Source organism: Clostridium sp. YIM B02569 (assembly GCF_022320765.1).
Lineage (GTDB): Bacteria > Bacillota > Clostridia > Clostridiales > Clostridiaceae > Clostridium > Clostridium beijerinckii.
The window spans coordinates 57,672-115,342 of record NZ_JAKJJX010000013.1; the positions used below are offsets into that span (position 1 = coordinate 57,672).

A 57,671-nucleotide genomic window follows, 5' to 3' on the forward strand; every position below is an offset into this window, starting at 1 on the left:
AAATATGGATGCGAGAATGAAATATAATAAGACTAAAAAAAATATAGATATAAATGAAGATATTAAGTTAGAAGATTCAAATTATGATTTGAAGATACTAGCAGAAGATGAGTATAGGAAGTTTGAATACAGGGTACAGTTTCACGTTAACGATGCTGAAAATATAGCAATAATGATAACTAAGGTAAATTTATCGAATAATCACAATGTAATAAGCCTTAATGCAAAAAAGAGGAAAAGTGTAAATAAAAGTGAATATGCTTTGAAGCATAAGTATTCTAAATCAATGATAATATTGAATTCCAATATTGAAGTTCCTGATGTGTATCCAATTAAATCAGAAGCTAAGGGAAAAAATCTAGATTATACAATTAATATAATCAAAGGATGGAAATATGATTTTAAGCAATTAAGCGAAAAAAATATGTATTTACTATTTCCATTAAAAGCATTAGACATTAGAAAAAGATTATTAAATATGAAAGAAGACTTAATGTCAAAGGATTTAATTAAAGATGAAGTGTATAGATTCTTTAAGGATATGAATAAGTATTTACAAAGAGGCAAGGATGATAATTTAATTACAGATAAAGATATTATTGAATTTAATTCAATAACAATTGATTTGCTAAATTCTTTTATTAAAGATAAGAGTGATATATTTACTGATATAAAAAGAGATATAGAAACAACATTTAAAGAGATAGTTGTATAGAATAAATTGAATTTAGTAGTTCAATAGTAAAATCGATAAATTTATATTGAGTAGAGATTTCTATTTTAATATTTAATAGAGGATAAATATTGAAAAATGTCCTTATATTAATGAGAATAATAAATAATCGTAAGGTTAAAATACTATTATCGGTAGATAAAATTTTTAGAGTTTTGTTTACTGATTCTATCAATTAGCCGAGGAGGGGATCGTTATGTCAAACAACAATAATAGGACATTAGTTCCAGAAGCAAGACGTGGCTTGGAAAAATTCAAGGACGAAGTAGCTCAAGAACTAGGAATACCATTTAAAGAATACAATGGTAACTTGAGTTCTAGACAATGTGGTTCAGTAGGCGGAGAAATGGTAAAAAGAATGGTAGAAGAATATGAACATAGAATCTAATGAAATTTTATAATTTAATATTGATTCTATGTATGTTAGGATAATCTAATCATATTCTAAAAAATGGGAGATGTATTATACAAAGGTATAATACGTCTCCTGTTTTTTGAGCAAATATTATATAGAGGTTTGAATTATAAACGTGCATAATAATCATTTTGGACTGTTCGCAAATTTCGTGGTAAAATTAGAACAAAAGTTCGTTATATAAAAAAGTTTAGGTGTGATAGTATGAGAAAAATTAAAATTTTACATATAGCAGATATACATTTTGATACTCCTTTTAGTGGAATGACACCAAAGCTAGCACTAAAGAGTAAAGAAGAATTAAAACAAGTTTTTGAGAACATAATGCTAATAACTTTAAATGAAGAAATAGATATTTTACTAATAGCAGGAGATGTATTTGATAATTTATCTGTAAAGAAAACTACACTTCATTTTATAAAAAGCTGTTTTGAAAATATTAGCAAGGTAAAAGTTTTTATAAGTCCTGGAAATCATGATCCTTTTAATGAAAAATCTTTCTATAGCATTGTAGATTGGCCAAGTAATGTTCATATTTTTAAAGGAAGTGTTGAAAAAGTAATATTAGAGGATTTAAAGACTGTTGTTTGGGGAGCTGGGTTTAATACCACACATGTCAGTAAATCTTTATTAAAAGATGTTGAGAGAATCAACGAATATAACAACATAATGGTTATACATGGAGAAGTTTCTAGTGTAAAGGAAGGAAATAATTACAATCCAATTATGGAAGAAGATATAATTAAAAGCGATTTGGATTATATAGCACTAGGACATAGACATAAGTTTTCGGAAGTTAAGAAGATAGGTAACACATATTACAGTTATAGCGGATGCCCTCAAGGAAGGGGGTTTGATGAGCTTGAAGATAAAGGAATAGTATTATTAGAGATTAAGAATAGATTTGTAGAAAGCCGGTTTATTAGAACATCAGTAAGAAATTACTATGAGAAGGGAATAAATATTGACAGGTGCTTTGGATATAACGAAGTAAAAAATAGAATTATATCAGAAATACCTAAGGATGATAGAAAGAATAATTTTTATAAGATTATTTTAAAAGGGCAAATATCTGATGAATTTTCATTAAGTGAAGAATTACTTGAAGAACTACTTAAAGATGAATTCTATTTTGTGAAGATTATTGACAAAAGTGAAATTAAGTTAGATATAACCGAATTGATAAAAGGCTACTCATTAAAAAGCATATTTGCAAAAAAAATATATGAAGAGCTACAGAATGTTACAACGGAGGAAGATAGAGAAATTATTTATTTGGCTTTAAAGATAGGAATTCAAAGCATCTCAGGTGAAGAGGTAAGAATTAATGAGATGTAAATTGATTAAAGAGATATTTATAAATTATAGAATTAATATATTCGAAAATAGTATCGAAAGAAATTGTATTCAAGTAAATTTTATGAAAGAGGTGAAAGCTTTTGATAGTTAAAAAAATAAATATAAAAGCTTTTGCAGGGATTAAAGATAAAAGCCTAGATTTAAGCAGAGGATTCAATTTAATTTATGGAAAAAACGAAAAGGGAAAAAGTTCAATTGAGAATTTTATCAAGATATGGCTGTATGGGATTGAAAATTCTAGAAGTAAACTAAACGATAGAAAAAGATACATGCCTCTATCTGGAGAGAATATTTCTGGAGAATTAATAATAGAACATGAAGGAAAAAGCTACATTATAAAAAGAAGATTTGGTATAACAAAAAAAGAAGATGAATGCGAAATCTTAGATGAAATAACGGGAGAGAGCTTACAAATAGAATATAAAAATGAGCCGGGAAGGTATTTCTTCGATATAAATTTATCTACTTTTATAAAGACGTTATTTATAGGACAATTAGGAGTAGTTATATCCAAAGATAAAGAAGAAGAAATAATGGAGAAGCTAACCAATGTTTACAATGTTGGAGATGAAAATACTTCTGTAAAAAAAGTAATTGAGAAATTAGAAAAGAAGAAGAAGCAATTGCTAGGAATAAGAAAAGGTGGAGAGATTGATTTATTAAAAGAGAAAAATAATTCACTAAAAACAGAGTTATGGGAAGCATATAAATTAGCTGAAGAAAACGTGCAAAATGAGGAAAACTTATTAAGGAAGAAAGATGTTAAAAGCAACATAAAAGAACAAATTCAAAAGCTAGATTTATATAAAAAGTACATTAAGAAGATAAAACTTCAAAAAGACTACAAAGAAATAAGTAGCTATTTAGTTAAAGGGGAGCAGCTTAAAAGAAAACAGGATGCAATAATCGAAGAACTTAAAAAGGGTGAGGAATATATAACAGCTGAATATTTGGATGAAATTAATGAAAGGTGTGCTAGATATCTAAGTTTATTAGACGTAAAACAAGAAAAGTTAAATAAACTTTATAAATCAGAAGAAGAATTAAGAGTAAAAAACGAAAAAATGATAAATTATAAAGTTTTTTCTTCGATGGGAAGTAATATAAAAGAAAAAATATATACATTAAAAGTTGACCAGAGGAATTTAGAAGAAAAACTTAATGATATCATAAATATAAGAAATTCAATAGCTGGATTCAAGATGAATATAAGCAAGCAGGCTTCTAGCATTAGTAACTTAGATTTTATAAAAAATAATAGAGAAGAAATAGAGAGATTACTTAATTCTTATAAAGAAGGATTAAAGGAATTAAAATATAAAATGGAGAATCAGGATTATAGTAAGTCGGAAGGAGACTTAAATAGCTTAAATAAAAAAATAAATTGTATTTATTTTATTGGAGCAATTTGCATTTCTGCTTTTATATACAGTATGTTGAAGCAAATAATTCCCATTATGATTATATTTATACCTATATTTATTATAATAGGAATAGTATATTTCAAATATTCCTTATTAATTAAAAGTTCAGAGATTTTTAGGAAAAATAATATATCAATTGATGAGCTAAAAGAAAGAATAGAAGAATATGAAAAAAGATTAGATGTTTATATAAACAAAACTAATTCAGTATCTTATGAAGATTTTATTAGTAAGATAAATCAATATGATAAGTATATAGATTATAAAGATAATATGATTTTATTAATAAAAAATAAGGAAGAGGAGATTAACAGATACGATATTACTAAATTAAAATCAAATTATAATAGAAATAAAGGTGTGATAGCATCTTTGTATAATGTTTTAGGATGCAAGTCTTTAGATGAGGTGCTAGAACAATTGGAATTCTATGAAAAACAAAAAGAAGAAATACTTATAAAGGAATACGAGATTAATACAATTAATAAGGATATAGAAAATATAAATGAACAATTAGCTGATAAAGATGATGAGATAAGAAAAAAAACTCATGTACTTGGATTAGAAAATATAGAAATAGTAGATATGCATGTTAAGTTGAGAGAGTATAAAGAAAAAATAAATAAAATGAATGAAATTAAAAGTGCATTGAAAAGTGTAGAGGAAACATATAAGGTTTTAATAAAAGATAGAAATATAGATGAAATAAAGGAAGAAATGAAACAAATTATTAGTCAGGACATAAACTATTCTTATGAATCTGAAGAAGAAATAGACTCAGAGATTAGAGCGAAGTCTAATGAATTGTTGAAAATCGAGAAGGAGATAAAGGATTTAGAACATCTTATAGAAAAAAGGTATTTAGGTAAAAGGGAAATTTCAGAGATAGAAGAAGAAATATTAATGAATGAAGAAAAAACTAAAAAGTTGGAGAAAGAATTTAAAGCATTAGAGTTAGCTAGTAATTTGATTCAAGAAGCATTTGATGAGATAAAAAAGAATATTGGACCAGATATGAATAAGGAAATTATAAAGAAATTTAATTTCTTAACAAATGATGATTACGAAGAAGCTAAGATATCAGAAGACTATAAGCTAAAGATTAGAAATAAAGGAATACTATTCGAAGGGGAAATACTAAGCAATGGTGCTAAGGATCAACTGTATTTAGCATTAAGGTTATCATTTATAAATATGTTGTTTAAAAATAAAAGAATCCCAATATTTTTAGATGATGCTCTTGTACAATATGATGATGAGAGAAGAGAGCGGGCACTAAATCTTCTTATGAATGAAAATTTTGAGCAAGTAATTTTCTTTACATGTCAAAAAATAGAAAAGATTATTCTTGATAGAAATAAGTATGATTATAATTTAATTAATTTGAATTGATAATACTATCCTAAATTAATATTTAACTAATCTTGACATATTTAAACTTTAACAGTAATATTATAAACAGAGTTGCAAATGCAAATCAGATGCAAACTGGAGGTGTAATATGAAGAAGAAAATAATTTCGGGAGCGCTAGCGGTATTAGTAAGTTTTATGCTAATCGGATGTGGAGCTAATGCAAATACTGGAATACAAAACAAAACTGAAGATAAATTAAAAATTGCAGTTTCAATATATCCATTAAAAGAATTCGCAGAGAAGATAGCTGGTGATAAAGCCGATGTTATATGTCTAGTTCCTGATAATATGGAGCCACATGATTATGAGCCTAAAACCAAAGATTTTCAGGAATTAACAAAGAGTAATGCGTTTATTTATAATGGCTTAGGCATGGAAGAATGGGTAGGTCAAGTAAATGAAGCTATTAAGAATACTAATGTAATTGTTGTAGATTCAAGTACTGGTATAGAAACCAGGCAAGAGGGGGATGCGGTTGATCCACATGCTTGGCTAAGTTTAAAAAATGCTGAAATCCAGTCAAGTAATATAAAAGATACACTAGTAAAGTTAGATGAGAAAAATAAGGATTATTATGAAGAAAACTACAATAAATTTAAAGAGGAATTAGAGAGTTTATATAGTGAATATAAACCCAAATTTGATACATTAAGTAAGAAAAATTTCATAACAGGTCACGCTGCATTTGGATATTTATGCAGAGACTTCGGATTAACTCAAAAATCAGTAGAAAATTTATTTGCAGAGGGTGAGCCAACTCCTAAGCAATTAAAAGACTTAGTAAGTTTTTGTAAAGATAATAATATAAAGACTGTTTTTTCAGAGTCGTTAGCGAGCCCTAAAGTTTCGGAAACTTTAGCAAAAGAAGTTCAAGCTGATGTAGTTCCAATACTTACATTAGAATCAAAAGAAGATGACAAAAATTATATAGAAGCTATGAGATACAATTTGGATGAGATATACAAGTGCTTATCTAAAGAATAGACTAGATTAACTTTAATAAAGATTGAGGATTATTTTCAAGGTTATATTGGAAATAATCCTTTTAATTTTAATCCTTGGAGTTAATAAAATCACATATTAGGTAGATGTCTCTGACTTAAATAAAAAAATTATCTTAGTGTTTTAATAATATCTATAAGTTTAATGAAAAAATAATTTAAACAAAGGAATATAAATCGAATTTATTATGGTAATATTATACTTATGGAATATGTATTTTATATATGAATTACTCACTACATACAGCTAAAATGGATATGAGGTAATAATAAAATAGATTGCACAAGATAACAAGGTAGATTAAAATATCCTGAATTAAAAATAAGATATCTTAATGTGCTTTATTTTATTTGTGATATAGAATTGGAACAATAGTTTAATTTATATTAATTATTTGAGTTTTGTTTAAATTTAAATTACGAAGTTTAGTTTATAGTCAACAAAAAGATTGCTTATAAAAATAAAATTATTATGTTAGGAGGAATTATGAGTTTAGCAGAAGAATTTTATAAAGAGAACATACAACGATGTTTAAGACAAACAAAAGACCTGAACTATAAGGTGAAAATTATTGGATGGATCAGGTTGTTTGTAGTGATTTTAGGGGTATTAACTGATTATATTTTATATAGTCAGAATAAATTAAATCTAATATTGATCTCAACTATATTTTTTATTGGTATCTTTATTGTTTTGATATTTTATCACAATAATATAATTCAATACAGAGAAAAGATAAATACGATAATGAAAATTAATGAGAAGGGAATAAAAAGATTAAGTGGCGATTTTACGAGTTTCGAGGATTCTGGTTCAGAGTATTTGGACTATAAGCATCCATTTATAGATGATTTGGACGTATTTGGCAATAACTCGATTTTTCAATATATTAATGATACAGTAACTAAAGGAGGAAGAGAAGAACTAGTAAAATTATTAAAAAATGAAGGGAATTTGAATAAGCTTGATATTGCTGAAAGACAAGAAGCTGTAAAGGAATTGAGTAGTAAAGCTGTCTGGAGGCAAAATTTAGTTCTTGAGGGCAGTTTGAAAAAATCAAAAGATATAGACTTAGATAACTTAATTAATTGGAGTGAAGGGACAGAATCATCAAGTCCGCTGAGAATTGTTATTGCATGTACTTTTATTTTAGTAACAATTTTCTCGATATATTTAGCAATAGTAAAGGTAATACCACAATCATTTCTACTTTTAAATCTTATGGTGAACTTTATCGTTGTTAAAGTGTTATCTAAAAGCATGGGTACAGAGATTAAATTATTTGAATCCATAAAAAATAGCATATATGGGTATAGTAAAATTTTATTTCTAATAGAAGAAGAAAATTTTGATTCACAATATTTAAAGAATTTACAAGGAAAGTTGAAAAGTGATAAATTAAGTTGTAAGGAAGAGATGAAAGCTTTTTCTAATATCTTGGATTGGATAGGAAATAGTTCATATAATGCATATTATCTGTTATTTAATATACTATTATTTTCTGATGTATTCCTATTAAGAAGTTTAGAAAAATGGAGAGAAAAGAATGGGAATAAACTTAAAGGTTGGTTAGAAGTAATGCATAAAATAGATGCATTAGTTAGTGTATGTAATTTGCCATTTGAAAATGAAAATTGGACGTATCCTGTTATTTTAGATAAAAATGAAATAACTGCAGTGAATATAGGTCATCCTTTATTAGGAGAAAAAGCAGTTGAAAATACATTTTTGATGACTGGTAATCAAAAGGTTTCTTTAATCACGGGTTCCAATATGTCTGGAAAAAGTACATTTTTAAGAACACTTGGTACTAATCTGGTTTTAAGTTACATCGGAGCACCAGTGCATGCGGATAAATTTTCTTGTGGAATTATGAAGATATACACTTGCATGAGAACAAAAGATAATTTAGAAGAGAATATTTCGTCATTTTATGCAGAAATTTTAAGAATAAAAATATTAATAGAGGCATGTAAAAGAGGAGAAAGTGTATTTTTTCTACTAGACGAAATATTTAAGGGAACTAATTCAAGAGATAGGCATACTGGTGCATCTGTATTGATTAAACAATTAATTAAATACGGAGGGGTTGGGCTTGTTTCTACTCATGACTTTGAATTATGTGATTTAGAAAATGAAAGTGAAGAGATAATAAATTATAATTTTAGAGAATTTTATGAAAATAATAAAATCAAATTTGACTATATTCTTAGAGAAGGAAGAAGTACAACACAAAATGCAATTCATTTAATGAAGCTTGCAGGGATAGAAGTATAAATAATTGAGTTTAAAGAATTAAAAATTAGCATTAGAAAGGATTAAGCATGGGGTACATTATTATTGACTTAGAATTTAATAATTTAAAAAATATAACTAATTATCAAAAAGATTTTTTTGAAAAATATGGCGAGTTTGATTCAATAAGTTTAGAAAATGAAATTATAGAAATAGGTGCAGTAAAAGTAGATAAATATATGAAACCTATAAAAGAAATTAGGGAATATATTAAGCCTAAAATATTTCCGGTAATTAATCCAATAGTAACAGAAATCACTAAAATAGATATGGATATACTTAATGAAAAAGGAGTATCTTTTGAAGAAGCTATAAGTAAATTAAAGGATATGTTTGAAGATGGAGATGTTTTATGTTCATGGGCAAAGGATGACGTTGCAGAATTAATTATTAACGCCCATCATTATAATTATAATGATTTAAGATGGTTAAATGAATATCTCGATATTCAAGAATATGTTACTAAAATTTTAGCTCATAAAAAAGCATTGGGGCTTAAGTCAGCTTTAGATGAATTGAAAATTAAAGTAGATGATACAAAATTACATGATGCTTTAAATGATGCAAAATATACCGTAGAGGTATTTAGAAGAGTATATAATTCTAGAGTGATAAAAAATTATATAGTTAAAGATATATATAATATGCCTGCCATACAGGTATCAGATCTTGAGAGTATAAAAATAAAAGAAGAAAAATTAATGCTAAAGTGTCCTAAGTGTGGGAAAAAAATTGATTTACAAACTCCTATAAAGCTTTTAAATTGGAGATTTGCAGCTGTAGGCACTTGTCCGAAATGTAAGTGCAATGTTTTATGCGAAGTTCTGGTTAAAAAGACTCTTCAAGGAGAGAATGGATATAACGAAGTTAATAGTGTATTGAAAGATGAAGCGTACTTAAATTATATCTATAAGTTAGAGAATAGTGAGAAAAAAAGGTGATTTCAGTATATATTCAGAAATAAGTAAGAATTTAGTTAAAGAAATTTAATCCGAGATATGATAAAATAGTTTTGTGAAGAAGAACAAAACGAATACATTGAATGAAAGGATTTTATTTATGAATATAGCCTTTTTTCTTACACCAAAAAATGAAGTTATATGTGAAAATCAAGATGCAACTATGAAACAAGTTATGGAGAAAATGGAATGCTACGGATATACAGCTATTCCTATTATAGATAGAGAAGGAAAATATGTTGGAACGCTAACAGAAGGAGATTTATTGTGGAAGCTAAAAAATACACATAATTTGAATTTTAAAAACATAGAATCTGTTAAAGTTAAAGACATTTATAGAAAAACAACTCATAGGTCTGTTTCTATAACTTCAAATATAGAAAGCTTAATATCGTTAGCTGTAAGTCAAAATTTTGTGCCTGTAACAGATGATGATGGTACTTTTATAGGGATAATAAAAAGAAGTGATATAATAAATTATTGTTTCAATGAGATGGAAAAGAGAAAAGAATTAGAAATACAACAATTTTCAATGTATGATGAAGGTTAAAGTATTATAGATATAAGAATCATATTCATTTTGAAAATTTAAACTTATGAGTAACTAGTAAAAATGGAGATACGTATCTTTATCATAAAGATACGTATCTCCATTTTATTCTGAGAAAGATTTGCTTTTATAAATCAATTTTGAACTATAACTTCTATATTATTAGATAATAGATTTTTAATAGTACTACTCTGCATTTTGATAAGTTTCTACTACAAAATCAAATTCGTTGGGATCAGTTATCTCTCCGTAACTATCTTCTTTTATTCCAGGGTAATAGTATAGTACTAGCTTATCATTAGAGTTGTTGAAATTTTCTAGAAGAATATACAAATTATCTAAAGTACAGTCTTCAACGACAGCTAAAACATTATATTTTGAAGAGATACCGGTATCGTTGTTAGTAAGTTCTAGCATAAAATTATCAAATTTTCTTACATTGACTCTTTCTTTATCACAGGAGCAAATTAGAGAACCGCTTCTACAGCTTGAACATTTTTTGAAATTACAATCAAATGCACAACTCAAGCATTCACAATGAGAGCATTTTTCTAACTGTTTAAAGTTTTCTCTATTTTTAGCTTTAAAATCTTGAAGTAAGTTTATGCTAGGACTAGATTTAAACATTGAAAATAAGGATTTTTTCTTGCAGTCAGCTTCAGCAGAATCTAAAAGCTTCATATAGTCCTTAAGAATAGGTGATTTAGAGAAATATTTTCTTATCTTTGAATCTCTTTCTGAAATAAATGGGGATATTTCACTTATAGCATAAGTTATATCTGTATAAATTTTGCCCCAATACCTTCGTTCTTCGTTAATAAAATTTAGGTCCTTATCATTATCCATGTCTTATCACCTAATTAGATTTATATTTTGCTAATTCAAGATCCAAATCAACTTCATCTAATTTCTTAAATTCGCTATCAAAATCATCTAGGTCTCTTAATTCACCTAAACCTTGAGCAAGAGATTCTTTACGTTGAATTTTTCTTTCTATACTATCAATTTGTATTGAGTTATTTTTAGTTTGAACATTAGCAAGAACTTCATTAACTTTTTGAGAAGCCTCAGCATTTGCAAATCTTGCAGCTGCCTCATCTCTGTAACTCCTAGTTTTTGTTATTTCTTCTTCTAAAGCACGTAAGTTTGCCTTTAAAGTATCTGCTTGTATTTTAGCATTATCATAGCTTGCTTGTAGAGAAGCAGCCTTTTTATCTGTTTCAACTTTTTTAGCTAATGCTCTTTTAGCTAATTCTTCATTTCCTTTGCTTAGTGCTAATCTAACCTTTTGATCATAATCTTCAGATTCCTTTTTAGCAGAATCTAGTTTTTTCTCAATTTCATGAACATTACCTAAAATTTGAGCTGAACTTAATTTTGCTTTATTGAATTGTTCATCCATATCTCTTAGTTTTTGGTCTAATAATTCAACTGGATTTTCCATTTCATCTAATGAGTTGTTTACTTTTGCCTTAATCATATTTGACATCCTTGAAAAAATTCCCATGCCTATACCTCCAAATAATTTTTATTTTCTTTTATTATTTAAATATTTTTTTATTAATATAATAGCTAGTACGAATACTCCAGCTAAAACTAAGGTGTTAATTAATGAACTTGCTGGTGAACCAAAATAAAATGGTCTATAAAAGTATCCTCCACCAAAGAATGGCCAGAATGAATGTCTGTTGGAACCACTATTATATGTTTGAGTATTAGTATTTTTATTATCATTTGTATTAGAAGAAGTTGAAGGGTCAGTGGTTCTACTTTTATCAGTTGTAGAATAAGAACCGCTGCTAAATCCTTGTGATCCACCACTACTTGAAGATGAAGAAGAATTCTTTGAATTTGAGTTTGAAGAATCACTATTCGAAAAATTACCAGATTTAAATCCTTCACCACTCTTTGAACTACTTGAATCACCACTTGTGTTTGTTGAGGATTTACTAGAAGAACTTGATCCACTAAAAGATCCCGAACTAAATCCATTACTTGATTTTGAACTGCCAGAACTAAATTTGCTGCCGCTGGAGCTTGATCGACTGCTACTACCAGTTGATTTAGCAAAGGCGACTGTAGTATTGTTAGATGTATTTATACCTATAAATGACATAGCATCTAAAGATAAATTAGAAAATATAAATATGAATGTTAAAAATATGGTTAAAACATATTTTTTTTTAATCTTACGAATAGTGATCACCCCTTAAAAGATTATGTACTTATTATATAAAAAAGATTCCTTATACACAATATGGAAAAGCGATGAAAAAAGACTAAAAAGGATGATTATAATTGTATATCGTAATAAAGGTTATTATCTCTCCTTTATAATAGTTATTTCATATCTTTTTAAATGGTATTTGATACTGTATAATGAAATTGCAAATAATTTTGGGAATAATTAGATTAAAACAATATGGATTTTTATATTAAGATAATATGAGGATTAAATTTAAAATGATTATATTATAATTATATTTGTAGCACAGTAAACCGTACTTGTGTAAAAGATTCTATTAGACTATTATTGTAAGTAAGAAAAATTATAATGAGGAGTGAATTATACTATGTCTAATGAAGAATTAGAAAGCAATATGAGCGAACTTTTAAATCAATATGATGTAAAAAGACTAAATAGAGGAGATGTATTAAAAGGTAAGGTTATAGATGTAAACGATAAGGAGGTTTCGGTTAATATAGATTATGCTTTCGATGGATTAATAGTTAAAGAAGAGGTATCTATAGATGACAGGGATCCAATGGAAGTAGTCAGTAAAGATGATGAAATTTATGTTTATGTCATATCTCCCAATGATGGTGAGGGGTATGTTGAACTTTCTTTAATAAAAGCTTTAGAAATAAAGGATAGAGAAGAGTTAAGTGAATGTTTCAAAGAAAAAAAGAATATTAAAGTACATGTGAAAGAAGAAACTAAGGGTGGAGTAATTGCATACTATGGTAACGTAAGAGTGTTTATTCCAGGCTCTCTTGCAAGCAGAGAAAGAATTGAGCTTAGTAGTTTAGTAGGAAGAGATTTAGATGTTAGAATTACTGAATTAGACTTTAAGAATAAAAAAGTTATAGCATCAAGAAGAATTATTGAAGAAGAAGAATATAATAAAAATAAGAAAAATATATGGGATAATTTAAAAGAGGGAGAGAAAAGAAACGGAGTTGTTAAGAAAATAGTTAAGTTTGGAGCTTTTGTTGATATTGGAGGAGTAGAAGGATTAATTCACCTTTCAGATTTATCATGGGAAAGAGTAAATAAGCCGGAAGATATAGTTAAAGAGGGAGATAATGTAGAAGTTTTTATAGGCAATGTAGATAGAAAAAATGAAAGACTTTCATTAATATTAAAAGATGTAACTAAAGAGCCATGGACAGTTCATGGTAAAGACATTAATGAAGGCGATATATTTGAAGGAAAGGTTATACGTCTTACTACATTTGGTGCGTTTGTTGAGTTATTTGATGGTATAGAAGGCTTAGTTCATATAACAGAGATTACAGACGAACATATTGCAAAGTCTTCAGATGTATTGGAATCTAATCAAAAAGTAAAAGTTAAGGTGCTAAGTATCAATAGGGAAGAAAAAAGAATAGCATTGAGCATAAAGGAAGCTGTAGAAACTAATAAAGAATATCTTGATTACATTGACAACAGTGATGAAAGTGGAACTTCCTTAGGAGAATTACTTAAAGGGTTTAAATTTGAGTAAATTAACAGAAGTTTAAATATGAAAAACAAGTATGGATAATCATCCATACTTGTTTCATTTTGAATTTTTTGATTAAATCTTTTCTATTTTTAACATATTAGTTCCACCAGTTTGAGTTGTTGGCATTCCGGCAGCAACTATTATATCGTCTCCTGGTTGTGTGAAATTTAGACTAAATACTGTGTTTTTAGCTTCTGTTAATATTTCATCTGTTGAGTTAAACATTTTACAAGGCATTGGGAAGATTCCAAAGTTTAAGCTTAATCCTTTTCTTACTTGTTCGTAAGGTGTTATAGCTATAATTGGAGCCTTTGATCTGTATCTTGAAAGTAGTCTTGCAGTAGCACCGCTCTTAGTTGCTGCCACTATAGCTTTTGCATGTAAGATGTTAGCTGTTCTACATGCTGAATAACTTATTGCAGCTGCGTAGTCAGTAAGTGATGGTTCTCTAAGTCTTGCAGTTAAGTGATTATAATCTAAGTATTCTTCAGCTTCTTGAGCAATTTTTGACATTGTCTTTGCTGCTTCTATAGGGAAACAACCAGAAGCACTTTCTCCACTTAACATGATTGCATCAGTTCCATCAAAAATAGCGTTACAAATATCACTAGCTTCAGCTCTAGTTGGAAGTGAATTTCTAATCATTGAATCAAGCATTTGAGTTGCAGTTATAACAACTTTACCAGCTTCATTACATTTTCTAATTATCATTTTTTGTATTATAGGCACTTTTTGAATTGGAATTTCAACACCCATATCTCCTCTGGCAACCATTACAGCGTCAGTTACTTCGATGATAGAATCTATATTATCTACACCTTCTTGGTTTTCGATTTTAGCTATTACCTTTATATGTTCCCCATGGTTTTCTTTTAGAACTTTCTTTACATCTAAGATATCACTGGCTTTTCTTATGAAAGATGCAGCAATAAAATCAACGCCCATTTTGCATCCGAATTTTATATCTTCTATATCTTTTTCTGTAATTGATGGTAATTTAATAACTACATTAGGTACATTTACGCCCTTATGATTTTTAATTTCACCACCTACAACAACTTTTGTATGAATTGTTTTGCCTTCAACACCAGTAACTTTAAATTTTAGAAGGCCATCATCAACAAGAATTTTTCCACCAACTTTTATATCTTGATAAAGTACATCATATGAGATTGAGCATCTTTTCTCATCACCAAGAATTTCTTCACCACATATGAAATCGAAATCGTCACCGTCATTAAGAGTTACACCATCGTTTACAAAGTTATGAGTTCTGATTTTTGGACCTTTAATATCAAGAACTATAGCTGTTGCAGAATTCATTTCTTTACTTAGGCGTTGGATTAGTTCGATTTTTTCTTTGTGTGTTTCATGTGTACCATGAGAAAAGTTTAATCTTGCAGCGCTCATCCCAATTTCAATGAACTTTCTTAAAGTCTCCTCATTATCGCTTGCTGGACCAATAGTAAAAATCATTTTTGTTTTTTGCATATAAACACCTCACATTAAAATTTTGTATATATATTATAGTGTGTGAAATAATTAATCATAAAATAATAAAAATATACATAATATAGCAATATTTTATGATAAACTAAGAAAAGATATGTATAATCATATTCTATCATATAATTGATGAAAGGAAGAGAGTAGAATGAAAAATTTAGAGAATATTACGGGGAAAAGAATTTTTTATCATTTTAATGAAATAAGTAAGATACCAAGAGGTTCTGGAAATGAGAAGCAAATAAGTGATTATTTATTGAGCTTTGGAAAGAGTTTAGGATTAGAATGTATTCAAGATGATGCCCTAAATGTTATTATTAAAAAACCTGCATCAAAAGGGTATGAGAAAGCTCCAACAGTTATAATACAAGGTCATATGGATATGGTGTGTGAGAAAAATAACGATAAAATTCATGATTTTGAAAAAGATCCAATAAGTTTAGTGGTCAAAGATGATTATATATATGCAGATAATACAACTCTTGGAGGAGATGATGGAATTGCTGTTGCTTATGCGATGGCAATATTGGAGGACACATCGATAGAACATCCTGCTATAGAGGTATTAATAACAACAGATGAAGAAACAGGAATGACTGGAGCTAAAGCTGTACGATCAAAAGATTTAGATGGAAAAATTGTTTTGAATTTAGATTCAGAAGAAGAGGGAAAACTTTGGGTCAGCTGTGCTGGTGGAATTAGAACTGAATCTACTTTGCCTATTGAATGGACAAATAAAAAAGAAAATACAAAAGAATATGTGATTGAAGTTAAAGGATTAGCTGGAGGACATTCAGGAGCTGAAATTCATTTAGAAAGAGGAAATGCAAATAAATTAATGGCAAGAGTATTAAGGGAAATCTTAAATAAGGTATCTTTTAATTTAGTTTCATTAAAAGGTGGAGCAAAAGATAATGCAATACCAAGAGAAGCTATGGCGGTTATTTCAATTGATCAATCAAAGGAAAAAGAACTGATTGAAGCTAAAACAAAGATAGATAGTGATATTTCTAAAGAATTGAGCACAAAAGATCCAGGACTTAAGATAACATTATCTGAAAGTAAAGATAAAATAGAAAAAGTATTTTCAGATGATACTACAACTAAAGCAATTAGTTTATCATATTTGTATCCAAATGGTGTAAACACAATGAGTTCTGAAATAGAAGGATTAGTGGAAAGTTCATCAAATCTTGGAGTGGTAACAACCAATGAAAGTGATATAAAATATCATAGTGCTGTTAGAAGTTCTGTGTTTTCATTGAAAGAAGAAATAGTTGAAAGAAATAAATGTTTAACTGAAATTATGGGAGGTACATTTGAGTCTGCCGCAGGATATCCAGAATGGCCATATAAAAGTGATTCAAAAATAAGGGATATATGCAAAGATGTATACCTTAGAATGTATGGAAAAGAAGCAGAAGTTGTAGCTATCCACGCCGGATTAGAATGTGGGATACTTAAGGAAAGACTTGGAGATTTAGATATGATTAGTTTTGGGCCTAATATCATTGATATACACACTCCAAATGAACATTTAAGTATATCTTCTACTTGTAGATGCTTTGAATATTTAGTAGAAGTTCTTAAGGAAATTAGAAATTAGTATAAAAAATTAATTAGAACAGTAAGTTAACCAGAAAATTTATTGGATAACTTACTGTTTTTTTTATTATTCTCAGGATTTTGAGTTTTAAGTTTATTTATAAAAAAGATAATGAGTAAGAAATAACAAAATGTAAAACAAAAGTCAGAAAATTATAAATTTACAGTAAATGACCATTATTGATAGCAATATTGAGGAAATTAGAGATATTTCGGTATAAATAAGAATATAAAAGTATAAAAAGTTTGACCTTTACCTAGCTTATCACTATACTAGAAACATGTTTTAAAATTTGCAGTAAGGTGTAAACGATAACTAAAGTGCCTTTTATGGTAATATAGATTAGGTATGGAGAGGAATTTAAGATGAAAATTAAAAATAATAGGCTTATGAAATGTGTAATTACAACTTTTATTTTTTCGGGAGTTTTTCTTATTAATATGCAACATGCCAAAGCTGATACTACATTAACACATAATAGAGGAATTACAATTAAGACTAGTGAACTTAAAACAGCTAAGGTGATAAAAGCACCATCAGATTCAGAAACAGTATCAAATGGTGAAGATTCAGTATCAAGAGGAGCAATTAGTAAGGGAAATGAAGTCGTAAATTATGCATATAAGTTTTTAGGAAAGCCATATGTTTATGGAGCGGTTGGTCCAAATGCTTTTGATTGTTCAGGATTAACACAATATGTTTATAATAAATTTGGTGTAGATATATCAAGAACTACATATACACAAGTAAATGTAGGGAGCAAAGTGGATAAAAGTAATTTAAGAGCTGGAGATTTAGTTTTTTTTAATACAGAAGGCTCAATTAGTCATGTGGGTATTTATATTGGGAACGGAGAATTTATACATGCGCCAAGGTCTGGAAAACCAGTAATGGTAAGTTCATTGTGTGATGGATACTATTCAGAAAGATATGCTACTGCAAGAAGAATTTTTTGCTAAGGGATATAGTTAACTTAAGATACTAAATGTAAACATAATCATAGTTAGAAATGATATATAATTATGCTTAGGAGTGTATGAATGTGTCTTTCTATAGTTTTAATATTGTTAATATATAAGTTTAGATTTTTAAAATATGCCCTATATAATATTTTTTATTTAACATAATTCATATATGTGTAACTCACAGAATAAATATTAATATATAAGAAATCTGAAAAAATAGCAGGTTAAATATATATAATATTATTCTGTTTTATAATGTTTTCTATAAGTTTTGATAACATATAAAACTTAACTTTTTGACACGCTATTTTTGGAATGCTCAAAAGGGGGGAGACTATGAGATACACAAGATATGAATATAAAAAATCAGGTAGGATGAAATTTTTATTTAGTGTTGTCGTTATCGTTGGGATATCTATAGTTGGAGGAGTGCTTATTAGTAATGTTGTCTTTGATGGGAAGAGTGTACAAAACGTAGGCATAAATAGTTCAAGGGCTTCAACTCAAGGTGACTATAACGGTGCAATAAAAAATATCATCGCACTGCAATGTGGTTATTATTCAAAAGAGGAGAATGCAAAAGAATCACTATCTGCAATATCAAAATACTGTCAGCCATTTATAGTAGAAGATGATGGTAAATATAGAGTTTTAGCAGGAATATACAATGAGGAAGATGGCTTAAAAAAGATAGAAGAATTCAAGTCCAATAGTATTGATGTCGCTAAAATTAGTTTAGGTGCTTCTAGTGATGACTTGGAAAATAAAAAGCTCATAGAAATTATGAATGGATTTTTGACAATTGTGAATAAGTTACAAGATAATCAGGTGAAGAGTATAAAAACAGCAGAATTTAAAGCCTGGACGGATGGAATTGTAAATGAAGGAAGCACAGCCAAATCAAATAAGATAAGCCAATTATATGATTATATAAAAAATTTGCCTGATGAAATGGATAAAACGAACAGTAGTAATGATATGCAGGAGTTATATAAACTTATTAAAAACTGAAAGATTTAGTTAATAATTATTACAACAAAATTACATTTATATAAAAAAACTTATAACTTAATATAACACACTTGTTTAAGAACATCTTAAATGATAAACTATAAGGTGTAGAAATGGTAGAATATCATTTCTACACCTTTAAAATTTAATAGTTTTTGGTTAAAAAATTAACATGTCTACAATATATATTATTTGTCAATGATATATAATAAGGTACATTCAAAGAATGGGAGATCATCATGCTCGCCTATTATTTTTCATGTGCCAAAATTCTTTATTTTAGGATGTGAATATATGAAAGTAATATTAGCTTCTGCTTCAGAAAGACGACAAGAACTCTTAAGTAGATTAATTAAGACTTTTGATGTTATTGTCAGCAATTTTGATGAGAGTAAAGTTATTTTTGAAGGCTCTATAGATAGATATGTTAAAGACATAGCTTTAGGAAAGGCAATGAATATTAAGAATAAGCTAGATGAGGATGCGATTATAATTTCAGCTGATACTGTAGTCACCATAGACAATATGATACTAGGAAAACCAAGAGATGAAGAAGATGCTTTTAATATTATAAAATCACTTCAAGGTAGAAAGCATTTGGTTTATTCTGGTGTTGTTGTGATTAATACAGCTAAAAATTTAACGATTCAAGAGAGTTTATCTACTGAAGTTACTTTTTCTGAAATAAGCGACGATGAAATATTAGAATACATAAAAACTGGTGAGCCTTTAGATAAAGCTGGCGCTTATGGAATCCAGGGGATAGGTGGAATATTTGTTGAAGAGATAAGAGGATGTTATTACAACGTTGTTGGACTGCCACTGAATAAGCTAAAGTTTATGCTTAAAGAGATACAATAATTATATTTTAGGGATAGAGGGGAAATCATATATTTGGAGGTAATATATTATATGGAAAGTAGCCTTAAAATCAAAGACATACCACAAAATGAACGACCTAAAGAGAAATTATTAACTTATGGAGCAGAATCTTTAAGTAATTCAGAATTATTAGCAATAATAATTAGGACTGGAACACAAGGAGAGAATGTTCTTCAATTGTGCAGTAGGCTTTTATCTGAGCTAGAAGGGTTAAATGGTATTTTAGATGCAAGTTTTGATGATATAATATCTATAAAAGGTATTAAACAAGGAAAAGCTTCACAAGTTTTAGCTTTAGCTGAGCTTTTTAAGAGATTTAGAACATTGAAAGCAATAAATAATGACATCAAAATAACTTCACCAAAAGACCTAGCAAGTCTTCTCATGGGAGAAATGAACGAATTAAATCAAGAAGTATTAAAAGTTGTCTTATTAAATACCAAGAATATAGTTGTTGGTATTAAAGATGTTTTTAAAGGTAGTTTAAATACGTCGGTTGTGCATCCGAGAGAAATTTTTAAGCAAGCTATAAGTAAGAATAGCGCATCGATAATTATATGTCATAATCATCCATCAGGCGATCCAACGCCTAGTAGAGAAGACATAAATATAACACTAAGAATTAAAGAATGTGGAAATATTATAGGAATTCAATTAGTAGACCATATTATAATAGGAAATAATAAATTTGTTAGCCTCAAAGAAAGAGGACTAATATAGAATTGGAAGGGGAAAAATAAATGGGATTTTTTGGATCAGGAAAAGATATGGGGATAGATTTGGGAACTGCAAACACCCTAGTATTTGTAAAAGGTAAAGGAATAGTTTTAAGAGAACCATCTGTTGTTGCAATGAACACTATGACTAAAAAGACATTAGCGGTTGGATCAGAAGCTAAGCTTATGATAGGTAGAACCCCTGGAAATATAGTAGCTATAAGGCCATTAAAAGATGGAGTAATTGCAGATTTTGATACAGCTCAAACAATGATGAAAAGTCTAATAGAAAAAGTATCAACTAAGAATGCATTTAAAAATCCAAGAATAATAGTTTGTTATCCATCAGGAGTTACAGAAGTTGAGAAAAGAGCTATCGAAGAAGCTACAAAACTTTCAGGAGCTAGAGATGTTATTTTAATGGAAGAACCAATGGCAGCAGCAATCGGAGCAGGGCTTCCAGTAAGTGAACCAACAGGAAGTATGATAGTTGATATTGGTGGTGGAACAACAGAAGTTGCTATTATTTCATTAGGCGGTATAGTAACTAGTAAGTCACTTAGAATAGCTGGTGATGAGTTAGATCAATCAATAATATCTTATATTAAAAAAGAATTTAACTTAATGGTCGGAGAAAGAACAGCTGAACAAGTTAAAATGGAAATAGGTTCAGCTTATAGGACTTCAGATGAAGAAACAGTCATGGAGATTAAAGGAAGAGATATGATTACTGGCCTTCCAAAGATTGTTGAAATTTCAGAAACTCAAGTTAGAGAAGCTTTAAAAGAACCAGTATATGCTATTATAGAATCAATTAAGACAACATTGGAAAAGACTCCACCAGAACTTTCAGCAGATATTATGGAAAAAGGTATAATGTTAGCAGGTGGGGGGGCATATCTAAAAGGATTAGATATACTTATAAATAAAGAAACAAATATGCCCGTACATATTGCGGAGGCACCTCTTGATTGCGTAGTACTTGGAGCAGGGAAGGCACTAGAAGATTTTGATAAAATTAGTAGAGATCAAAGAGGTTAAATATGAAGCTTCTTAAGAATAAACTGGCAGTAACTATTATAGTACTGTCAGTTAGCTTTTTAGGGTTAATAGTTTATACAGTTAGAAAGGATAATAGAAGTATTATTGAAAGTGGTGCCGGTAGTACTTTAAATCCAGTGCAAAGTCTCTTATATTCGGGAACTAGTAGGATTAAAGAAACCTTAGATTTTTTCTTGAATTTTTCAGAAGTAAAAGCGCAAAATAAAGAATTAATTAAAGAAAATCAAGAACTTGAAAATGAGTTAGCCAGTTATTCAGATTTAAAAGAAGAAAATGATAGATTAAGACAAGTGTTGAATTTTCAGGAAGAAAGAAACAATTATAACTATGTAGCATGTGATATTATAGGATATAGTGGTGGAAACTTTTTAGATGGTTATGTGGTAAATAAAGGAAAAAATGACAATATACAAAAGGGTATGATTGTTATAGCAGCTCAAGGTTTAGTGGGACAAGTAACCAGTGTTGGAAGTAATTGGTGTATAGTTCAATCTCTGATTAATGAAAATATAGCAGTAAGTGTTATGGATCAAAGTACCAGAGATGCTACAGGTTATATAAAAGGTTTCAAAGATAGTAAGGGAGAAAACTTAGCTAAGGTATATGATCTTCCGATGAATTCAGATGTTAAGGAAGGCGATGTAATAATGACATCTGGAGTAGGGATGCTTTATCCAAAGGAAATTAGAATTGGTGAAGTGATTTCAGTTGAAGAAGATAAAGTAAAAGTAATGAAGAATGCAGTTGTAAAACCATATGTAGATTTTAATAAGTTAGAAGAATTATTTATTGTCTCTCCGAAGGATACGAGAGAAATTAAATATAATTAGAGGTTTATAATGGAAAAATTAATTATTATTTTGATTTCTATAGGATTGGTTATATTAGATAACTCACTAATTCCGTTTTTTTCAATAAAGGGAGCTTATCCGAGTTTACTATTTACTTTCGCTATAGCTTATTCATTAGTCAATAAGAAAGAACGAGCTGTATTTATGGGTGTTGTGAGTGGGATACTTCAAGATATTTTCTTTTTTAATGGTTTTGGTGTAAATTCATTATTGAATTTATTTCTATGTCTTCTAGCAAGTTTTATTGGAGCGGGAATAATAAAGACTAAGAGACTGATACCTGTGATCTCGGCTTTTTTTATAACAATAATTAAATATGCAGGAGTTATGTTGATATTTAATTTTTTTAATATTGAAATACAATTTTCTAAAAGTATCATTATGGGGGTATACAACGGAGTAATAATGTTTTTTGTGTATAAATTAGTAATGAATGTTTATGATGATGAGTATTCAAAGCAAAGATGGAGGTTTAGATGATAGTAAATAAACCAACTAATAAAAAGAAAAAGAAGATTTCTAGATATACAGTTTTATCTATAATCATGATAGCTATATTTTCAGTGATTATTCTAAAATTATTATATATTCAAGTATTTAATTATGATGAATATAAGGATAAAGCAGATGTAACATCAACAAGATTTATATCAGAAAAAGCCCCAAGGGGTAAAATATATGATGATAAAGGAAATGTTTTAGCAACTAATATTGAAACATACACTATTACATATACGGAAACAAAAGATGCTGATAAACAGTTTTATATAACTATGAAAGAACTTTTCAAAATATTGAATGAGAACGGAGAAAGCATTCAGGATTCGTTACCTTTAAAAATTGATGGTAATAATAATTTATATTTTGAGTATAAAACTAATGATAAACAATCTCAAAATATAGAGGAATTGAGATTTAAAAAGGATAGGGGATTGAATGATACTCTAAAAAACAAAATGTTCAAAGATGTTGAAGAATTATCGGATGAACAAAATGCAAAACTGGATGAAGAACTTCTAAAAATAACTCCTGATGATGCGTTTTATGCATTAGTTAAATCATATAATTTAATTGGCCTTGTAGACCCAGATTATGACTCAAAAGAAAAGAAGAATATTTATTCCAAAATGGAAGGCAAGGATTTAACAGATATGATTTTAAAAGAAGGATATTCTTTAAATGATATTAGAAAATTCATGCTTGTAAAAGATGCTATAAAAATGCAGAGTTTTAAAGGATATAAATCAGTAACTATTGCAGACAATATTAAGAAAGATACTTCATTAGTAGTAATGCAAAAGAAATATGATTTGCCAGGAATAAATGTGAGTTCAGCACCTATAAGGTCATATCCATATAATAATTTAGCATCTTCAGTTTTAGGGTATGTATCTTCAATTAATGATACACAAAAATCAACATATGAACTTAAAGGATATGATGTTTCATCAGACTCTGTAGGAAAGTCTGGAATAGAATCAGCTTTCGAAGAACAATTAAAAGGAGTTAAGGGTGGAACAACTGTTAAAGTTAATTCTAAAGGAAGCGTTTCACAAGAATTATTTAAACTTGAACCGTATCCGGGCAATGATGTGCATCTTACAATAGATAGGGACATTCAATATGCAGCAGATCAAGCATTAGCAGATAAAATTGAATATATAAGGAATAATGAAAGTGATGATAAAGGAAATAGACTGTTGAATGCAACCAGAGGTGCATTGGTAGCCGTTGAAGTTAAAACTGGAAGAGTATTAGCTTTAACAAGTTACCCTAACTTTAATCCAAATTTATTCACAGTTCAAGGACAATTAACGCCTGAACAGTATAAGGATTATTTTAATCCTGATTTAGAGAAGTTTGGACAGGAATTTATTAAAAGAATGGGGCTTAATAAAACTGTTGATGATTTGTTTCCGCCAAAAAATGGAACTAGAACAGATCCATATGATCTATATCCGAAAGCAATGTTTAATTATGCAACCCAGTCAAAAATTCCACCTGGATCTACATTTAAGCCGCTTACAGCAGTTGCCGGTTTGGAGTCTGGCGTAATAAGTCCTGGAGAAATGATAAATGATACAGGAGCATTTAATATTCATCCGGAGATTTTTGGTAAAGCTTTTGCACCAAAAGGACTAGAAGCTGCACAAGGTAATATAAGTTTAACAGCAGCTATAGCAAAATCGATTAACTTTTATTTTTATGAGACTGCTACTAGAATGTATATTCAGGCAGGAGGCAAGGCTAATAATGTTGAAGCTCTAAATTCCCTTGCTAAATATGCTTGGCAGTTTGGATTAGGAATTGATCCTAATAGTAGTGCTAAAGAATCGACAGGAATAGAAATAAATGAAAGTTTTGGTCAAACTTATAATTTTACATCATGGAGAAATACTGTGTTACAGATGTCTACAGATAATGTAATTAATTTTCTAGAGAGTGGAAACTATAATAATACAATATACTTTTCTCCAATTGATATAAGAGATAAAGATGATGATAATGATGAAGTTAAGAAGTCTAAGAAAGCTATAAAAGATAAAGTTAAAGATACAATAAATAAAGATGTTGATGATCCAACAGCGGTTAGCCATGATACATTTGCTAAAGATATTAAGAAAGATGTATTAAATTTGATGAATAATTCAGACGAATACAAAGCAAGTATTGCAGCAAGAAATATAAATTTAGATTCTCAAGCTACATTAATATCACAAGCATTAGCTCAATTTGCAGCTAATGATCAGCCAGGGCAAGTAAGATCACCAGGTTCCCTTGTTTCAGCATCAATAGGTCAGGGAATGAATACTTTCACTCCGTTGCAATTAGTATCATACATCTCAACTCTTGCAAATGGAGGAACAAGATATAAGATTCATTTAGTAGATAAGATCACAGATGGGGATGGAAATGTAGTCCAAGAGTTTAAACCAGAAGTTTTAAATACGGTTAAAATGTCAAAGGAAACTCAGGATGCGGTTAAACAAGGAATGACAGCAGTTAACCAAGAAGCAGATGGTACCGGTAGTTCTACATTTTTAGGATATCCAATACCAACAGCTGGTAAGACGGGTACAGCCGATTTTGCTGAGGATCAATTACAAAAAGGAAGAGAACCTTTTGCAACATATGTCAGTTTTGCTCCAGCAAATGATCCACAGATAGCTGTAGCAGCAGTAGTATTTGATGGCGGTCATGGAAGTAATATTGCATCAGTAGTGAAGTCAGTTTATGATGCTTATTTCAAGGATCAATTAAAGAATGATACACAGTATACTTCATCGTCAGATACATGGAAAAAATATGTTTTAGGTAATCCGTATAACCAAGAAGCAAATACTTCACAAGCGAATACAAATAAAACTCATTAATAAAAATGTATAATAGAGACTTTGTATTTAAATATAAATTGATAAAAATTAATTAATTTGTAAGGTATCTATATTAGGTATGCAATTATAAAAATTGCATAAAGTAAACCTAATTATAGATACCTTTTTGTAAAAAAATAGATTTAGTGAGGATAATATGAAATACAATAATATTCTAAAAGGAAAATTTATCTTAAGACCAAATAGATTTATAGCTTATGTTGAAATTGATGGCAATGAAGAAGTCTGTCATGTAAAAAATACTGGAAGGTGCAAGGAACTTTTGACACCCAATGCGACAGTATTTATTCAAAAAAATGATAATCCAAAAAGGAAGACTAAGTTTTCTCTTATAGGTGTTGTAAAAGGAGACAGAATGATCAATATGGATTCTCAAGTAACTAATAAGGTTGTTCATGAATGGATATTAAAAGGAAGCCTCTTAAAGGATGTAACTTTAATAAAACCGGAAGCTAAATATAAGAATTCAAGGTTTGACTTTTATGTTGAGACAAAGCATAAGAAAATTTTTATAGAGGTAAAAGGGGTGACTTTAGAGAATAATGGAATTGTAAAGTTTCCTGATGCACCTACAGAAAGAGGTGTTAAACATCTTAGAGAACTCATTGATTGCGTTAGAGAAGGGTATGATGCTTACGTAATATTTGTAATACAAATGAAAGATGTTGTTCATTTTGAACCTAATGTAGAGACTCATAAGGAATTTGGAGATACACTAAAATATGCAAAAGAGAATGGTGTAAATATAGTTGCAGTAGACTGTTTAGTAGATGAAGACAGTATTAATATAAGGGATTATGTTGATGTAATATTATAGTGTGATAGCTGTTCAATGCTTTGGTATATACACTGCATATTATCAAATTTTGATGTTTTATATGCTTTTGTAAAATTTAATCAAAAATTAGTGAAACATATATACAAAAATAGTCAGTATAATGATATAATTTTAGAGAGGTTGCCATTTTCAAAACAATTTAACTATTTTAACCTGCAAAATTCATTGGAGGGAATGAATGTATAATAATGATGGTATTTTAATAAAGGGAAATAAAGATGGAATAAATACAACTATCAATATGAATAAATTTGCTTGTTTTGATGATATGCTTGTATTACTAATAAAGAAACTTTCTAAAGGAAAGCATTTTTATAAAGGGACAACTCTAATATTAAGAATAGATTTAAAATTGGTTAATAAAAAGGAAGTAGGCATTCTTAAAGAAAAATTATTAACTCAAATTGAATTAAAAGATATTGTTCTAGAGGATATAGAAAAGGAAATTGAGCAGGTGAACGAAAAAGAGGTTAAGGTATTTTCTGGTGTATACGAAGGGAAAACTAAATTTATAAGAAAGACAGTTAGAAGCGGAGAATGTATTAATTACCAAGGAAACATAGTTATAGTAGGAGACATAAATAGTGGTGCAGAAGTATATGCAGCAGGGAATGTAATTGTTTTAGGACGTATAAGGGGTAAAGTGAGCGCTGGGACTAATGGAAATATAAAAGCGGTAATAGCAGCATTCCTACTACAACCTGAACTATTAAAAATTGCAAATGTTATAGCTATGTCTCCAGATGATATCGAAAAGCCAAGCTATCCAGAATTAGCAAGAATTAGGGATGGGTTGATAATAGTGGAGCCATATTTACCAAATAAATATATATACTAAAACGTCGGAGGGATTTTTTAATGGGAGTATCTATTGTAATAACTTCAGGTAAAGGTGGAGTTGGAAAAACAACAACTACAGCCAATATAGGAACTGCTTTAGCATCACTTGGTAAGAAAGTAGTTGTTATAGATGGAGATACAGGGCTTAGAAATTTAGATGTATTGCTAGGATTAGAAAACAGAATAGTATATACAATAATTGATGTTATAGAAGGAAGATGCAGATTAAAACAAGGGCTTATAAAAGACAAGAGATTTGCAAATTTATTTCTTTTACCAACAGCGCAAACTAAGGATAAAGATGATATAAGTCCACAGGAAATGTTAAAAATAGTAAATGAATTAAAAGAAGAGTTTGATTATGTCTTAATAGATTCTCCAGCAGGAATAGAACAAGGTTTTGAAAATGCTGTAATAGGTGCAGAAAAAGCAATTATTGTTGTAAATCCAGAAATAACATCTGTTAGAGATGCTGATAGGGTTATTGGTAAGCTTGATTCAAAGGGATTGGAAGACCATTCTGTTATTGTAAATAGATTGAACTATGAAATGACTAAGAATGGAGACATGCTTGATGTAGCTGATATTATTGAAACATTATCAGTAGAGTTACTTGGAGTAGTTCCGGATGATAAGAATATAACTATTTCAACTAATAAAGGTGAACCTATTGTGTTAGAAGAAGGTGCGATTGCTGGACAAGCATTCAGAAACATAGCTAGAAGAATTACAGGTGAAGAAGTTCCTATTATTGATTTACATACAGAAGAGCATCAGGGATTTTTTAGCTCCTTAAAGAAGCTATTTAAGCGAAATTAAGGGAGGTTGAGAGAATGGGTTTTTTTAAGAGTTTAAATAGTAAGCCAACACCTAAAGAAGTTGCAAAAGACAGACTAAAGCTAATTCTTATACATGATAGAGGAGAAATTGCCCCAGATATTATTGAGAAAATAAGAGAAGAGATTTTAGAAGTAATTTCTAAGTATATTGATATACAAGTTGAGGATGTTGAAATATCCGTAAATAAGAATGGAGATGAAGAAGGTGAAAATACTTCTGCATTAATAGCTAACATTCCAATTAAAAGTATAAAGGGAAGATAAGTAACTTGTTTTGTTTAAATTATAAGAGATGTTTGTTTTAAAGAATTGTATGGCTAATTCTTTAAAACAAGTCATCTCATTTTTTTATAATAATTAAGTTTGTTAAATATGGATGACTTTGGGTATTTAACAAGATATTATCTTTAAATTATTACAAAATTATTATGTTTTTTATACCCAATATAATTATTATGGAGAATGCGGTAATAATAATGTATAATTAAGATTGATTGAGTTATATAAGATTAATATAACTAGGAGGTGAGATATTGTTTAGACTATTAAAATTAGATATGAAATTAATTAAAGAAATTGATAAGACTATATTAATTTCTTTAATTCTTTTAATTTTATACGGAACATTTAATATATATCTATGCACAAAAGGACAATTTGGATTGAGTTTTGTAAAGCAACAGCTGGGTTGGTTTGCAATATCACTTGTAGCGTTATATATTTTTGTGGCAGTAGATTATAAGATAATATTTAACTATGTACCTATATTATATTGGGGAGTTGTAGTTCTTCTTATATTAACCATGGTTCCAGGGATTGGAATAGTAGTTAATGGTGCTAGAGGATGGATCCGTTTAGGAGTAGGTAACCTTCAGCCGTCAGAATTTGCAAAGTTTGTAATTATACTTATGCTGGGTAAGAAGTTAGATGAGATGGACGGAAAAATAAATGATGTTAAGAATTTTTTAACACTAGCATTTTATTGCATAGTACCAGTAATATTTATTGTAATCCAACCTGATATGGGAATGAGTATGGTATGTTTCTTTATAGTTTTAGGAATATTTTATACAATGGGGTTTGATACGAGAATTATTGCTGGAGGATTAGCCTGCTTAGTACTTGGAATAGTGATTGTGTGGAATTCAGGACTCATAGAAACATATCAAAAAGCAAGATTTACAGCATTTTTGAATCCAAGCATCGATGATGCAAGTACGTATCATTTAAATCAGTCGTTGATTGCAATTGGTTCAGGTGGATTACTTGGAAGTAGTCCGTCGCTGGCTCAAGATGGGGTTACAACATATGCTGCACAAAATGTACCAGAAGTTCAGACGGACTTTATTTTTGCTGCAATAGCAGATCAATGGGGCTTTTTAGGTGCAATTGTTTTGTTAATGCTTTACGGATTTCTTATATATAAGATGATTTCAGTAGCACGAACATCTAAAGATATATTTGGCTCAGTTATATGTGTTGGAATAGTGTCATATTTTTTATTTGCTATATTGCAGAATATAGGGATGACAATAGGATTACTACCGATTACAGGAATAACCCTGCCGCTTGTTAGCTATGGAGGAAGTTCATTGCTTACAACAGTAATTTCAATAGCACTAGTAATAAATGTAGGAATGAGAAGAAAAAAGATACACTTTTAGAATATGCATGTTGCTATAATAAATTTATGCTACAATTTCAATAAGTTGAGTGCTCAATTTGGAGGGAAATGTAAAAAATAATTATAGTGGATATACCAAAATTATTTATAAAATAATAGGATTAATAATTTTATTCAGTACAGTAGAAATTGCAAATAAGAATTTTGAGTACAGTATAAAATTATTAATCTTATTTTAATTTTTAAGGATTATTTATTATAAAATAGATGATTTTCGAAGAGTAGGTATTAGTGGCATAAAAATTCTAGGCGGTGTATTTTTTTAATTAAGCAACCTAAATGATATCTAAATATTGCGGAATGTAGCAAATACAAAGATTCTGCAACAATTTTGTTCTCATAATTTTATGAAGTAGTAAATATACTTTAATGTGAATGAATTTGAAAGGAGTGTATCATGGGCAGCTATAGATCAGCTTATGAGGATTACTATAAGAACATTAATAATACAACGAAAGGAAGAAAGGATAAAAGGAACCATTTGACTTCAGGCAAGAAAGCTAATAATGCTATCATTGGTTCAAGATATGGGAGTAATATGAAAAGTAACGATAAGATGATAAATGTTTTGATTAAGAGAATAACTAAGGAACTAACTGGAGCTACACTTTTATTGCTATTTTTTGTTGGATTGAAGTATACCCCTTACGCACAAGTACAAGAAATGCACATTAAATGTAAACAAGCATTAAACCGAAATTTTAATTATAACGAGTATATAGATACTTTTAGTACAATGCAGATAGGAAATATAAAAGGTAAGGATTTAAAGATTGGAAATTTTACTGTAGATGATTTGAAAATTGAAAATTTAAAGTCAAGGACTTTTAATTTTATGGAATATATAAGAAGCAACAGTAATATGAACAATTAAATTTATAGGAAATAACATATTATTATGAATATAAAATATATTTTAATATTTGATTAAGTTCCATTTTTTACTTGTGCATTGCAAATTATTTTGATATAGCAATATTATAGGGGTTAGAAATGAAGAAATGGTATATGGTATTGATTTTAGAACTGTCGATATTAATGTGGCTTGGAGATTATGAAGGTTACATTGTTATTAGTTTTCTATGGGTAATATTGCATGAATTTGCACATATGATAGTTGCAAGTAAATTTGGGTGCAAATTTAATAATGTTAATATTAGCATATTTGGTGCTAAAGTCGAATTAAGTGACATCGATGAGTTAACTGAAAGAAAAAAAATGATTTTATATTTAGCTGGACCATTTTTCAATATTTTTATGGCCGTGGTTATGTGCTATTTATATGGATATTTTAAGTATCAAATTATTGAAGATAGTATAAAAGTTAATTTCTTTTTAGGAGCATTCAATTTATTGCCTGCTTATCCTCTTGATGGTTCAAGGGTATGTGAAATACTATTATCAAAGAAGCTATTATATAAAAGATCAAAGAAAATTACAGAAATCTTTAGCTTTATTATTTCAGGAACATTATTTTTAATATTTATTATAATAATGATATTACATAAAGTTAATATAAGTTTATTTCTTGCAGTCATATTAATCACATATGCAACATTTATAGAAAAAGAAAAAACTATGTATATAATAATGGGAGATATGATCAAGAAAATAAGAAAGTTAAAAAAGCATAACTATATAGAGAATAAATCAATTTCTGTGTATTATAAAAAAGGTTTAGTTAATGTTTTATCTTTAGTTGATAAAAACAAATTTAACAGTTTTTATATTCTTAATGATGACATGGAACTCATTAGTATAATACATGAAGATGAGCTTATAAAAGCATTAAAGGATTATGGAAATATAACACTAGAAGAGTATGTACGATTAAAAAAGAAAAATAATTAAGATCGTTAAAAAATAACAGAAACGTAATGGTGATTTAACTTACTTTTTTTATAATTTAAGCATGTGATGAAGAGTAATAACTAGTACCATAATAAAAATGTATCTTTTATGTGTGAAAATGCACTTTTGTATTATGATTCAGATAATTACTTATTTATTACTCTCTAAATGTGATTAAAAATGGTAGGAGCGTTAATATGGATACTTTACTTCATGGGAAAATAGGTTATTTTCTTAGCAAGGAATTAATTGAGAGCGGCTACTCAAATATTATTGATAGTAACTTTTTTATTTATGGAAATGTGTTACCTGACTTAAAGCTCAAATATAGAATGACTATGCATAGTAAAAATAAGGATTGGGAGAAGGTTATAGGGATTATTGATGAAATAATTTATGGTGAAATTAAAAGAAATAAGGATATTTCAATTAAGCTAGGAATATTGAGTCATTACCTATGTGATTTTTTTACTTTTCCACATAATAAAGCTTTTGAAGGAAATATTATTAGGCATGAATTATATGAACAAACTCAAAGAATTTTATGGTGGAAAAAGCTATCTGAAGTGTGGAATGAATGCACAGAGGAATCCAGAATAGAATTAAAGTCTATGAATGATATAGTAGATTATATTGAAGATATGCACAGTATTTATATTAGAAATTTAGGAGATAAAAGGCGAGATATTTTTTTTAGTAATATTTTAGTGAGAGTAGTTTTGTCATCTATATTAAAAATAAAACAAAATATAGATGAACATAAAGTAGAAGAAAATATTAATAGATGCATAGTATGATAATAGTTAGTAGTGTGGAGTTAATAATTAAAATTAATTATTAACTCCATTTCTTATATAGAAAATTTTAGATTTTTTATGAATTACCAAAATTTAAAATATTAATTTATTGCTTTAACACAGGTATTTAAAAGTAACTGTATAAAAATTTGTGAAAAAATTATAATTTAATGCAAAATTTTCATATGAAGAATCGTATTATATTTAGATAGTATAAAAAATAGCTCATTATTAAAGATTGGAGGATATTTATGAAAAAGAAAGGTATTATAAGCGGGATATTAACATTATGTTTAATATTGTCTACTATTTCTATTCCGACATTTGCTGCGGATGAAGATAGCAAAAACTTAGAGCAAGCTATTATATCAGCAAAGAAAATTATAACAGTTCCAGATGATTATACAGAGTTTACACATAATTCAAGCGAACGTGAAGTTAGGGGGACAAAAGTTAGAATTTGGGATTTAAATTGGGCAGAAAAAGAAGATAAGAAAGGATCAATATCTGCATCAATAGGTGAAGATGGATTCTTATATCAATATAGTAATTATGATGGGGATAGCAAGGATAGCAAAGACGGTTTAGCAAATATTACGAAAGATCAGGCCCAAGTTTCAGCAGAAGATTTTTTGAAAAATGTAATTCCAGAATATATTGGAGAAATAAAGTTAGTAAAAAATGATTCAGCTTCTTTTCAAGGAGATGAGTATAACTTTACTTATCAAAAGTTTGTAAATGAAATTCCGGTTAACTATATTTATATAAATGTTGGTGTAAATAAATACAGTGGGAAAGTGACATCATTTAGCAATGACAATTTAGAAGTAAAGGGAGCTGAATATCCTAATTTAAGTGGGATAATTGATTCTGTTACTGCAGAAAAAGCATATATAGATAAAATAGGCATAGATTTAAAATATTATTCTTATTATGATTATGAGAAGAAGAAAATGAATATATTTGCAGGATATGCTCCAAGTAATATAAGTGAATTTATTGATGCTAAAACTGGACAAGTAGTATCATATTCAAGTGATAATAAATTAGATGATAGAAATAAGGATCATTCATTAGTAAATGCTTCTGCAAATAATTTGGATAAAGCAAATCAAGAGTTGACACAAGAAGAGATGGATGCGATTCAGAATGTTGCAAATCTTATAAGTAAAGAAAAGGCAGAAAGTATACTTAGAGAAACATCTGATTTAATAACGGCTGATATGAAAGTTAGTGATGCATCATTAAATAAAAACTATCTTGATGATGAATATTCATGGAATATTTCTTTTGACGGTGTATATGGAAGAGTGAATGCAAAATCTGGAGAAGTAATATCGTTACATTCTTATAATTATAATAAACTTGGAACAAGTGGTAATACTTCTAAGGCAGATGCGCAAAACACAGTAGAAAACTTTTTGAAAAAAGTAGCACCTAATAAGTTTACACAAACAAAGTTTAAGGATATAAATAATCCAATTTTAAAGATTACTGATAGACCAATAGAAGAAAATACGTTTATGTTTAACTATGTACGTCAAGTGAATGGAATAGAGTTTTCTGGAAATTACTTGAATGTTGAAGTAGATAAGAATACAAGTAAAATTATTGGTTATGATAATAACTGGTATGATAATGCCTCTTTTCCTGATGTTAGTAACGTTATAAGTAAAGAAGCTGCATTCAATAAAATTAAGGATTTAGCAGGATTCTCATTACAATATACAATGTTAGATGCAAATAAAGTTGGAATAGTATATGACTTTATAAACAAGAATGATAGTTATATTATTGATCCTATAAATGGCATAAGGATAGATTATACCGGAAAAGCATATAGAGAAAATAAATTACCAGAATATACGGATATAAATGGGCATTGGTGTGAAAAGACAGTAAAAGAACTTTTAGATAATGGGTATTATATAGATGGGGAAAAATTTAATCCAAATATGAATATTACTCAAATAAATTTCTTTAAATATATATACTCACCAGTAAAAAATAACTATAGCGATGATGATTTTTATGATATGTTAATTCAAAATGGAGTAATTAAAGATGAAGAAAAAGCTCCAAATTCAGTAGTATCATATAATGATGCAGCAAAGTTTATTATAAGATACTTAGGCTATGAGAAATTAGCTGGACATTCTGAAATATTTAATAGTCCTTTTAAAGATAATATAGAAGACTCATATAAAGGATATGCATCAATGTGTTATGCTCTTAATATTATTAAAGGGGATACAAATGGAAATTTTAATGGGTCGCATAATATAAGCAATGCAGAAGCGGCTGTAATTGTATATAACTTGATAAAGAATAACAGAAAATAGATTTAATGAAAGTGCTAATCTTTTTATGAGGATTAGCACTTTTTGTTGTTGTAGTATGAAATGTGGAAATAAAGTTAATAAATTAGTATAATATGATGTAAACAACATATTTTATATGTGAAAAAGTTATTGTTTAGAATTGATATTACATAAGGAGAGAATAGCTGATGTTAACATTTATTTTTTTACTAGCATTTCAGGGATTTTCAGGTGGAGTAGCTGGATATATTACAAATAAATATGCAGTTGATATGCTTTTTAAAGAATATACACCTTTAAAGCTAGGAGGGGTAATTAAAAAGAAGAAGGAGAAATTTATTGAAGAGATTAGCGAATTAGTAGAAAGAGATATAATAAATGCAGATACATTAGGGGCTGAAATGCCTAATATAAATATACATACATATATTAAACAAATGGCTCAAACTTTTTTTGAGAAACAATTAAGCAATAGTTTAGGAAATACTAAAATAGCTGAAATAGATGGTTTTTCAGAGAGTATACTTAAAAGTGAAGAATTTATAAGAAATAATCTAAATATGCTTTTACCAGAATTAATAGATGGTCTTATGCGTAATGTTGATCTACAAGATATATTAAGTGAAAAACAGCTATCAAAAGTTATAAATTCAGGCTATGAGCTACTGATTTGCGAACTTGAAAAGACTGATGCAGTGAATGGATTTATTTCTAGTTTATACAAGGAAAATTCTGATATTACTTTAGCTGATATTTTTTCTAAAGAAGTCCAGAAAAAATTAACTGATAATATTATAGAGTGTGTTGAAAACATATTTAATAATGATATTTTATCAGATGAAAAGTCGTGCAAGATGTTTTTGGACAATATACTTTCAAATATAAATGTAGATGCAACGATTGTTAAATTACAAGACTCTATCGGAAGTCGGGATATTAATCATTTTATTACGGAAACTCAGCAAGAAGAAGTTATTTCAAGATTATTCATTAAAATTACTGAATTTATTAACTCTTCTGAAGGAAAGGATTTAATATTAAAAATTACAAATGGGATTGTTTCAATTGTGAAAAATATTGATTTTACTCTTTATGAAATACTTCCTAAAGAGATAGAAAAATCACTCACGAATTTTATAAAAATAGTTATTCCTAAGGTCATGCCTTATATTTTGGAGTGGATTTCAAGTAATAAATCATCTTTGGATGAAATGATTGAATCCGCAATTGATGAAGCTATACAAGATATAGATGAAAGCATAAAGAAGCTTATAATCTCAAAGGTTAGAAATGCACTTATGGGAGATGTTTCATCTAAAAATAATATTGTTAATAAAATTATAAGCTATATTAATAATAATTTTGATGATGAATCAAGTGATAAAATAGTAACTTCTATTATAGATTACTTGAAGGACACAAAGGTTAAAAACATAGTAGAATCATTGGAAAAATACAATTTAGCTACATCTGATGATGTTACTGAAATTATTACTAAAGTATTTGCAGCTCATGGAAAGAATACGTTGAGGATACTAATAAAATCTCAATTTTCAAAGAAAGTAAATGAGATTGCTAAGTTAGATTTGTTAAAATTATTCAATACAAAGCTTAAGTCAATGTTATATGAAAGTATTTTTAAAAACAAAACGAGATTATGTAAAAACATAAATACTTTGATTGCACAATTCATAAATTCAAAGAGTGATGAAATATTCCACAAAAAATTATCAGAATTATTTAAAGATAAAAGTGTACTTAGTTTATCTAATAAATTTTCAACATGGGCCAATAATTTGCTCAGAAAGAACAAAGATACATATAGCGAGAGATTAGAAGATATTATATTATCAAATGTTAAAAAATTTAAAATAGGAGATATATTATCAAACTATAATGTGAACATATTGGAATATATTGTGGATAATTCAGTATCAATTTATAGAGAAACTGTGGATAAATATAAGAATTATCAGATTAAGGAATTAGTTAATAAAGGATTTAATAAGGATCAATTATCAAATATTCTTATAAATAAAGGTTACCCAGAGTTAATATCTAAGCTTCCAAGTCTATTAAATGGAAATATTAAAAAAATCGCAAAAAACAGTTTAAGTAAATATGACGAGGATGAAATATGCGATATAGTTCAAGATTTTATGGGAAGTCAACTTAAACCACTTTCTGTTTTTGGTGCTGTTTTAGGTACGGTAGTTGGGATAATATATCAATTAATATTTCCAAATTCTATTGGACTTTACGGATTTCCAAGTAATATGTTTAATGGATTGTTGTCACTTGGAGTTATGGCATTTATAGGATACATAACAAATGTTGTAGCCTTGTGGATGATTTTCCATCCATACAAAGAAAATAAAATTATATCTAAAATACCATTTTTTAAGAAGTTTGCATTAGGATATATACCGGCACATAAAAATGAGTTTGCAATTGGAATGGCGAAACTAATTGATGAAGAATTATTAAACAAAGAGGAAATTAATAAAAGTTTCAATTCTCATAAAGATAATATGTCTTCAGTACTAACTACCTTAGTTAAAAATAATAATTATCAAATTTTAGTTAACTTTTCTAGAAGTAAAAAGAATGATTTTGTAAAATATATTTATAAAATAATTTTAAAGTATTGTAATAGTAGTTCGGATTTATCCGAAGGAATTACTAACAGATTAAAAGAAAGCAAATTTAATAATTTTATTAAGGAAAGTTACATTCAGAATGGAATACTTAAAATAATAAGTAGTATTAGTAATAGTAAAAGTTCTTTAACGAAGTTTATAGAAAATAAAATATCTTCAAATTACAAAATTGGTGATGTTATTTCAGAAGATATACTTATTAAAATCCAAAATTATATTCAAGAGGAAGGTACTAAGTTTATACAAGATAATCTTAGTACTATTGAAAAGGTAGATTTTTTAGAGTTAATTACAAAAGAATACAAAAATGATTATTCTGCAGCTATAAAACAATCGTGTAAAGAGGGTATAGGTAAAGATTCCATAGAAAAAGCAAAAATTAATATAGGGAAATATGTATATGAATATTTTTCTAATGACTTTAAAATATACTTAGAAAATATGACAAGTAAATATTTATGTAATGGCTTAAATGAAAATAATGATATAGGATCAATGTTTAATGGTAAGGTCAAGAACATGATTGATAATAACCTGAATCATATAACATATTATTTTTCAAATAAGTTAATATCCTATTTAAAAAACAATCAGAATATTATAACTGAAAATGTACAAGAAACTATTAAGAGTGAACTTAATTTCTTTGAGAAGATAGCCTATGCAACTTTTGGTGGAGATGACATAGCATATAGAGTTGTTGATATTATACTAAATAAAAAACTTCCTTTAATGCTAAGAGAAGAGAACGATAAACTTATTAATACTACGAAAGCTGTATTAAATGAAAATATATACCCTATTAGAGTGAGTGAATTAAATATAAAGGGTGAAGAATTTAACACTCAAATAATAATAGATGATTTATTTGAGCAATTTGGTGGGAATGCTAATTTAAAGAGTTATATCTATAGCGCAAGTGATCTGATTTTAGATTCATTAGCTGTGGCTTCAATTTCAGAATATCTTGAATTATTTGAATTAAGCACTTTGGATTCGATTTATAAGAAGTTTTTTGATGAAGTCAATATCATAAAAGAAGATATATATAGAAGCATAAATATTAATAAAGATAAATTATCTATAACAATAGAAAAGTTATTTAATGAAAATATGGTGAAAAATTTATTTAACATTGAATTTAATTCTGTATTATTAAAAGGAATTGATAGCTATGAAATTGAAAATTGTATAAATAATATTTTAAGCATAATTGTTGAGAGTGAAGAATCAAAAAAATCGATATCTATGTTTATGGAAAATTTCTATGAAAATACATTATCGGAATTAAAGATAGAACAAATTATTGATGCAAGTACTCTAAGCAATGATCTTGATAGGGTTATTAAATATATTTTCGCTAATGCAGAATTTAACCAAAAAATTATGATTGTAATTGATGCTATAGTTCAAAATGCAATTAATAGCAACTTTTACTTTATATCAGATAGATCTAAGGATTATCTTATAAGTAAAACTATTGAAACAGGTTTAAATTCAGTTGGTGATTATATTGTGCCAATATTAAGGGAAATAAATCTAAAGAATATCAGCAATAAGCAAATTGAGCTGCTCAATCCAAAGGAAATTGATGTAATGTTCAATTCCTTTGCAGGAGACTTTTTCAATAAGCTTCGCCTTTATGGAGTGTTTGGATTTGTATTTGGTATAAATGCCGGATTATCATTTATATTATGGATAATTGATTGGAGATATAGTAAGAAATACAATGATAAAAATTCAAAGGCTTTGAAGGAAATGTAGAATAAAATAAATTGTATATAGTATTGGAAACAATAAGAATATTCCCATTCAGAATTAATTATGTTAGAATAGGGATAGCAAATAAGAAGTATAGCAATTAGAGTTTATACTTCTTTTATTTATGCATAAGCAAAAAGTGGGTTCATTTAGTATTTGAAATACTAAAGGTTTTAAATTCTTTAAATTTGACAAAAATTTAAAGGCAAGCATTTATGGAGAATTGCACATATGATGGTGTGTTTTAAGGAGGAAATTTATTAATGAATAAAATTTCAGATGATATCTTATTTAAAGTTGAAAAACCAAGTAGATACACTGGTGGAGAATTAAATGAGATTGTTAAAGATCTAAAGGAAGTTGACATAAGATTTGCATTTTGCTTTCCTGATGTTTATGAAGTAGGAATGTCACATTTAGGAAGCAGAATACTTTATCATACTATAAATCAAAGAAGTGATACATATTGTGAAAGATCATTTGCACCATGGCCTGATATGGAAGAACAGCTTAGAAAAAATAATATTCCGTTATTTACATTAGAGACAAAAGATTCTCTAAAGGAGTTTGATATTTTAGGATTCACACTTCAATATGAGATGAGTTATACAAATATTTTAAATATGCTTGATATGTCTGGTATTACTATAAGAGCATCAGAAAGAGGAGAAGATGAGACAATAGTTATGGCTGGTGGACCTTGCGCATATAATCCAGAACCTTTATATGATATCATTGATTTCTTTGAAATTGGTGAAGGCGAAGAAATGATGAATGATGTTTTAGATGTTTATAAGAAGTATAAAGGAAAAGGAAAGAAGAAAGAATTCCTAAGAGAAATATCTAAAATACAAGGAATTTATGTGCCTTCCTTATATGATGTTATTTACAATGAAGACAATACAATTAAAGAATTTAGACCTAAGTATGATGACGTACCAAAAACTATTACAAAGAGAATTATAAATAATTATACTAAGGTAGATTTTCCTACAGATATAATAGTTCCCTATTCAGAAATTGTTCACGATAGAATAGTTCTAGAGTTATTCAGAGGATGTACAAATGGGTGCAGATTCTGTCAGGCAGGTATGCTCTATAGACCAGTTAGAGAAAAGACAAGGGAAGATTTAAAGGATTTAGCAAGAAAATTAGTCAAAAGTACAGGATATGAAGAAATTTCTCTTTCATCATTAAGTACTTGCGATTATTCTGATATAAAAGGATTAATTACAGATTTAGTTAATGAGCATGAAGACGACAGAGTTGGTATAGCACTTCCGTCTATAAGAGTTGATGCTTTTTCTGTAGATTTGCTTAAGGATATTCAGAAGGTAAGAAAGACAGGATTAACTTTTGCACCAGAAGCAGGTTCTCAAAGAATGAGGGACATAATTAACAAGGGTCTTACTGAAGATAAAATTTTAGATGCAGCTACAAGTGCATTTGCAGCTGGGTGGAAAACTTTAAAGCTTTATTTCATGATTGGACTTCCATATGAAGAGCTTGAAGATTGCATGGGAATTGGAGAATTAGCAGAAAAAATAGTATATAGATATAAACAAGTGCCAAATAAGATAAATAATAATAAAGGTTTAAGGCTTACAGTAAGTACATCAATACTTATACCGAAACCATTTACTCCATTCCAATGGGCACCTATGGCAAAGTTTGAAGATGTTACTGAAAAGATCAAAGCTGTTAAATCTTCAATTCAATCAAAATGTATAGTCTACAATTATCATGAACAAAAAACGTCTGTAATGGAGTCTGTTTTTGCAAGAGGTGATAGAAGATTATGTGAGGTTTTAATAAAAGCCTTTGAAAAAGGTGCTAGATTTGATGGATGGGATCAACACTTTAAATTTGATGTATGGATGGAAGCAATGGAAGAGTGTAATTTAACTGTAGATTTCTACGCATATAGAGAAAGAAGTTATGATGAAGTATTACCATGGGATTTCATTGATATTGGAGTAAATAGAAAATATTTAGAAATAGAAAATGAAAAAGCTAAAAGAGCAGAGTTAACACAAAACTGTAGAGAAGGATGTACAGGATGTGGAATTAATGTGAACTTTAAAGATGGGGAGTGTTTTGAAGGTGCGATACTTAACTAAATTTACTAAAGAGGAAAATATTAAGTTCATATCTCATTTAGATGTGCTTAAAACTATTCAAAAAAATATTAGAAGAGCGGGGCTACCTATAGAATACTCTCAAGGATTTAACCCCCATATGAATACATCAATAGCACAACCTTTATCGGTAGGAGTCTATTCAAGTGGTGAATATATGGATATGGTGTTAACAACTGAGATGGATGAAAATGAAATTGTGGATAAATTAAATGAGACCGCGCCAAGTGGAATAAAATATATAAGTGCACTTGCAATTCCTTATAAAGAAGGAGAGAAGAAAGTTCCTCAAGCTATGGCTTTAATTGATGCAGCAAGATATACTATAAAAATTAAGTATTCTGATGTCTCAAATTTAGAAGAGGAAGTTGGTAAACTTTTAGAAACTAATGAGTGGAATACAGTCAAGAAAAGCAAAAAAGGTGAAAGAGAAGTCAATATAAGGGCTTTTGTTAAGGAGTTTAGTTTCTGGGTTAAAGATGAGTTCTTAATTCTTAATTCAGTTATAAGTACAGGAAGTAGGGAACATTTAAGCGCAGATTTACTTGTTAGTTATATCCAAGAAAAAACTTCAAATGCGATTTTAGATTCGTTTGTTAATACCAAAAGAGAAGAAATGTATTTTTACAAGAATAATAAACTTGTACCATTATATAAATGTGTATAAATATATAATTCACAATTTACAATGCGCAATACACAATTAAGGAATAAATCTCTTAAGAGATTTTAAAAATTATAATAAATGCAAAATACTAAGGTATCAAATTATATGATAATTAGATTTTCAAAGGAAATTGCTCACTAATTGTGCATTGTGAACTGTGCATTGTGCATTGACTAGGATGTGTTATAGAATGAAAGAGATTTTTGTTGAGAGAAGAGAAAGAATTTTAAGGGTAGCTATTAAATCTAATAATGAATTGATAGAAAGTATCGTTGAAGAAAGTAAGAATGAACCCATAATAGGAGAAATTTATAAGGGGAAGATTAAAAACATAATTCCGGCTATAAACTCAGTGTTTGTTGATTTGGGTTTAGATAAAGAAGGTTACCTATATTATAGTGATGAATTAAAGGCAAAAGGAATAAAAAAGGGAGACGATATACTAGTAGAAGTTTTAAAAGAGCCTCTTAATGATAAAGGCGCCAAATTAACTGCAAAGGTGTCAATTCCCGGGAAATATATTGTCTTAAATTGTTATGAACAAGGAATAGAATTTTCTAAGAGAATAGAAGATAAAGAAAAGAAAATAGAACTATTGAGGAATATTGAACCGTTAAAAGATGTTTGCATAACAGTAAGGACAGAAGGTGCAAATGTAGATGTAAATATTCTTAAAAATGAGATTTCTAAGCTTTATGATGAATTTCAAAATATAGATAAAAAAATGAAACATTCATTAGGAGTAAGAAAGATTTATGGTGAAGATTTAACATTAACTAAGCTTTTGATGAATTTTTCTGGAGAAGAAATTATAAAAATTTATGTTGATAATAGCATTGATTTTGATAAGATATCAAGCTTTGCCAAAGGACAGGAAAATTTAAAAATAGAGAAGTATGAAGGATATAGAAAACTTTTTGATTTTTATGGAATTGAGAAAGAACTATTAAGGTTGAGGCATAATAAAGTTAACCTACAATGTGGCGGATACATAGTAATTGATAGAACTGAAGCAATGTATGTTATTGATGTTAATAGTGGAAAAAACATAAAGGAGAAAAGTTTCAATAAAACAATTTTGGAAACTAATTTAGAAGCGGCTAGAGAAATAGGAAAACAGATTAGGCTTAGAAACTTAAGTGGAATTATAGTAATAGATTTTATTGATATGAGAGATAAAAGTCAAAGAGATATTGTAATGGATGCACTTAAGGAAAGTCTTAGGTTAGATAAAGGTAATGTAAAGATATTCCCATTTACCCAGCTGGATTTAGTTCAAATAGCTAGAAAGAGGCAAGGAAAAAGTATATATGAATATATGGAAGAAGAATGCAGCCTATGTAAAGGAAGAGGAATAATCCTAAAGTTATCTTATATTGAAGGGCTAATAAAAAATGATATAGTAAGGATGCAGGAAGAAAGTTCTATAAATTGTTTTCATATACAAATGGATAGCGTTTATAAAGATAGAATAAGAGAAAATATTTTTGAGTTTATGAAAGAAATAGATGGATTAGATAAAGAGATATATCTAAATTATGTAGATAATATAGAAGGATATAAAATTGAACCACTGATATTTCAGGGGCAAAAAGATAATTTAAAAGATTATAAAGTTACAGTTATAGAAAAGTATTAAATCAGTTAACAATCATGCTAAATTATGTTTATATGGATAAATTATAGATTATGCTTTACAAAGTAATAGAAATATGATAAACTGGCTTTTGTAGACCGCGCACGTAAGGTTTTATGTAAAACAAAGTTGAATCTTTGTACCAAAAGTGGCGAGACCGTTATGAGGAGGTGTTTTAATGTACGCAGTATTAGCAACAGGAGGAAAACAATACAGAGTTCAAGAAGGAGACGTAATATACGTTGAAAAACTTAACGCTGATGTTGACTCAACAGTTGAATTAAACGAAGTTTTAGCTGTAGGAACTGAGGAAGGTATCAAAGTTGGTGCGCCAGTAGTTGAAGGAGCTAAAGTTGTAGCTAAGGTTGCAGCACAAGGTAAGGCAAAGAAAGTTGTAGTTTTCAAGTATAAGTCTAAAAAGGACTATAGAAGAAAGAATGGACACAGACAACCTTACACTAAGCTAGTAATCGAAAAGATCGAAGCATAATAAAATTATGGTTAAAGTAAAAATCAAACAACATAATAATGATATTGTTGGATTCGTAATAAATGGTCACGCTATAGGTAATGACAGAGATTTTTCAAATGAGCCTGCTTTAGTAGGTGAAGCATTTGATATGATATGTAATTCAGTTTCAGTTTTATCTCAAAGTGTAATTATTGGTTTGGATGAAGTTTTAGAACTTAATTCAACATACGAAATACAAGATGGATACTTGAAATTAGACCTTCAAGATTTTAATCTAGAAGAACTAAATCAAGCTCAAGTTTTATTAAAAACTTTTGAAAAAAGCTTGGAAAGTGTAATTTTAGGATTTGATCAATTAGTAGGGAAAAAGAAACGTAGAGAATATATAACTTTAATAAAAGAGGAGGTGTAGTCACATGCTAATTATGAACCTTCAATTATTCGCTCATAAAAAAGGGGTTGGTAGTTCTAAGAATGGTAGAGACTCTGAATCAAAAAGATTAGGAGTTAAATCTGCTGACGGACAATTTGTTCTTGCTGGAAACATTCTTGTAAGACAAAGAGGAACTAAAATTCACCCAGGTGAAAATGTTGGAAAAGGTAAGGACGATACTTTATTTGCTAAAGTTGATGGAGTTGTTAAATTCGAAAGACTTGGTAGAGATAAGAAAAGAGCAAGTGTTTACCCAGTAGACGTTGAAGCAATAGCTGAATAATTATTTTAGAAATAAAGCACTCTTAGTTTAAGAGTGCTTTTTTAAGGCATATGAAAGAAAATAATGAGTTAAGAAGGTGCCGATGTCTAGAGTGACAGATATCAGAGAAATAGACTAGCATTTTAGATGTTATTTTCTTTGATATGCCTTAATATTTTTATGATAATATATATTGAGATTAGACATTAAATCCAATATTATATAATAAAGCGATATTTTTTAGGAAAGAATAAGTAATAATAGAACTAAAAAATTTTATATTAAGATGATAAAGTAAAACAAACAAGGAAAGGTGATTTTTATGTTTATAGATACGGCGAAGGTTTTCGTTAAATCTGGTAACGGTGGTAATGGTGCTATTTCATTTAGAAGAGAAAAGTATGTACCTCTAGGTGGACCAGATGGTGGAGATGGAGGAAAAGGTGGTAGCATCATTTTTCAAGTTGAAACTGGAATAACAACGTTATTAGACTTTAAATACAAGAAAAAGTTTATTGCAGAATCTGGTGAAAATGGCGGCGGTTCAAAATGCTATGGTAAAGATGGTGAAAGTTTATATATAAAGGTACCTATGGGAACCATTATAAGAGAAGCAGAAACTAATAAGATAATTGCAGATCTTTCTCATAAGGGGCAAGAATTAGTATTATTAAGAGGTGGAAAAGGTGGAAAGGGAAATGTTAAATTTGCTACTGCTACTAAGCAAGCACCTCATTATGCAGAACCAGGGATGCCAGGAGACGAGTTAAATATAGTTTTAGAATTAAAGTTACTTGCTGATGTTGGGTTATTAGGATTCCCTAATGTAGGTAAATCAACATTGTTATCAATGACAACAAAAGCAAAACCGAAGATTGCAAATTATCATTTTACTACATTAAAACCTAATCTAGGTGTTGTTGCTGTTGATGGAATTGATCCTTTTGTAATGGCTGATATTCCAGGAATAATTGAAGGAGCAGCAGAAGGTGTTGGACTTGGAATACAATTTTTAAGACATATCGAGAGAACTAGACTTTTAATTCATATAGTTGATATATCTGGTGTTGAAGGAAGAGATCCTTTTGAAGATTTCATTAAAATCAATGAGGAATTAAAGAAGTATTCTGTAAAACTTTGGGATAGACCTCAAATTGTTGTGGCTAATAAATCTGATATGCTTTATGATGAAGGAATATTTGAAGATTTTAAAAAGAAAGTTCAAGAAATGGGATTTGATAAAGTATTTAAGATGTCAGCAGCTACTAATGAAGGTGTTGATGCTGTAATGAAAGAAGCGGCAAGAATACTTAAGGATATTCCAGTTAAAGAATTAGAAATCTCAGAAGATGAAATGTACATACCAGAAGAAAAGAGATTTACTTATGATATTACTGTTGAACATAATAAAGAAGAGGGATATGATGTTTATATAGTTGAAGGTACATTTGTAGATAGATTACTAAGTGCAGTAAATGTAAATGATGCAGATTCTTTAAGATACTTCCATAAGGTTCTTAGAAATAAAGGTATTTTTGATGAACTTAGAGAAATGGGAGTAAAAGACGGTGATATGGTTAGATTAAATGATTTTGAATTTGAATATATACTTTAATTAATTCAAATTTAATATTATATTGCTATATAAAAATGTTCTGCTTATAATTGAGTGCAGTGAAATTTAGGTTATAAGTTGAAAAATAACCCCCAGGGATAATTAATACAACAAATATGTTGAAAAATTTTAGGAGGAATAAATAATATGTTAACAGGAAAACAAAGAGCTTATTTAAGAGGATTAGCTAATGATATTTCACCAATATTTCAAATAGGTAAAAATGGTGTTGAGGAAAACTTTTTAATACAAGTTTCACAAGCATTAGAAGCTCGAGAATTAATTAAAATAAAAGTTTTAGAGAACAGTGGTTTAGAAACAAGAGAAACTTCTGATATGATATGTAAAGCTGTAAAATGTGAAGGAATTCAAGCAATAGGTAATAAGATAGTTTTATATAAACAATCTAGCAATTTGAAAAAGAGAAAAATTGAATTACCTAATAAATAATTATATATAGGAAATAATTAATAGAGAAGCTGCTTTTATAGAAGCTTCTTTTTTTATAAAAATTAAGATATTAAAAATAATATTTAAGTTTACTTCATGATATAATAAAAAAGGAATTTTTAATATGATTATAATAAGTATATTACTTTTGGAGGAAATCTTATGAAACGCTTTGGTATAATAGGTGGTACTTTTGACCCTATTCATAATGCGCATTTATATATAGCCTATGAAGCTAAAGAAAAATTAAGCTTAGATGAAGTGATCTTTATGCCGGCAGGAATACAGCCGCTTAAGGCCAATAATATAATTACAGATCCTGGATTAAGGTATAGTATGGTTAAAGCAGCAATAGAGCACTTTAGCGAGTTTTCTGTATCAGATTATGAAATAGAGAAGGGCGGACTTAGTTTTACTCATGAAACATTAGAGTATTTCAAAAATAAGATTAGTGATAGAGATAAAGATAATGAATTGTTTTTTATAACCGGAGCAGATTGTTTGTTTAGCATGGAAAAGTGGAAAGAAGTAAAAAAAATCTTTTCACTAGCAACTCTTGTGGTGTTCTCAAGAGGAGGAATAAACAAAAGTGATATGATAAATAGAAAACATATGATAGAAGAAAAGTATAATGGAAAAATAATTGTTTTAGATTTGAAAGAACTTGAAATATCATCAACTGATATAAGAAATAGAGTACATGAAAATAAGAGAATAGATTTTTTTGTTCCAGAGAGAGTTTCGGATATTATCTATAAAAATAGGCTATATAGATAGAATTTCATAAAGCTAATGCTCTGGTGATTTATAGAAATATAAGTTGATTCATTTAGAAATATATTTAATTTTAGGAGGAAGTTATCTTGTTATCCATAGAAGAAATGAATTTGTATCTTAAATCTAATTTGTTAGAAAAACGTTATATGCATACTTTAGGGGTTGCAGACACAGCAAAGAGGTTAGCAAAACTAAATGGAGTTTCAGAAAAGAAGGCTGAAATTGCAGGTCTTGCTCATGATGTTGCTAAAAATTTATCTATAGATAAAATGAGAGAAATGATGAAAGAAAATAATGTTATTATCTCTGAGATAGAAGAAAAGAATATGAATTTATGGCACAGTATTGTTGCACCAATAGAGGCAAAAGATAAACTTGGAATTGATGACGATGAAATACTGGATGCCATAAGATGGCATACTACAGGTAAAGAGGATATGTTCACTTTAACAAAGATTATTTATATAGCAGATATGATAGAACCTGGAAGAAATTTTGATGGAGTTGATGAGATAAGAAGAGCTACATTTGATAACTTGGATAAAGGAGTATATTTTGGTTTGACTAGTAGCATAAAAATATTATTGGCTAGAAACTTATTAATTGATGAAAATACTATAAAGGCACGAAATTATTTTCTATTTAATCCTGAATTTAAATTATAAGTATTGATATAAATAGAAATTTCGACTTATTTAATGAGATTAGAGAGGTTACTTAATGTATATTATATTAAGTAAAGAAAATTTATAAGAGGTGGGTGCATGGGAAGGAAAACTAATAAAAAGAGAGATACAGCATTCTCAAAAATTTTTAAAAAAAGTAATGATTCTACAACAGTATTTGAAAAGTTAGTTTTAGGTATTATATCTCTTATAATAACTTTTGTTATAGTATCAATGGTATCTGGAGTTTATGCTTTAATGAAGGTTGAGAGCAAGTCAATGCCAAGTGGTGCAAGTGTATCATTTAATCAACCAGTAAATATCTTGTTACTTGGTATGGATATAGGAGATCCAAAGCAGGTAAATAATCAATCAATAAAGAGAACAGATACAATAATTGTAGCTAATTATAATCCTCAAACCAAAAGTATTCGTATTGTGTCTGTTCCAAGAGATACACTAATAAGTATAAATGATAGAAATGTTAAAATAAATTCAGCTTATGCAATTGGTGGATATCCGAAGATAAAATCAGAAGTTGAAAATCTACTGAATATAAATATAAATTATATAGTTAAAGTTGATTACAATGCTTTTCGTGAAATCATTGATGCTATCGGAGGAATTGAAATGAAGATCGATAGAAATATGATTTATGATGATGAAGGTCAGAATCTTCATATAAATTTTAAAGCTGGTGAAACTGTAACTCTAGATGGTAAGAAAGCTGAAGAATTTTTTAGGTGGAGAAAAAATAATGACGGAAGTGGACTTGCTAATGGAGATTTAGATAGAATAGAAAATCAACAAAAATTTATTTCGAAGGTTATTGAAAAGTGTACAAGTCCTTTTATAATATTCAAAGCACCTAAAATAATGACAGCATTAGGAGATAATGTAGAAACCAATCTGTCACCAACTGATATTTTAGGATATGGGTTTAAATTTATTGGTATAAAAAAGGAAAATGTAACAATGGCAACTGTAAGTGGAACTCCGAAAACTATAAATGGAGAGTCATTTTTAATAGTTGATAAAAATGAAAATAAAGACATATTATCATCACTTACTTCATCTTCTGCATCTAATAAATCAACAGAAGGAGCAGCAAAAGATGATATAAGAATTAAAGTGTTAAATGCTACGAAGATTAATGGATTAGCGGCAAAAGTAGCAAAGGAATTAAATGATGCTGGGTATACAAAGATTGATACTGGCAATACTGAACTTAGTGATAAAAGTGAAATACTTACTAATGATGCTGATAAATTAAAGACTATTAAACAGGATTTAAATATAAAAGAAAATGATGAAAAAGATAACAAGAAAGAATATAAAGATTACGATGTGATTATAATCTTAGGTAAGGATTTTGAAAGCTTTGGTAAGTAAAGTGAATTTAGAGTTCTGTGGTGGCTCAATGAAACACTCCACATAATATGTTGCTTATTTCTAGTAGAGTAATGCACATAAACTTAATGGATATGTATGGTTAGTAGAAATACAAAGATATTAGAAGGAGTATTATCGTTATTGTGCATTATCAATTTGACATATTCCTAAATTATACTATATGAGGAGAAGATAAATTATATGAGTATTTTAGAAAAACAGGTTGTTAACATAGAGAAGGGCACTAAAATAAGAGAATATTTGAAAGTGGAACTTGGCTTATCAACAAGATTAATTAGAAGTGCATCTCTTGGTAAAAGAATATTTGTTAATGATGAAGTTGTAAAAATGAATAGAGTTCTGAATGAGGGAGAAATTATAAAGATTGATTTGGCTAAAGATGAAAGTCAGGATATAGCTCCAGAAAAAATGGATATAGATATAGTTTATGAAGATGAAGATATTTTAGTAGTTAACAAGAAACCTTTTATGGTGGTGCATCCAACTAAAAGTTATCAAAGTGGGACTCTTGCAAATGGAGTAATCAATTATTTTATGGAGAGCAGTCAAAATTGTATAGTTAGATTAGTTTCTAGATTAGATATGAATACATCAGGTCTTATTATAATTGCTAAAAATCAGTTTTCTCATGGAATGCTATCTAAAGAAATGAGTGAAAATAAGGTAGAAAAAAAATATTTGGCATTAGTTCATGGAATTATAAAAGAAAAACAAGGCACGATTGATCTACCAATATATAAACCTGAAGGAATTGAAAATGGCATTAGGAGAGTTATTGATGAGAGAGGCCAAAGGAGCATAACTCACTATAAAGTTGTTGAAGAATACAATGAATCAAGTTTAGTAGAATGCAAACTTGAGACTGGAAGAACCCATCAAATTAGAGTTCATTTGAGTCACCTGGGCCATCCTATTTACGGTGATACCTTATATGGAGATGGGGATGAAGAAGATTTAATAAAAAGGCAGGCTCTTCATGCATTTGGATTAGATTTTAAATCTCCAAGGAGTGGTGAAATACTTTCATTAAGAGCAGAGCTTCCAGATGATATGAAAGAATTAATTAGTGAATTGAAATAAATTTAATATGATAAGTAACAATGTAAAAAGCTCAAGCATCTAATTTAATAAGTTGCTTGAGCTTTTGAATTATTCTATTGTAAGTATGATTCCATAAAACTTCTTGATAAATTTAAGAATTCTTTTAGAGCAGGAGAGATCCATTTGTTTTTGTGATAAAGTACTTGAGATATTATTCCAAAGTCAGGACCTTCCCAATTTAGAGGAACAAGTTTACCACTATTTATTTCATCATCAACAGCAACCTTTGGAAGTAAGGTTATTCCAAGACCACTCATTGTAAATTGTTTAATGGCTTGAACACTTCCTGTTTCTATGGCTACATTTGGCTTTATATTGCAACTGTTTAATATATTTTCCAAAGTGGCTCTGTAGCTACATCCCATTTCTGTTAATATAAGTGGTTCTGACTCTATGTCTTTTGGAAATACTTCTTTTTTATTTATAAGGGGATGGCCAGGATAGGCTAAAAGCAACATTGGCTCTGGAATTTCGATTTCTGATATAAATTCTTCTGAATTGATTTTTACACCTAATGAAAATGCTACATCAATAATATTATCATTTAAGAAATATTTAAATTCGGAACAGTTTCCAAATTTTAAGGATATTTCTACTTCAGGATATAGCTTTTTGTATTCTTTAAGGATCTCAGGAAGTCTTAATACACATAAAGATTCAGCAGCACCAATTGTTAATGTACCACTTGGAACGTCAGTGTTAAGTACAGCATTTTTTACATCACTTGATAGTTTTAATATTTGTTTTGCATATGGCAAAAGTTTCTTTCCTTCATGTGTTAAAGTTATGTTTTTACCTATTCTTTCAAAAAGTTTTACACCAAGCTCACTTTCCAAAAGTTTAATTTGAGTTGTTATACTAGATTGAGCATAGCCAAGGCTATCAGCTGCTTTAGTAAAACTTTGAAGTTTGCTTATCGTTAAGAAAGCATTAAGTTGTTTAAAGTCCATATAATCATCTCCATCAAAATAATTGATTATGTTAATAGAAATTATCAATTTTACTAATATATGCATAAATGATATCATACTTATAATAGATAAGCAAAATTGATTTTAAGAGGTGGTTTTAATGGGTGATAAGTTGAAGGTTGGTATAATAGGTGCCACAGGAATGGTTGGACAAAGGTTTTTATGTTTATTGGAGAACCATCCTTGGTTTGAAGTTACAGCGCTAGCGGCAAGTAAAAATTCAGCAGGGGTAACTTATAAAGAGGCCATAGCTAATAGATGGAAGATGACAGCACCATTACCTGAAAAATATAAGGATATGGTAGTTAAGGATGCATTTAAAGTTGAAGAAATCTCTGGTATGGTGGATTTTGTATTTTGTGCAATTTCTCTAAATAAGGAACAAACTAAGTTACTTGAAGAAGATTATGCGAAACATGAAACACCAGTTATTTCAAATAATTCAGCCAATAGAAACGTGGATGATGTACCGATGTTAATTCCAGAGATAAATGGAGTACATGCACAGATTATTGAAAGCCAAAAGAAACGTTTAGGAACTAAAAGAGGATTTATAGCAGTAAAGCCTAATTGCTCAATTCAAAGTTATGTTCCCCCAATAAATGCCCTTATGGAATACAAGCCTCAAAATATTCTGGCATGTACTTATCAAGCCATTTCTGGAGCAGGTAAAACTTTTAATGAATGTCCTGAAATTATTGATAACGTGATACCATTTATTGATGGTGAAGAAGAGAAAAGTGAGAATGAACCACTAAAAATATGGGGACAAATAGAATCAGGTAAAATTATAAATGCTAATAGTCCGATTATTACAACTCAATGTATAAGAGTACCTGTAGCAAATGGACATTTGGCAGCAGTTTATGTTAGTTTTAAGAACAAACCTTCGAAGGAAGAGATAATTAGTAGATGGGAAAACTTCAAAGTTCCAGAAATGGTTCTAGGGCTTCCAAGTGCTCCAAAGAAATTTTTGAAATACTTCACAGAAAATAATAGACCTCAAACTAATTTAGATAGAGATTATGAAAATGGAATGGGAATATCCATGGGAAGATTAAGAGAAGATAAGATATTTGATTACAAATTTGTGTGCCTTTCTCATAATACATTAAGAGGCGCAGCAGGTGGTGGAGTTCTTTCGGCTGAATATTTGAAAGCTTGTGGATATTTAAATGCAAAGTAAATTTTTATAATTAATATATATTTAGATAAAAATAAAGGAAGTAACAGATGACTTCCTTTATTTTTATTTCTTTAATTTTATGTTTATAAGCTTCCTTAATCCAAATACTCCTGCTAAAACAATGGCGACAGATCCTATATAGAGTTCTGAATTTGCATTGTTTGATAATGAATTAATAGAAAGAGGAAATTCATACTTTCTAGATGTTCCTGCAGCTAAATCCATAGTTGTATATTCTTTGTCATTAACATAAACAGTACCTTTTAGTATATTATCACCTTCATTAAATGATTGTTTGCTTAAATCCTGATCCTGTATTTTTATTTCAGAAGATACTGAATCTTCCTGACCCTTAGGAACATCATAATCAATATCTTTTGAGGCCATAACAGGTATTGTAAGATTGTTAGTTATTTTGTACTGTGAAACTTCATCGCCTTTTTTGTAAAGGTGAACTAAAGAATAATTATCAAAGCCGTAATTTAAGACTGCTTGCATATCATGAAAGTTTTGATCTTTATCAAGCGCATTTAAAAATGAAGCTACAAGAACATGTCCGTTCTTTTCAGCAGCAGCTACGTAAGTATGATTTGATTTTGTTGTATAGCCATTTTTACCGCAAAGAGCAAAAGGGTAATAATATCTAGAATTCTTATTTATCATATAATTTTTATTGTTAAGTACAATAGTCTTTGAAGGATTATTTTTAAGTGTTATTGTGTAATTTGGGGTAGTAGATAGTTGAACATAATCTTTATTGTTGATAGCTTCTCTTAAAAATAACGCTAAATCGTGTGCAGTAGTTGTATGTTCAGGATCTGGCAATCCACTTGGATTTTTAAAGTTTGTGTGTAAAGCTCCCAGTTCTTTTGCTTTTTCATTCATAAGTTTAGAAAATGCTTCTGTACTTCCTGATATGTGATCAGCTAAAGCATTTGCACAATCGTTTCCTGATTCCAAAAGAAGCCCTAAAAGCAAATCGCGAACAGTTACTACATCACCTTTTAATAAACCAACAGCAGTTCCATCTATTTTGGTGAAATCTTCTTGAACTGTTACTTCATCATCTAGTTTGCACTTTTCTAAAGTTATAATTGCAGTCATAACTTTAGTAGTTGAAGCAGGTTCTAAAACTTTCTCTTCATTTTTCCCATATAACACTTGTCCAGTGGATGCATCAATTAAAGCACAACCCTCAGCGTTAATCTGTGGAGGCTGTGTTTCTGCTTGTACACTAGTATAGGTAAAGCAAAATAAAAACAAGAATAATATATTAAATGTTTTAAAAATTCTTTTCATAAAATTCTCCATACTTATATTGAATATTTTTAATGGTACTCAAAATACATTTTATCAAAAAAAAAGAATTTGCGCTATACAAAGTTCAAATAGATTCCAATAAGAGTCTAAATAATAAAAAAGTGGAAATAATATCTAAGGAGAAATTGTAAAGGAGAAAAAGAAGTGGTACAAGAGTTCTTGAAAGATAAGAAAAAAATTGGTATATTGAGTATGCTATTTATTGTGGTAATTGTACTTATAGGATTATATGTGAAATCTGGGTTTAAAGAGCTGAAGAAAAATGATACTGAAAGTATCTTTGTAGATGATAGTATTGAGGCTGATACATCAAATGATGAATCAGTTAGTGTTAAAAATAATAATAAATCAAATAATAATGATAGCAAGAAACAAATAGTTGCAGCAAAAAATAAGAATATAGTTGTAGAAATAAAAGGAGAAGTAAAAAAGCCAGATGTTTATACAATGAGTGAAAATTCAATAGTAAAGGATCTCATAGAAATATCAGGTGGGCTTACTGAAAATGCAGATTTAAGTAATATAAATAGAGCAAAAAAGTTGCAAGATCATGAATTGATTTATATTTCAAATAAAAATGATGAAAACAAGGAAATCCAAACTGTAAATTCAAATTCTAGTAATAAAGATATTTCAGATAAAAAAATTAATTTAAATAGTGCAACATTAGATCAATTAAAGACATTAAATGGCATAGGTGATTCAAAAGCAAAAGGCATAATTGAATATAGAGAAAAAAGCGGTGGATTTAAATCAATTGAGGAAATAAAAAATGTATCTGGAATAGGAGATAACATGTTTGAGTGAATAAAGGAACAAATTGAAGTTTGAACAACTTACAAATATATTACATTAATACTTGTTAACGTTATAATAATTGCATGAAAGAGTAAAAAAATATATAATAAACAGTGGTATATCAAAACTAATTATATTAAATGAATGTAAAAGCAGTCTAGAAAAGAGAATATAATATTATTTAGGTAAGAAAAAAGGTATAATATTGACACATAGTTGTAATACACTGATGGTAAAATTGTATTATTCATTTGCCGTATGTTAGTTAGACATAAAAATAACATCTAATTTAAATAAGGGGGAAAATTTAGTGTCTAAAAAGGTTATAAGTATACTTATGAGCATAATAGTTGCAGCATCGTTAGCTGGGTGTAAAAATGCTACAGATAGTTCAACAAAGAAAACGGACACAACAACGGAAAGTAGCACAAACTCTAATGATGATAGTTTAGAGGGAAAATGGGCAAAAAATTATACATTAGATCAAACACAAAAGTTATTTAAAGATAAATTATCAGATATGGAGAATATAACCAAGGATTTAGGGGTAAAATATACAAAAGATGAGAAAACAAGAAAAGAAAAAGATGAATCTGTAAATGATAACTCCATATATTTTGACAATCAAAAGCCAGAAGTAAATAAAATTGAAAGTATGTATTTTGGAATGAAAACATATGGTGATAATTTAGAGACTGGTGATATAAGTCTAAAGTTGAGTTTGAATTTTGATGGTGAGAATGCAATAAAAAATAATAATTTTGACTTAGGAAAGACATCTTTTAAAAAGTACATAGAAGCATTTACAGGCCAAGAAGGTAGAGATTATTCAGACATAAATAAACAAATAATTGATAAACTAAAAAGTGGTGAAAACCAAGTTCAGATTAATAACACGATTGATGGCTTAAAGGAAGAAATCTTAGCTACCAAAACGTGTATAATATATAAATTATCTACAAAGAAGTACAAATTTGCTGATGGTGAAATGAGTATGAAGTAGATTACAAGGGGGAAAATTTCTTGGAAAAAGATAACTTAAATGAAAATGAAATAAACGATGAAGTGGAAGAAAACGAAATTAAAAAGATTTCGGATACTGAAGAAGAAACAGATAGCAATGTTAATAAAGAGGTTGAAAGTTTAATAACTAGCGATGAAGAATCAGATAAACAATCTTCTTCTAGAATTATATTAGCTAACGCACTTGATCAGTTATTAATGATTGCTGGTTCAGCTTTATTAGTACTATTGTGTGATATAATTTTAAAATTATGCGGATACATGTTCGTAAGGGATAATGGATCTATAATTTTAGCAGGAGGAATAATATATTTTATTATAAATTGTATTTATGGCCCAATAATGGAAAAGAGTAAACTAGAAAATACTTTTGGGAAAAAGATATTAAATATGAATTAATTTATAAACTGAATTTACTATTATAATTTAAAGAATATAAAAATTACTTTTTATATTCTTAATTTTTATTAGAGATAAAATTTTAAAATATAAGTACTTAGGAGTATATGATGAAAAAAGGAAGCGATTTAAGCGTTAAAATAGAAAAGTTACAATTTCCATCGACAGGAATAGGTTATGCAGAAGATAAGACTATATATGTTAAGAATGCTTTTCCAGGTCAAACAGTTACAGGTAGGGTAAAAAGGAAGAAAGAAGACTATGCGGAGTTAAAATTAATAAGTGTAGATGAACGAGCTGATTATGAGATTGAAACTCCATGTTCTCATTTTGGAGTTTGTGGAGGATGTTCATCACAAAGTATACCATATGAAAAGCAATTAGAATTTTTAAGCGAAGAAGTTAAAGAATTATTTAGAGAAGCAAATGTTGACACAGGAGAGTATTTAGGCATTCAAGGAAGCCCTAACCAATGGGAATATAGAAATAAGATGGAATTTACATTTGGTGATGAAGCCAAGGGAGAGCCACTTTCATTAGGTATGCATATGAGAGGAAAATCCTTTGGAATATTAACTGTAGATGAATGTAAACTTGTTGATGAGGATTATAGAAAAATTATTAGATTGACTGCTGATTACTTTAGAGAGAAAGATTTGCCTTATTATAGAATAATGAAAGCTGAAGGCTATTTAAGACATTTAGTGATAAGAAAAGCTCAAAATACTGGCGAGATTTTAGTTAATTTAGTTACTACTACTCAGATAGACTTTGATTTAAGCGAATATGTTAAATTACTAAGAGAACAAAGTTATAAAGGAAATTTAGTATCTATAATCCATACTGAAAATAATTCGAAATCAGATGCAGTAATACCAGAA

The 57,671-nt window shown here is 28.6% G+C and carries 52 protein-coding genes (2 of these 52 cut by a window edge); 46 read left to right on the forward strand and 6 right to left on the reverse strand.

Annotation, left to right across the window (positions count from 1 at the left end; all coding sequences use genetic code 11):
• From L3B96_RS13195 to L3B96_RS13230, 9 genes are all read left to right on the forward strand, one after another.
• A protein-coding gene (locus tag L3B96_RS13195; RefSeq protein ID WP_238861360.1) for a hypothetical protein crosses the window boundary here: on the forward strand, positions 1–715 show its 3' portion. It extends 302 nt beyond the left edge of the window; 715 of the gene's 1,017 nt are visible here — the last part of the coding sequence; its start codon lies beyond the left edge, outside the window; the stop codon is at positions 713–715.
• 214 nt (positions 716–929) lie between these two features.
• Positions 930–1,121 carry an alpha/beta-type small acid-soluble spore protein gene (locus tag L3B96_RS13200; protein WP_011967823.1) on the forward strand — a complete coding sequence of 64 codons (192 nt, stop codon included), beginning with the start codon at positions 930–932 and terminating at the stop codon, positions 1,119–1,121.
• 231 nt (positions 1,122–1,352) lie between these two features.
• On the forward strand, positions 1,353–2,486 hold the full coding sequence (locus tag L3B96_RS13205; protein WP_238861361.1) for a DNA repair exonuclease: 1,134 nt from the start codon (positions 1,353–1,355) through the stop codon (positions 2,484–2,486).
• On the forward strand, positions 2,476–2,598 hold the full coding sequence (locus L3B96_RS27250; RefSeq protein WP_257721956.1) for a hypothetical protein: 123 nt from the start codon (positions 2,476–2,478) through the stop codon (positions 2,596–2,598). The genes L3B96_RS13205 and L3B96_RS27250 overlap by 11 nt, the downstream gene beginning before the upstream one ends.
• Positions 2,588–5,323 (forward strand): AAA family ATPase, encoded by a 2,736-nt coding sequence (locus L3B96_RS13210; protein WP_238861362.1) that lies wholly within the window; start codon positions 2,588–2,590, stop codon positions 5,321–5,323. The genes L3B96_RS27250 and L3B96_RS13210 overlap by 11 nt, the downstream gene beginning before the upstream one ends.
• A 109-nt stretch (positions 5,324–5,432) precedes the next feature.
• Positions 5,433–6,329, forward strand: a complete 897-nt coding sequence (locus L3B96_RS13215; RefSeq protein ID WP_011967826.1) for a zinc ABC transporter substrate-binding protein — start codon at positions 5,433–5,435, stop codon at positions 6,327–6,329.
• Positions 6,330–6,833: 504 nt separating this feature from the next.
• Positions 6,834–8,624: a MutS family DNA mismatch repair protein gene (locus tag L3B96_RS13220; protein WP_238861363.1), complete on the forward strand. Its 1,791-nt coding sequence runs from the start codon at positions 6,834–6,836 to the stop codon at positions 8,622–8,624.
• A 47-nt stretch (positions 8,625–8,671) separates the two neighbouring features.
• Positions 8,672–9,583: a 3'-5' exonuclease gene (locus tag L3B96_RS13225; RefSeq protein WP_011967828.1), complete on the forward strand. Its 912-nt coding sequence runs from the start codon at positions 8,672–8,674 to the stop codon at positions 9,581–9,583.
• 118 nt (positions 9,584–9,701) lie between these two features.
• Positions 9,702–10,151, forward strand: a complete 450-nt coding sequence (locus L3B96_RS13230; RefSeq protein WP_011967829.1) for a CBS domain-containing protein — start codon at positions 9,702–9,704, stop codon at positions 10,149–10,151.
• Between the two features lie 186 nt (positions 10,152–10,337).
• Here the strand turns inward: L3B96_RS13230 and L3B96_RS13235 are convergent, their stop codons facing one another.
• The 3 genes from L3B96_RS13235 to L3B96_RS13245 are packed head-to-tail and all read right to left on the reverse strand — an operon-like array spanning position 10,338 to position 12,267.
• Positions 10,338–10,997: a hypothetical protein gene (locus tag L3B96_RS13235; RefSeq protein ID WP_011967830.1), complete on the reverse strand. Its 660-nt coding sequence runs from the start codon at positions 10,995–10,997 to the stop codon at positions 10,338–10,340.
• Positions 10,998–11,007: 10 nt separating this feature from the next.
• The gene (locus L3B96_RS13240; RefSeq protein WP_011967831.1) at positions 11,008–11,658 is read right to left on the reverse strand and encodes a PspA/IM30 family protein; all 651 of its coding nucleotides are present in this window, start codon (positions 11,656–11,658) and stop codon (positions 11,008–11,010) included.
• Positions 11,659–11,679: 21 nt separating this feature from the next.
• Entirely contained in the window at positions 11,680–12,267 is a 588-nt protein-coding gene (locus L3B96_RS13245; protein WP_207715502.1) for a hypothetical protein, read from the reverse strand.
• Positions 12,268–12,724: 457 nt separating this feature from the next.
• Here L3B96_RS13245 and rpsA point away from each other — a divergent pair, with 457 nt between their 5' ends.
• A complete protein-coding gene (gene rpsA, locus L3B96_RS13250; RefSeq protein ID WP_238861364.1) occupies positions 12,725–13,879 on the forward strand; it encodes a 30S ribosomal protein S1 in 1,155 nt (384 codons plus the stop codon).
• Positions 13,880–13,951: 72 nt separating this feature from the next.
• On the opposite strand, the gene pyk is transcribed toward rpsA, so the two are convergent.
• Positions 13,952–15,370: a pyruvate kinase gene (pyk, locus tag L3B96_RS13255; protein ID WP_011967834.1), complete on the reverse strand. Its 1,419-nt coding sequence runs from the start codon at positions 15,368–15,370 to the stop codon at positions 13,952–13,954.
• Positions 15,371–15,533: 163 nt separating this feature from the next.
• Between pyk and L3B96_RS13260 the strand changes: the two genes are divergently transcribed.
• From L3B96_RS13260 to L3B96_RS13410, 31 genes are all read left to right on the forward strand, one after another.
• A complete protein-coding gene (locus tag L3B96_RS13260; RefSeq protein WP_238861365.1) occupies positions 15,534–16,991 on the forward strand; it encodes an aminoacyl-histidine dipeptidase in 1,458 nt (485 codons plus the stop codon).
• Between the two features lie 365 nt (positions 16,992–17,356).
• Positions 17,357–17,950, forward strand: coding sequence for a C40 family peptidase (locus tag L3B96_RS13265; RefSeq protein ID WP_077829943.1), 594 nt, complete (start codon positions 17,357–17,359; stop codon positions 17,948–17,950).
• Positions 17,951–18,292: 342 nt separating this feature from the next.
• A complete protein-coding gene (locus tag L3B96_RS13270) occupies positions 18,293–18,967 on the forward strand; it encodes a sporulation-associated protein (RefSeq protein ID WP_065415980.1) in 675 nt (224 codons plus the stop codon).
• A gap of 294 nt (positions 18,968–19,261) precedes the next feature.
• Entirely contained in the window at positions 19,262–19,828 is a 567-nt protein-coding gene (locus L3B96_RS13275; protein WP_011967838.1) for a Maf-like protein, read from the forward strand.
• Between the two features lie 51 nt (positions 19,829–19,879).
• Complete coding sequence (radC, locus tag L3B96_RS13280) at positions 19,880–20,569, forward strand: DNA repair protein RadC (protein WP_238861366.1); 690 nt, start codon at positions 19,880–19,882, stop codon at positions 20,567–20,569.
• A gap of 20 nt (positions 20,570–20,589) precedes the next feature.
• Entirely contained in the window at positions 20,590–21,606 is a 1,017-nt protein-coding gene (locus L3B96_RS13285; protein ID WP_011967840.1) for a rod shape-determining protein, read from the forward strand.
• 2 nt (positions 21,607–21,608) lie between these two features.
• Positions 21,609–22,457, forward strand: coding sequence for a rod shape-determining protein MreC (mreC, locus tag L3B96_RS13290; RefSeq protein ID WP_011967841.1), 849 nt, complete (start codon positions 21,609–21,611; stop codon positions 22,455–22,457).
• Positions 22,458–22,466: 9 nt separating this feature from the next.
• On the forward strand, positions 22,467–22,958 hold the full coding sequence (mreD, locus tag L3B96_RS13295) for a rod shape-determining protein MreD (RefSeq protein ID WP_011967842.1): 492 nt from the start codon (positions 22,467–22,469) through the stop codon (positions 22,956–22,958).
• Positions 22,955–25,852: a penicillin-binding transpeptidase domain-containing protein gene (locus L3B96_RS13300; RefSeq protein ID WP_238861368.1), complete on the forward strand. Its 2,898-nt coding sequence runs from the start codon at positions 22,955–22,957 to the stop codon at positions 25,850–25,852. The genes mreD and L3B96_RS13300 overlap by 4 nt, the downstream gene beginning before the upstream one ends.
• A 157-nt stretch (positions 25,853–26,009) precedes the next feature.
• On the forward strand, positions 26,010–26,690 hold the full coding sequence (gene sfsA, locus L3B96_RS13305) for a DNA/RNA nuclease SfsA (RefSeq protein WP_238861370.1): 681 nt from the start codon (positions 26,010–26,012) through the stop codon (positions 26,688–26,690).
• Between the two features lie 199 nt (positions 26,691–26,889).
• Positions 26,890–27,549: a septum site-determining protein MinC gene (gene minC, locus L3B96_RS13310; protein WP_011967845.1), complete on the forward strand. Its 660-nt coding sequence runs from the start codon at positions 26,890–26,892 to the stop codon at positions 27,547–27,549.
• Between the two features lie 20 nt (positions 27,550–27,569).
• Positions 27,570–28,370: a septum site-determining protein MinD gene (gene minD / locus L3B96_RS13315; RefSeq protein WP_011967846.1), complete on the forward strand. Its 801-nt coding sequence runs from the start codon at positions 27,570–27,572 to the stop codon at positions 28,368–28,370.
• Between the two features lie 14 nt (positions 28,371–28,384).
• Positions 28,385–28,654 carry a cell division topological specificity factor MinE gene (minE, locus tag L3B96_RS13320; RefSeq protein WP_011967847.1) on the forward strand — a complete coding sequence of 90 codons (270 nt, stop codon included), beginning with the start codon at positions 28,385–28,387 and terminating at the stop codon, positions 28,652–28,654.
• A gap of 269 nt (positions 28,655–28,923) precedes the next feature.
• The gene (locus L3B96_RS13325; protein ID WP_077868985.1) at positions 28,924–30,054 is read left to right on the forward strand and encodes an FtsW/RodA/SpoVE family cell cycle protein; all 1,131 of its coding nucleotides are present in this window, start codon (positions 28,924–28,926) and stop codon (positions 30,052–30,054) included.
• Positions 30,055–30,471: 417 nt separating this feature from the next.
• Complete coding sequence (locus L3B96_RS13330; RefSeq protein WP_017209736.1) at positions 30,472–30,948, forward strand: hypothetical protein; 477 nt, start codon at positions 30,472–30,474, stop codon at positions 30,946–30,948.
• Positions 30,949–31,067: 119 nt separating this feature from the next.
• Complete coding sequence (locus tag L3B96_RS13335) at positions 31,068–31,925, forward strand: M50 family metallopeptidase (protein ID WP_077829947.1); 858 nt, start codon at positions 31,068–31,070, stop codon at positions 31,923–31,925.
• A gap of 197 nt (positions 31,926–32,122) precedes the next feature.
• The gene (locus tag L3B96_RS13340; RefSeq protein ID WP_238861371.1) at positions 32,123–32,722 is read left to right on the forward strand and encodes a zinc dependent phospholipase C family protein; all 600 of its coding nucleotides are present in this window, start codon (positions 32,123–32,125) and stop codon (positions 32,720–32,722) included.
• 251 nt (positions 32,723–32,973) lie between these two features.
• Complete coding sequence (locus L3B96_RS13345; RefSeq protein ID WP_077829948.1) at positions 32,974–35,064, forward strand: S-layer homology domain-containing protein; 2,091 nt, start codon at positions 32,974–32,976, stop codon at positions 35,062–35,064.
• 167 nt (positions 35,065–35,231) lie between these two features.
• Positions 35,232–39,467 carry a DUF445 family protein gene (locus L3B96_RS13350; RefSeq protein WP_238861373.1) on the forward strand — a complete coding sequence of 1,412 codons (4,236 nt, stop codon included), beginning with the start codon at positions 35,232–35,234 and terminating at the stop codon, positions 39,465–39,467.
• 260 nt (positions 39,468–39,727) lie between these two features.
• The gene (locus L3B96_RS13355; RefSeq protein WP_238861375.1) at positions 39,728–41,584 is read left to right on the forward strand and encodes a TIGR03960 family B12-binding radical SAM protein; all 1,857 of its coding nucleotides are present in this window, start codon (positions 39,728–39,730) and stop codon (positions 41,582–41,584) included.
• Positions 41,568–42,269, forward strand: a complete 702-nt coding sequence (locus L3B96_RS13360) for a TIGR03936 family radical SAM-associated protein (RefSeq protein ID WP_011967855.1) — start codon at positions 41,568–41,570, stop codon at positions 42,267–42,269. The genes L3B96_RS13355 and L3B96_RS13360 overlap by 17 nt, the downstream gene beginning before the upstream one ends.
• Before the next feature lie 190 nt (positions 42,270–42,459).
• On the forward strand, positions 42,460–43,908 hold the full coding sequence (locus L3B96_RS13365) for an Rne/Rng family ribonuclease (protein ID WP_238861377.1): 1,449 nt from the start codon (positions 42,460–42,462) through the stop codon (positions 43,906–43,908).
• Positions 43,909–44,083: 175 nt separating this feature from the next.
• Positions 44,084–44,395 (forward strand): 50S ribosomal protein L21, encoded by a 312-nt coding sequence (gene rplU / locus L3B96_RS13370; RefSeq protein WP_011967857.1) that lies wholly within the window; start codon positions 44,084–44,086, stop codon positions 44,393–44,395.
• A gap of 7 nt (positions 44,396–44,402) precedes the next feature.
• Complete coding sequence (locus L3B96_RS13375; protein WP_011967858.1) at positions 44,403–44,789, forward strand: ribosomal-processing cysteine protease Prp; 387 nt, start codon at positions 44,403–44,405, stop codon at positions 44,787–44,789.
• A gap of 4 nt (positions 44,790–44,793) precedes the next feature.
• Positions 44,794–45,093 carry a 50S ribosomal protein L27 gene (gene rpmA, locus L3B96_RS13380; protein WP_011967859.1) on the forward strand — a complete coding sequence of 100 codons (300 nt, stop codon included), beginning with the start codon at positions 44,794–44,796 and terminating at the stop codon, positions 45,091–45,093.
• Between the two features lie 301 nt (positions 45,094–45,394).
• On the forward strand, positions 45,395–46,687 hold the full coding sequence (gene obgE / locus L3B96_RS13385; RefSeq protein ID WP_011967860.1) for a GTPase ObgE: 1,293 nt from the start codon (positions 45,395–45,397) through the stop codon (positions 46,685–46,687).
• Between the two features lie 147 nt (positions 46,688–46,834).
• Positions 46,835–47,137, forward strand: a complete 303-nt coding sequence (gene yhbY / locus L3B96_RS13390; protein WP_011967861.1) for a ribosome assembly RNA-binding protein YhbY — start codon at positions 46,835–46,837, stop codon at positions 47,135–47,137.
• A gap of 162 nt (positions 47,138–47,299) precedes the next feature.
• A complete protein-coding gene (nadD, locus tag L3B96_RS13395) occupies positions 47,300–47,914 on the forward strand; it encodes a nicotinate-nucleotide adenylyltransferase (RefSeq protein WP_011967862.1) in 615 nt (204 codons plus the stop codon).
• 86 nt (positions 47,915–48,000) lie between these two features.
• Positions 48,001–48,579 (forward strand): bis(5'-nucleosyl)-tetraphosphatase (symmetrical) YqeK, encoded by a 579-nt coding sequence (yqeK, locus tag L3B96_RS13400; RefSeq protein WP_238861379.1) that lies wholly within the window; start codon positions 48,001–48,003, stop codon positions 48,577–48,579.
• Between the two features lie 99 nt (positions 48,580–48,678).
• Positions 48,679–49,971, forward strand: coding sequence for an LCP family protein (locus L3B96_RS13405; protein WP_238861381.1), 1,293 nt, complete (start codon positions 48,679–48,681; stop codon positions 49,969–49,971).
• A 201-nt stretch (positions 49,972–50,172) separates the two neighbouring features.
• Positions 50,173–51,072, forward strand: coding sequence for an RluA family pseudouridine synthase (locus tag L3B96_RS13410; protein WP_238861383.1), 900 nt, complete (start codon positions 50,173–50,175; stop codon positions 51,070–51,072).
• A 74-nt stretch (positions 51,073–51,146) separates the two neighbouring features.
• On the opposite strand, the gene L3B96_RS13415 is transcribed toward L3B96_RS13410, so the two are convergent.
• Positions 51,147–52,043, reverse strand: a complete 897-nt coding sequence (locus tag L3B96_RS13415) for a LysR family transcriptional regulator (RefSeq protein ID WP_238861385.1) — start codon at positions 52,041–52,043, stop codon at positions 51,147–51,149.
• Positions 52,044–52,164: 121 nt separating this feature from the next.
• Between L3B96_RS13415 and asd the strand changes: the two genes are divergently transcribed.
• Complete coding sequence (asd, locus tag L3B96_RS13420; protein ID WP_238861387.1) at positions 52,165–53,250, forward strand: aspartate-semialdehyde dehydrogenase; 1,086 nt, start codon at positions 52,165–52,167, stop codon at positions 53,248–53,250.
• Positions 53,251–53,313: 63 nt separating this feature from the next.
• Here the strand turns inward: asd and L3B96_RS13425 are convergent, their stop codons facing one another.
• Positions 53,314–54,549 carry a D-alanyl-D-alanine carboxypeptidase family protein gene (locus tag L3B96_RS13425; protein ID WP_065415995.1) on the reverse strand — a complete coding sequence of 412 codons (1,236 nt, stop codon included), beginning with the start codon at positions 54,547–54,549 and terminating at the stop codon, positions 53,314–53,316.
• Positions 54,550–54,714: 165 nt separating this feature from the next.
• On the opposite strand from L3B96_RS13425, the gene L3B96_RS13430 reads away from it, so the two are divergent.
• The 4 genes from L3B96_RS13430 to rlmD all read left to right on the forward strand — a co-directional run.
• Positions 54,715–55,377: a helix-hairpin-helix domain-containing protein gene (locus L3B96_RS13430; RefSeq protein ID WP_238861389.1), complete on the forward strand. Its 663-nt coding sequence runs from the start codon at positions 54,715–54,717 to the stop codon at positions 55,375–55,377.
• Positions 55,378–55,678: 301 nt separating this feature from the next.
• A complete protein-coding gene (locus L3B96_RS13435) occupies positions 55,679–56,371 on the forward strand; it encodes a hypothetical protein (RefSeq protein WP_238861391.1) in 693 nt (230 codons plus the stop codon).
• A 20-nt stretch (positions 56,372–56,391) separates the two neighbouring features.
• Entirely contained in the window at positions 56,392–56,790 is a 399-nt protein-coding gene (locus L3B96_RS13440; RefSeq protein WP_077829957.1) for an RDD family protein, read from the forward strand.
• Between the two features lie 110 nt (positions 56,791–56,900).
• Positions 56,901–57,671: the 5' portion of a 23S rRNA (uracil(1939)-C(5))-methyltransferase RlmD gene (gene rlmD, locus L3B96_RS13445; RefSeq protein ID WP_238861392.1), read on the forward strand. 588 nt of this gene lie beyond the right edge of the window; only the first 771 of its 1,359 coding nucleotides appear in the window; it begins with the start codon at positions 56,901–56,903; its stop codon lies beyond the right edge, outside the window.

What these genes read in the sequence shown, in the direction of transcription:
- L3B96_RS13200 (WP_011967823.1), top strand. Translation starts at nt 930, where the DNA reads ATGTCAAACAACAATAATAGGACATTAGTTCCAGAAGCAAGACGTGGC.
- L3B96_RS13205 (WP_238861361.1), top strand. Translation starts at nt 1,353, where the DNA reads ATGAGAAAAATTAAAATTTTACATATAGCAGATATACATTTTGATACT.
- L3B96_RS27250 (WP_257721956.1), top strand. Translation starts at nt 2,476, where the DNA reads ATGAGATGTAAATTGATTAAAGAGATATTTATAAATTATAGAATTAAT.
- L3B96_RS13215 (WP_011967826.1), top strand. Translation starts at nt 5,433, where the DNA reads ATGAAGAAGAAAATAATTTCGGGAGCGCTAGCGGTATTAGTAAGTTTT.
- L3B96_RS13220 (WP_238861363.1), top strand. Translation starts at nt 6,834, where the DNA reads ATGAGTTTAGCAGAAGAATTTTATAAAGAGAACATACAACGATGTTTA.
- L3B96_RS13225 (WP_011967828.1), top strand. Translation starts at nt 8,672, where the DNA reads ATGGGGTACATTATTATTGACTTAGAATTTAATAATTTAAAAAATATA.
- L3B96_RS13230 (WP_011967829.1), top strand. Translation starts at nt 9,702, where the DNA reads ATGAATATAGCCTTTTTTCTTACACCAAAAAATGAAGTTATATGTGAA.
- L3B96_RS13235 (WP_011967830.1), bottom strand. Translation starts at nt 10,997, where the DNA reads ATGGATAATGATAAGGACCTAAATTTTATTAACGAAGAACGAAGGTAT.
- L3B96_RS13240 (WP_011967831.1), bottom strand. Translation starts at nt 11,658, where the DNA reads ATGGGAATTTTTTCAAGGATGTCAAATATGATTAAGGCAAAAGTAAAC.
- L3B96_RS13245 (WP_207715502.1), bottom strand. Translation starts at nt 12,267, where the DNA reads ATGTCATTTATAGGTATAAATACATCTAACAATACTACAGTCGCCTTT.
- rpsA (WP_238861364.1), top strand. Translation starts at nt 12,725, where the DNA reads ATGTCTAATGAAGAATTAGAAAGCAATATGAGCGAACTTTTAAATCAA.
- pyk (WP_011967834.1), bottom strand. Translation starts at nt 15,370, where the DNA reads ATGCAAAAAACAAAAATGATTTTTACTATTGGTCCAGCAAGCGATAAT.
- L3B96_RS13260 (WP_238861365.1), top strand. Translation starts at nt 15,534, where the DNA reads ATGAAAAATTTAGAGAATATTACGGGGAAAAGAATTTTTTATCATTTT.
- L3B96_RS13265 (WP_077829943.1), top strand. Translation starts at nt 17,357, where the DNA reads ATGAAAATTAAAAATAATAGGCTTATGAAATGTGTAATTACAACTTTT.
- L3B96_RS13270 (WP_065415980.1), top strand. Translation starts at nt 18,293, where the DNA reads ATGAGATACACAAGATATGAATATAAAAAATCAGGTAGGATGAAATTT.
- L3B96_RS13275 (WP_011967838.1), top strand. Translation starts at nt 19,262, where the DNA reads ATGAAAGTAATATTAGCTTCTGCTTCAGAAAGACGACAAGAACTCTTA.
- radC (WP_238861366.1), top strand. Translation starts at nt 19,880, where the DNA reads ATGGAAAGTAGCCTTAAAATCAAAGACATACCACAAAATGAACGACCT.
- L3B96_RS13285 (WP_011967840.1), top strand. Translation starts at nt 20,590, where the DNA reads ATGGGATTTTTTGGATCAGGAAAAGATATGGGGATAGATTTGGGAACT.
- mreC (WP_011967841.1), top strand. Translation starts at nt 21,609, where the DNA reads ATGAAGCTTCTTAAGAATAAACTGGCAGTAACTATTATAGTACTGTCA.
- mreD (WP_011967842.1), top strand. Translation starts at nt 22,467, where the DNA reads ATGGAAAAATTAATTATTATTTTGATTTCTATAGGATTGGTTATATTA.
- L3B96_RS13300 (WP_238861368.1), top strand. Translation starts at nt 22,955, where the DNA reads ATGATAGTAAATAAACCAACTAATAAAAAGAAAAAGAAGATTTCTAGA.
- sfsA (WP_238861370.1), top strand. Translation starts at nt 26,010, where the DNA reads ATGAAATACAATAATATTCTAAAAGGAAAATTTATCTTAAGACCAAAT.
- minC (WP_011967845.1), top strand. Translation starts at nt 26,890, where the DNA reads ATGTATAATAATGATGGTATTTTAATAAAGGGAAATAAAGATGGAATA.
- minD (WP_011967846.1), top strand. Translation starts at nt 27,570, where the DNA reads ATGGGAGTATCTATTGTAATAACTTCAGGTAAAGGTGGAGTTGGAAAA.
- minE (WP_011967847.1), top strand. Translation starts at nt 28,385, where the DNA reads ATGGGTTTTTTTAAGAGTTTAAATAGTAAGCCAACACCTAAAGAAGTT.
- L3B96_RS13330 (WP_017209736.1), top strand. Translation starts at nt 30,472, where the DNA reads ATGGGCAGCTATAGATCAGCTTATGAGGATTACTATAAGAACATTAAT.
- L3B96_RS13335 (WP_077829947.1), top strand. Translation starts at nt 31,068, where the DNA reads ATGAAGAAATGGTATATGGTATTGATTTTAGAACTGTCGATATTAATG.
- L3B96_RS13340 (WP_238861371.1), top strand. Translation starts at nt 32,123, where the DNA reads ATGGATACTTTACTTCATGGGAAAATAGGTTATTTTCTTAGCAAGGAA.
- L3B96_RS13345 (WP_077829948.1), top strand. Translation starts at nt 32,974, where the DNA reads ATGAAAAAGAAAGGTATTATAAGCGGGATATTAACATTATGTTTAATA.
- L3B96_RS13350 (WP_238861373.1), top strand. Translation starts at nt 35,232, where the DNA reads ATGTTAACATTTATTTTTTTACTAGCATTTCAGGGATTTTCAGGTGGA.
- L3B96_RS13355 (WP_238861375.1), top strand. Translation starts at nt 39,728, where the DNA reads ATGAATAAAATTTCAGATGATATCTTATTTAAAGTTGAAAAACCAAGT.
- L3B96_RS13365 (WP_238861377.1), top strand. Translation starts at nt 42,460, where the DNA reads ATGAAAGAGATTTTTGTTGAGAGAAGAGAAAGAATTTTAAGGGTAGCT.
- rplU (WP_011967857.1), top strand. Translation starts at nt 44,084, where the DNA reads ATGTACGCAGTATTAGCAACAGGAGGAAAACAATACAGAGTTCAAGAA.
- L3B96_RS13375 (WP_011967858.1), top strand. Translation starts at nt 44,403, where the DNA reads ATGGTTAAAGTAAAAATCAAACAACATAATAATGATATTGTTGGATTC.
- rpmA (WP_011967859.1), top strand. Translation starts at nt 44,794, where the DNA reads ATGCTAATTATGAACCTTCAATTATTCGCTCATAAAAAAGGGGTTGGT.
- obgE (WP_011967860.1), top strand. Translation starts at nt 45,395, where the DNA reads ATGTTTATAGATACGGCGAAGGTTTTCGTTAAATCTGGTAACGGTGGT.
- yhbY (WP_011967861.1), top strand. Translation starts at nt 46,835, where the DNA reads ATGTTAACAGGAAAACAAAGAGCTTATTTAAGAGGATTAGCTAATGAT.
- nadD (WP_011967862.1), top strand. Translation starts at nt 47,300, where the DNA reads ATGAAACGCTTTGGTATAATAGGTGGTACTTTTGACCCTATTCATAAT.
- L3B96_RS13405 (WP_238861381.1), top strand. Translation starts at nt 48,679, where the DNA reads ATGGGAAGGAAAACTAATAAAAAGAGAGATACAGCATTCTCAAAAATT.
- L3B96_RS13410 (WP_238861383.1), top strand. Translation starts at nt 50,173, where the DNA reads ATGAGTATTTTAGAAAAACAGGTTGTTAACATAGAGAAGGGCACTAAA.
- L3B96_RS13415 (WP_238861385.1), bottom strand. Translation starts at nt 52,043, where the DNA reads ATGGACTTTAAACAACTTAATGCTTTCTTAACGATAAGCAAACTTCAA.
- asd (WP_238861387.1), top strand. Translation starts at nt 52,165, where the DNA reads ATGGGTGATAAGTTGAAGGTTGGTATAATAGGTGCCACAGGAATGGTT.
- L3B96_RS13425 (WP_065415995.1), bottom strand. Translation starts at nt 54,549, where the DNA reads ATGAAAAGAATTTTTAAAACATTTAATATATTATTCTTGTTTTTATTT.